The sequence below is a fragment of the Loktanella sp. DSM 29012 genome (genome assembly GCF_900110705.1).
In the GTDB taxonomy this organism is placed as follows: domain Bacteria; phylum Pseudomonadota; class Alphaproteobacteria; order Rhodobacterales; family Rhodobacteraceae; genus Loktanella; species Loktanella gaetbuli.
The window spans coordinates 55899-111190 of the sequence record NZ_FOEJ01000003.1 but is presented as its reverse complement, the minus strand read 5'-3'; the positions used below and the strand labels follow the sequence as shown (position 1 = coordinate 111190).

Here is a 55292-nt window from a genome sequence, read left to right as displayed (position 1 = left end):
GTCACTGACCGAACCCCCAACGCGCTGTTCATCGGCGATGTAGATGCAGACAGGTTCTTTGCGCTGCTGACCGAACGTTTGGCGCAGCTATGAGCACCGCCATCACCCTGGCCGGACCTGACATGGCAGACCGTGTCCTCGCGTTGATGGCCCGCTATCACGAAGAATCCGGCCTGCCATTCGACGATGCGCATCGCGCGATGGTCGCGGGTCCCCTGCTGGACGGTTCGCCGCTTGGCGCGATCTGGCTGATCGGCCCCGCGCGTGCGCCGTTGGGTTATGTTACCGTGACATTCGGTTGGTCTGTCCCGCATGGCGGTCTGGTCGGCTGGCTGGAAGAGGTGTTCATCCGTCCCTCGGTCCGGGGGCGCGGGATCGGGACAGAGGTGCTGCACGCGGTCACGGTGAACCTGCAACGGGCACAGTTGCAGGCGATGCATGTCATTCTGCCCAACGATGATGCAGGACTGGCCCGGTTCTGCACCCGCACGGGGTTTCGGCCCGTTCCCAGCCCCAGGATGATGACTGACCCGCTATGACAATTCCGTTCAACAATAGTTTCGCGGCCCTGCCGGGTACGTTCTACACGACGATCGCACCCACCCCGGTCGCGGCACCAGGCGCGATTGCCGTGAATGACGATCTGGCGGACGTTTTGGGGATCGACGGCGCATGGTTGCACACGCCGGACGCGACGGCTGTGTTCGCAGGCAATGTCCTGCCGGACGCGGCGTCCCCTCTGGCGCAGCTCTACGGTGGGCATCAGTTCGGCAACTGGTCCGGACAATTGGGCGATGGTCGCGCGATCCTGCTGGGTGAGGTGATCGGCACCGACGGCATCCGGCGCGATATCCAGCTCAAGGGGTCTGGCCCCACGCCCTATTCACGGGGCGGCGATGGCCGGTCGTGGCTGGGTCCGGTTCTGCGCGAATATCTGGTGTCAGAGGCCATGCACGCCATGGGCGTGCCGACCACCCGCGCGCTGGCGGCCGTCACGACCGGGGAACAGGTCTACCGTCAGACGATGCTGCCCGGTGCTGTCCTGACCCGCGTCGCAAGCAGCCATATCCGCGTCGGCACATTCCAGATCCACGCCGCACGGCAGGACACGGATGCGCTGCGCGTGCTGGCAGCCTATACGATCCAGCGCCACTATCCGGATGCGGATGGCCCGGCGGGCCTGCTGGACGCCGTGGTTGCAGCGCAGGCGGAACTGGTCGCCAAATGGATGGGACTGGGGTTCATCCACGGGGTGATGAACACGGATAATTGCAGCCTTGCGGGGGAAACCATCGACTATGGTCCTTGCGCGTTCATGGATGCCTATGATCCGCAAAAGGTGTTTTCCAGCATCGACCGGATGGGGCGCTATGCCTACGCCAATCAGCCTGGCATCGCGGTCTGGAACCTGGCGCAGCTGGCAACCGCGCTGATCCCGCTGATGCCGGATCAGGATGCGGCGGTCGCGGATTTCACCACGCGCATCAATCGGTTTTCGGACATCTATCAACAGGCCTGGGTGCAGGTATTCGGGGCCAAGTTGGGGTTGGATGACCCAAGCCCCGAGGATGCGGCACTGATCCAGGATCTGCTGACCCTCATGGCGCAATCGGATGCCGATTTCACTGCGACCTTTGCGCGGATGACGAACGGGGATGACCCGGATGACATGCCCGGCTGGCAGGATTGGACCACCCGCTGGACAGGCAGGCGCGCAACGGACCATCATGCGATCATGGCCAAGGCCAATCCGCTGGTCATTCCGCGCAATCACCGCGTCGAAGAGGTCATCACGGCCGCAACGGGCGGCGATTTCGCGCCGTTTCACCGCATGTTGCAGGTCGTCACCGCCCCCTATGCGACACTGGACGAGGCGCGCGCACCCTATGCGCTGCCGCCTGAACCGTCCGAGGAGGTCCGCGCCACGTTCTGCGGCACCTGACGGATTGAACTGGCATTCGGCGCCTTGCGCCATGCTATCCGCCTAGCCGCACGACCTTTGGGCCGCTGCCGGGGATACTGAATGGCCCCCTCACCCTGCGATGAAGGGGCCGTTGGTTTATTCGGTGACCGTGACGGTCGTCATCACGTCGGGATCAGACGTGACCGACCCGTTGGGGCCGTCACCGCGTTTGATCTGGTCGACGACATCCATGCCGGATGTGACCTCGCCCACGATGGTGTATTGACCATCCAGGAACGGACCCGGTTCGAACATGATGAAAAACTGGCTGTTGGCCGAGTTCGGGTTCTGGCTGCGCGCCATGCCGACAACGCCGCGTTCGAACGACAGGCTGTCGCTGAATTCGGCAGGAATGTCAGGCAGATCGGACCCGCCGGTGCCGGCACGCGACAGATCGGACCCGGTCACGCCGAATTGCACGTCGCCGGTCTGCGCCATGAATTCGTCGATCACGCGGTGAAACACCACGCCGTCATAGCCGCCAGCGGCCGCAATGGACGTGATCTGTGCGACATGCAGCGGGGCCACATCCTCGAACAGATTGATGCTGACGGTACCATTGGCCTGGCCCGCAATTTCGATGTCCAGACCGGTGGCCAGCGCGGGGCTGGCCATCAATGCAAGGGGAATGGCGAATTTAAGCATCGGCAGCCACCACGACCTTGATCATGCGGTCGGGGTTCGCGGGTGGCTCGCCCTTGGCGATGTTGTCGACATGCTTCATGCCCTCGATGACCTGACCGTAAACGGTGTATTGACCGTTCAGGAAATCGTTGTCTTTGAAGTTGATGAAGAACTGGCTGTTGGCCGAGTTCGGGTTAGCGGACCGTGCCGCACCCAGGCTGCCGCGCGCATGGGGAACCTTGGAAAATTCCGCAGGCAGATCGGGCAGATCGGACCCACCGGTGCCAGCGCGGCCGGGGGCATAGTTGTTTTCCATGTTGGCGTGCTGCACGTCGCCGGTCTGCGCCATGAAGCCGTCGATCACACGGTGGAATGCGACATTGTCATATTTGCCGGCGCGGGCCAGTTCCTTCATCCGCTCGACATGCTTGGGTGCCACGTCGGGCAACAGCTTGATGACGACATCGCCGTCTTTGAGTGTCATGATGATCGTGTTTTCGGGATCGTCGTAATCGGCCATGTGGGCGCACTCCTGTTGATTTCTGGCACTGACATATGGTGCAGCGGCGTGATTGCCAACCGGGCACCGTTGACGCTAGGCGGCGGTTGGCACAGGTATGACGAAACCAATGACAGGAGGCCACGATGGGCTGGAAAACACTCGACGATATGGATCTGGACGGCAAACGCGTGCTGGTGCGGGTGGATATCAATGTCCCCGTGTCCAATGGACAGGTCACGGATACCACGCGGATCGACCGGATTGTGCCGACGGTGCGCGACATCAGGGCCGCAGGCGGCACCCCCATCCTGCTGGCACATTTCGACAGGCCCAAGGGCAAGGTCGTGCCGGAAATGTCGCTGGGCCAGATCGTCCCGGCACTGGAAACAGCACTGGGGTGCAAGGTGACGTTCCTTGACGGCAATTATGGCGCGGGTGTCGCGGCGCTGGGTCAGGGCGACGTGGCGCTGCTGGAAAACCTGCGGTTCAACCCCGGCGAGGAATCCAATGACGACGGTTTCGCAACCCGTCTGGCCAGCCTGGGCGACGTCTATGTCAACGATGCGTTTTCCGCAGCCCACCGTGCCCATGCCAGCACCGAAGCGCTGGCCCGCAAATTGCCGGCCTGCGCGGGTCGCCTGATGGCCGAAGAACTGGGCGCGCTGGACCGTGCCCTGGGCCAGCCCGACCGCCCCGTGGTCGCCGTCGTCGGCGGTGCCAAGGTATCGACCAAACTGGACCTGCTGTCGAACCTCGTGGAAAAGGTCGACACGCTGATTATCGGCGGCGGCATGGCGAACACCTTTCTTGCGGCATCGGGAATCGACGTGGGCAAATCGCTGTGTGAACACGATCTGGCCGACACCGCCCGCGCCATCGCGCAAAAGGCCGCCGACAGGGGCTGTGAAATCCTGCTGCCCCGTGACGTCGTCGTGGCCCGTGAATTCAAGGCGGGTGCCGACAACGAAACCGTCAAGACCGAGGATTGCCCGGCAGATGCGATGATCCTGGACGCAGGCCCGGATTCGGTGGCCCATATCGAACAGGTGCTGGAACGGTCAAAAACGCTGGTCTGGAACGGCCCGCTGGGCGCGTTCGAAATTGCGCCCTTTGATGCGGCAACAAACGCCGCAGCGCAATCGGCGGCACGCCTGACCAAGGCAGGCACGTTGATTTCGGTGGCCGGTGGTGGCGACACCGTCGCGGCGCTGAACAAGGCAGGTGTGGCCGATGACTTTTCCTATGTTTCGACCGCGGGCGGCGCGTTTCTGGAATGGATGGAAGGCAAGACCCTGCCCGGTGTGGCCGCACTGAGCGACTGATAGCGTTAACTAAATTACGGTTTGCGCTATCAGAATTGTCTATCGTCGGGGTCTTGCCTAACCGTAAGGCAATGAATCACAGGAGGCCCCGACGATGAATCAGGACATGGCAAACCAGATGCGCACGGCAAAGGGATTCATTGCCGCGCTGGATCAAAGTGGCGGGTCGACCCCCAAGGCCTTGGCCGCCTACGGTCTGTCCGAAAAGGACTGGTCGAATGACGACGAGATGTTTGACCTGATCCACGCCATGCGGGCCCGCATCGTGGCAGCCCCGGATTTCAGCGGCAGCAAGGTGCTGGGTGCGATCCTGTTCGAGCAGACGATGGACCGCGCATTCGAAGGCAAACCCGCGCCCCGTCACCTGTGGGAAGACCAGCACGTCGTGCCATTTCTGAAAATCGACCACGGGCTGGAAGACACGGCAAACGGCGTCCAGCTGATGAAACCGATTGGCGGGCTGGATCACACGCTGCAACGCGCCTACATGCTCGGTGTGTTCGGGACCAAGGAACGGTCGGTCATCCATGCTGCAAATCCTGCGGGGATCGAGGCGATCGTCGCACAGCAATTCGACATTGGCCGGCAGGTCCTGTTGCACAAGATGATGCCGATCCTGGAACCTGAAATCACCATTTCGATCCCGGACAAGGCAGCGGCCGAAGCGTTGCTGCTGGATGCGATGCTGCGTCAGCTGGACATGCTGCCCGATGGCACCGAGGTCATGATCAAACTGACCTTGCCCGAAACACCCGGACAATACGATGCGCTGGTCAACCACCCCAAGGTGATGCGTGTCGTTGCCCTGTCCGGCGGCTATGACCTGAACGAGGCGACCGCCCGTCTGGCGCGCAATCCCGGGATCATCGCCAGTTTTTCGCGTGCACTGACCGAAGGATTGTCAGCCCGCCAAGAGGACACGGCATTCAACGCCGCCATCGGACGCAATATCGCGTCGATCTACGCAGCATCCGTCACGGGCTGAGTCCAACACGCCACGCAACAGGGTTTTTCCGCGCCGGGGATTCACATTCCCGGCTGCCGTGTTAATGTCATGCCAATCGCGGACAACAACGCGACCCAAGAGGCAAGCATGACACGACAAAAAAGACCCGCAATCGGGACCTTGATCTATTTTCTGGGCGCACTGGCGTTAGGGTTCTATTTCACCTTTGCCGCGATTCAGGGCGACTACGGCGTTCTCAAACGTAGTGGCATCGCCGCCGAGGGTCGCGCGCTGGAGGTCGAGTTGGAACAGCTGCGCGCCGAGGTCGCCCGCATGGAAAACCTGACCATGCGGCTGTCGGACAAATACCTCGACCTTGATCTGCTGGACGAACAGGCCCGCGACGTGCTGGGCCTGATCCGCACGGACGAGATGGTGATCCGCTGACCCGCAGCTTTTTGCGGCGATCGCGTTGCGTTACCCTGCGTCCCGTTCTATGTTCACAGAATAGTTTAACACTAAACAATTCTCTGGAACCACGAGGGGACCCGCGATGCCGCCAAAGAAAAAGGACGCCCAGCCGAATGTGTCGGCGGAAGAGCTGAAAGGCTACTACCGCGACATGCTGATGATCCGGCGTTTCGAGGAAAAGGCCGGACAATTGTACGGCATGGGCCTGATCGGTGGTTTCTGCCACCTCTACATCGGCCAGGAAGCTGTTGTTGTCGGCCTCGAGGCCGCCGCCAAGGAAGGTGACAAGCGCGTCACATCCTATCGCGACCACGGTCATATGCTGGCCTGCGGCATGGACCCCAAGGGCGTGATGGCCGAATTGACCGGCCGCGAAGGTGGCTATTCCAAGGGCAAGGGCGGGAGCATGCACATGTTCTCGAAGGAAAAGCATTTCTACGGCGGTCACGGGATCGTCGCGGCACAGGTGCCACTGGGTGCCGGTCTGGCCTTTGCCGACAAGTACAAGGGCAACGACAACGTCACATTCACCTATTTCGGCGATGGCGCTGCCAACCAGGGTCAGGTCTACGAGACCTACAACATGGCCGAACTGTGGGATCTGCCGGTGATTTTCGTGATCGAAAACAACCAATATGCGATGGGCACATCCACGCAACGGTCCACTAAATCCCCCAGCTACTGGGAACGCGGGGCCGCCTACGGCATTCCCGGCGAAGAGGTCGACGGCATGGACGTGCTGGCGGTCAAGGAGGCCGGCGAAAAGGCTGTGGCCCACTGCCGCGCCGGCAAGGGCCCCTATATCCTGGAAATCAAGACCTACCGCTACCGTGGGCATTCCATGTCCGATCCCGCAAAATACCGGACCCGCGAAGAGGTCCAGAAAATGCGGGACGAGCGCGATCCGATCGAACAGATCCGCGATCTGCTGCTGACCGGCAATCATGCGACCGAGGACGACCTCAAGGCGATTGACAAGGAAATCAAGGGCATCGTCAACGAATCCGCAGAATTCGCCAAGGAAAGCCCCGAACCCGCACTCGAAGAGCTGTGGACCGACATTTACGCAACCGAAGTTCCGCAGGAGGCTTGATCGATGGCAACCGAAATTCTGATGCCCGCCCTGAGCCCCACGATGGAAGAAGGCACGCTGGCCAAATGGCTGGTCAAGGAAGGTGACACCGTTTCGTCTGGTGACATCCTTGCCGAAATCGAAACCGACAAGGCCACGATGGAATTCGAGGCCGTCGAAGAAGGCACGATCGGCAAGATCGTCATCCCCGAAGGCACCGAAGGCGTAAAGGTCAATGACGTGATCGCCGTGCTGCTGGAAGACGGCGAAAGCATGGACGACGCAGAGATCGACGACAGCCAGTCGCAACAGCCCGTGGCAGCCGACAAGGAACAATCGTCCGAAACAGCCCCCGCCGCGGCCAAGACGCACCCCGCGCCAGCCCCGTCCGACCGGACCCCGGACTGGCCCGAGGGCACGGAGGTCAAGAAAACCACCGTCCGCGAAGCCTTGCGCGACGCCATGGCCGAGGAAATGCGCCGCGACGAAAGCGTCTTTCTGATGGGCGAAGAAGTCGCCGAATATCAGGGTGCCTACAAGATTTCCCAGGGTCTGTTGGACGAATTCGGCGCACGCCGCGTGATCGACACACCAATCACCGAACATGGTTTTGCCGGGATCGGCGTGGGTGCTGCCTTTGGCGGTCTGCGTCCCATCGTGGAATTCATGACATTCAACTTTGCCATGCAGGCGATGGACCAGATCATCAACTCTGCCGCAAAGACACTGTATATGTCCGGCGGCCAGATGGGTGCGCCCATGGTGTTCCGTGGTCCCAATGGTGCCGCTGCCCGCGTGGGCGCGCAGCACAGCCAGGACTACGCGGCATGGTTCATGCAGATTCCCGGCCTCAAGGTCGTGATGCCCTATTCTGCGGCAGACGCCAAAGGTCTGATGAAAACGGCCATTCGCGACCCCAATCCGGTCATCTTCCTGGAGAACGAAATCCTGTATGGTCGGTCCTTTGATGTGCCTGTGATGGATGATTTCACCATCCCCTTCGGCAAGGCCAAGATCGAACGCGACGGCGATGATGTGACCATCGTGTCCTTTGGTATCGGCATGACCTACGCGCTGGAAGCGGCTGACAAGCTGGCCGAAGAAGGCATCAAGGCCGAGGTCATCAACCTGCGCACCCTGCGCCCGATGGATACTGCCACGATCCTCGAATCCGTGCGCAAGACAAACCGCTGCGTCACCGTCGAGGAAGGCTGGCCGCAAGGCAGCGTCGGCGGCTACATCAGCGGTGTGATCATGCAAGAGGCGTTCGACTATCTGGATGCGCCCGTCATCACATGCACCGGCAAGGACGTGCCCATGCCCTATGCCGCCAACCTTGAAAAGCATGCCCTGATCACCACCGACGAGGTGGTCGAAGCCTGCAAACAAGTCACTTACAAATAAGGATTTTAGGACATGCCCATTGAAATCCTGATGCCCGCCCTGTCCCCCACGATGGAGGAAGGCACGCTGGCCAAATGGCTGGTCAAGGAAGGCGACACCGTGCAGTCCGGCGATCTGCTGGCCGAAATCGAAACCGACAAGGCCACGATGGAATTCGAAGCCGTGGACGAAGGTGTCATCGGCAAGATCACCGTGGCCGAAGGCACCGAAGGCGTAAAGGTCAACGACGTGATCGCGATCCTTCTGGCCGATGGCGAAACTGCCGACGACATCGGCGGCGCAGACGCCAAACCCGCACCTGCGTCATCAAACGCTGCCCCGGCAGAACCGTCCGAGGCGACTGAACCCGCCGCCGGTTACGGCCGGTCCGGATCGGCCGCGCAAGAGGACAAGCCCGCAGCCCCGGCAGCGGGTTCCAAGAACGGTGAGCGCATCTTTGCCTCCCCCCTCGCCCGCCGGATCGCCGCGGACAAGGGCCTCGACCTTGCCAACATCACCGGGTCCGGCCCGCGTGGCCGTATTGTCAAGGCTGACGTTGAAAACGTGACGGCCCAGCCTGCCACGGCAAAAGCCGAAGCAGCTGCACCTGCGGCCAAGGCGGACGCACCCAAAGGTGGTGCGATGGCAACTGGTCCATCAACGGATGTCATCCTCAAAACCTACGAGGGTCGCCCGTTTGAAGAGGTCAAACTCGACGGCATGCGCAAAACCGTCGCCGCCCGCCTGACCGAGGCCAAGCAGACCGTGCCGCATTTCTATCTGCGCCGGGATATCCAGCTGGATGCGCTGATGAAATTTCGCAGCCAGCTGAATGCCCAGCTCGAAGGGCGCGGCGTCAAGCTGTCGGTCAACGATTTCATCATCAAGGCCTGCGCGCTGGCCCTGCAACAGGTGCCAGAAGCAAACGCCGTCTGGGCCAACGACCGCACGCTGCGATTTGAAAAGTCCGACGTCGCCGTTGCCGTCGCCATCGAAGGCGGCCTGTTCACCCCGGTGCTGAAAGACGCCGAGATGAAATCGCTGTCGGCCCTGTCGTCAGAGATGAAGGACCTGGCATCCCGCGCCCGCGACCGCAAACTGGCACCGCACGAATATCAGGGCGGCAGCTTTGCGATTTCGAACCTGGGAATGTTCGGCATCGACAACTTTGACGCCATCATCAACCCGCCACATTCTGCGATCCTCGCGGTCGGCGCGGGCGTCAAGAAAGCCATTGTCGGCAAGGACGGTGAATTGTCCGTGGGTATGGTCATGTCCGTGACCTTGTCGGTCGATCACCGGGTCATCGACGGTGCGCTGGGGGCAAACCTGCTGGCAGCGATCAAGGACAACCTTGAAAATCCGATGACGATGTTGGCCTGAACCACCGCAACCAAAACACAAAACGCCGGGTCACTGACCCGGCGTTTTCATTTTGAAGTCAAATCATTCAGTCCATCGGACCCAGCATATGATCCATCAGGATCGACGGTTGTGAACACCCCGCCTCGCCCACGATCTTGGCGGGAACGCCTGCAACCGTTTTCATTGCAGGCACATCGTGCAGGACGACCGACCCTGCCGCCACACGGCTGCAATGGCCCACAGTGATATTGCCCAGAACCTTTGCACCTGCACCGATCAGGACGCCGCTTTCGATGGTCGGATGCCGCTTTTCCTCGTCCTTGCCGGTCCCGCCAAGGGTCACGGAATGCAGCATCGACACATTATCCCCGACGATCGCGGTTTCACCAACCACAACGGAATGCGCATGGTCGATCATCAGACCCTTGCCGATCTTGGCACCGGGGTGAATATCGACCCCGAACACCTCGGATGCACGCATCTGGATGAAATAGGCCAGATCAGCCTGTCCGTCGCGCCACAGGAAATGCGCCAGCCGGTGTGACTGAACCGCCTGAAATCCTTTGAAGAACATCAATGGTTGCATCATGCGGTGGCAGGCCGGATCGCGTTCGAACGTCGCGACCAGATCTGCACGCGCATCCAGCGCCAACCGTGGTGCGCGACCATAAATATCGTCTGCGATCTCGCGCACGTTTTGTGCCGACATCTCGTTGGATGCCAGTTTCAGCGCAAGCCGGTAGGCCAGCGCATCATTGAACGTCTCATGTTGCAACACCCCGGCATGGAACATCGCACCCATTGCGGGTGTCTTGCGCACCGCGCGCTCTGCATCACCCCTGATCTCATCCCAGACAGGGTCGATGCTATGCAGCTGTGATTGTGATATGGCCATGGCGGCACCCTCGCGTGATCTTTGGTCACCATATAGAGCGACGCTCCGAAAAGCAAAAGCCGCGCCTCTCGATCAGCACATCAACCACGATGCGCAGCGCTGCCAGATAAGTCTGTTCCACGACACGCCCGCGCACAGTGGCATATGGCGCAGTGGCCGCACTCAATGTGCCATCACCATAGACCGCGTGCCGCCGCCCAAGTCGCTTGCGATACCGGTCGGCCACATCGGCCCGTCCGACAATTTCGCGGGCCAGATCATATTGCTGCTGGACTGTAGCAGCACACAGACAACGCGCCACGGCATCAAGGTCCAGCAGACCGACAGGCCGCATCAGCCCCCCACGTTGATCGACACGAAGGGACCGGTGCCATAGCGTTCGGACAATTGCGCGACTGCGACAACAAAGGCTGCATTCCCGACCTCGGCCAGCCCGTCATCACGCGGATAGGTCCATGCCGATGCCGATACCGTGTCCTCGCGCAGGATCAGGTCACCCTGCCTGACCTGTACGACATAGCGTTCACGTTCCTCGCCCAGCGGCACATCACCGCGTCCCCAATGGTCGCCGTCAATCCGCGTCTGCCTGATCCATGCCACGTTCAACCCCGCTGGGACAAAATCCGCCTTTAGATGCACAACAGGGTATGGCCGATAGCCGTTGCCTTTGAACGCCTCGACAACATGCCGGTAGCTGCGGTCGGTATAAGGACGCTTGACCGGGCCGAACCGGAAATGCCGCCGCTGTCCCCGTGCGAAGGTCGGTATCGTCACCTGCTCTGGTCGGCCGTCCATCAGCACCACCTTGGACCCGGCAGGCCAGCTGTCACGGATCATCGCACTACTGCCGGCCTGTCCGCGCAACAGCTCTGTCAGGGCAAAGGTCCGGTCCCCGATCAGCTGCGCTTGCGCAAATTGTACGATTTCCCAATCATCGGCGCTGCCGTCACCGATCGCCAGCACATTGCGGCCGAACAGAACGTCCTCTGGATCAATTGCATAGAGCGCTCCGTGCACCAGCTTGACGGTCAAGGTCTGCCGGTCCCACAGTGCCGTGCGACCACGCGCGAGAGGGGATGTCAGCTCTCCGATGACGCTGCGCCTGCGGAAAACATCCTGCAGGACATAGCCATTGTCGGACGGGGCCGAATAAAGGGCTACCGCTGCCCCCCAGTTTTGCGAAGTCGTGGCGAAATGTGGCTCATGCGGCACCTCATCACCCCGGATCAACGGCAGGTCCAGGAACAACCCTACCACCTTGCCGGGTGCCTTGTAGCTGCGCAGGCGTGCGCCTTCCTCCGACCGGCGCTGCGGTTGGAACGCTTCGGGGTGCAACCGTGTTGCCTCGATCCGGCGAATCCCCATCTCCTCGATCCGGTCGATGCGATAGCGGCCGGCCAGCCCGGCGTCGTTCAATTCGATAACATCGCCCGCGCCCAGCGCCCCGCGTGATTGCGGAATCGAAAATGCCACCGTGTCGCGCCCGGTCCGCGCCTCGTTGATCCAGCGATGTGCGATCCGTGCTCCCTCGGTCCGGGTCAGAACCAGCGGAAATTCGGTCCGCGCCGTGGTTGTCGTCTGTTCCGACGCATGGACGGCCTGAGCGACACTGACGGCATAGTCAGCCTCGCTTTCGACATAGCCAACCTGTACGCGACCGGTGACCTCGGCCTCCGGGGCACGGATATGCAGGATATCGGCGCCGCGCTCGTCATCCAGCACCAGATCGTCCTGCGTGATGCGACCCACGGCAGCCCCGTTACGATTGCGGAACACCAGAACACCATCTCTTTCAGCCACCTCCACACCGTAGGCCAGAAGCAAGGGTTGCAGCGCTGCGCGGGCCGTGCCGACACGGTCGATCACATAGCCGCGCACCACCCCATACAGATGCGAGACATCGACACGGGTCAAACCGACCTCTGCACAGATCTCCGCAACGACACCGGCCAGCGTCCGCGCCGTGGCACGTCCGTTCAGCCAATGCCCACGGGCATAGTTGTCGCCGTCAGACCACAATGCGGCATTTGCAGGGAAATGCGGGAATGGGCGTGCGTCCCAGCACCAGACATGCGCCCTGTCCATATCCAGCATTCGCCCCCGGTAGGGGCCGGTTTCAGATAACGGGTTGTTCTGCGGCACGGCATAGTGCCCCCAGATCGCCCGCAAGTACTGCATCTGCATGAAATCATCCCGCGCCCCGCTGGAATAACGCGGCAAAAGTGATTCCGACGATTTGGGGTCCAGAAACTTGTTGGGTTGGTTCGTCCCCTTGTCGATGGCCGCACATCCGAATTCCGTGAACCAGATCGGCTTGCTGCCGGGAACCCATGGCGTCGGCACAGCAAACCGGACACCACCGATGCGATCATGATGCCGGTTCTGCCACCACCCCGAAAGATCCTTGTACCGCCAGACCCAGGGTTCACCATCGCCATCAGTGATCGGCACGCGCCTTTGGGCCGCGCGGGCCTCGGGCGTCGGGTAATACCAGTCAAAGCCTTCGCCGCCGGCGACATTTGCCCGCAGATAATCCAGATCATAGATGGACCCGGCGGACGCGTCGCTGTGATCCTCGCCGTCGCGCCAATCCGACAGCGGCATGTAATTGTCGATCCCAATGAAATCGATGTCGTCGCTGGCCCACAGCGGGTCGAGGTGAAAATACTTGTCCGCTGTGCCGGCCGGTTGATAGCCATGATACTCTGACCAGTCGGCAGCATAAGAGATCTTGCAGCCTGGTCCCAGGATCCCACGCACATCGGCGGCCAACTGCCTAAGTGCGGCCACCGCAGGGAAACTGTCACCCGCCCCGCGAATCTGGGTCAGCCCCCGCATTTCCGATCCGATGCAGAATGCCTTGACCCCACCCGCGATCCTGCACAGATGCGCGTAGTGCAGGATAAATCTGCGATACCCCCAGCCCGCGGGCCCAGTATAGCGCACAAACTCGCCGTCGCGGACAAAGTCATCCGCCTGCGCCAATCCCATGAAATCCGCGACTTCGCCGGCTGCGGCGGCACTGCGATCAGGGCTTTGCGCCTGCCCCGGTGCGCGGCTCAATGTGATCCGCCCCCGCCATGGCAACCGAGGTTGCCCCGTATCGCCGGTCCAGGGATTTGGCAGATCGTTCCCGGCCAATTGGGTCATCAGGATAAAGGGATAGAACATCGGCTCCATCCCGCGTGCTGACAGATCACGGATCGCCTGGATCACGGATGCATCCGAAGGTGTGCCACCATAGACAGGACGCCCGTCAATGCGCGGCACACGCTGCGCGAAATAGCGATTGGTATCGCAGACAATCCACGGGTCGTCGCCCTCGGACTGATATTGCTCGACCATCGGGCGGACATCGCAGTGACCACAGCGCAGATCGGTCCCGAACCAGGACACCACCAGACTGACGGACCGGCATTTTGGCAATTCCTCCTCCAACGCCAGTGCCGATGTGCTGAAATCAGTCCCGCCGCTGGGTGAATTGACGTTGATTGCACGGCTATCGCCGAAACCGGCACTCAACTCGACCTGTCGCGTGCCCAGCGCGTATTCGCCCGTGCCGGGGATCATCGCAACCGCACGCACCTGTTGGGACAGATCGGCCAGCGCCTCTGGTGTACCCGGCTCTGCCGGGCGCATCACCTCGAATGTGAATTGCGGCACGCGGTTGCCGAATTGGCCCAATGGCAGATCTTCAAAAACGACATAGGCAATCCCGCGATAGGCCGGCGTATTCGCGGCCCCCTCCACCACCGCGATCTTGGGATCGGGTTGCTGCGTCTTGCTGCCGCGATAGACCCGCATGTTCAGATCGACGGGTGACACCTCGACCCCGTCTGCCCAGACCCGCCCGACCCGTGCAATCTGACCTTCGCAAAGCGCCAGCGCCATGCTGACGGTATAGCTGTAGGTGGTCACCTCCGGGTCAGGAGTCCGCGGTGCACCCTTTCCGCCGCCCCCCGTGACGGTGGAATTTTCCTGAAATGCCGTGGCCCAGATCACATGGCCGGCGAGACGCATGCGCCCATGCAGCCGCGGAATGGCCGCGCCCTCGCTTGCGCCCATCAGGCGAAAACGATCGACCTGCCCCACCTCGACAGGCTCGCTCCCGGTCCCGAGGATGCGCTGATCAATCTGCCGCCCAATCGTCGCCCCGACGGCACGCCCGATGACCGCTGTCGACAGGCCCAGAACGGACCCGCCAAGCGAGCCGCCCGCGGCCATGCCTGCCGCCGATAGAGCAAGAGTAGCCATAGCCGTTTATCCTTTGTTGAATGCGAAACGCGCCGCAATCCGGCGCTGCCAGGGGGCAGACAACGGACTTTCAGTCACGGCGTGACCGCTGTAGGCGTGGATAAAGGTCGGACACTCACCAACCTGCGCGACGATGCCCAGGTGCTTTGCCATTGCGCCATCACGCATGCGGAACAACAGAACCTGACCTGCTGCAATCGACAGATGGTCCGCCGGGGTCAGATGCCTGGCAGCGGCTTGCAACAATTGCTCGACGCCCTGCGGTTCGGCCCAGTCTGACGAATAGCGCGGCACGATCTCCGGCTCTTTGCCATAGAGTGTCCGCCAGACCCCGCGCACCAATCCCAGGCAGTCGCACCCATAGCCCAGCGCCGATGCCTGATGCACATAGGGTGTACCGATCCAGCCTCGGGCGATCTCTACCGCACGGCTCATCGCACCAGGCTCCCGCCATCCGTGTCACCATCGGCGCGCGGCACGGCCATCAGCCAATCGTCACCCGGCATGTCCGGGAACCCCTGAAAGTTCACGAGGTTCGCAAACTTCTCCCGACAGGTCTCGGCACGCTTGTCGCATCCGGCGATCAGACGCACCCGATCACCGGCCACGACATCGGCGCGCAACGCGTCCCACAGTCGAATGTGTTGCCGGCTTCCTTCCGCACGATGGTCCTTGATGACTGCGGTCAGGCCGATCCCGGCACCGTCCAGCACCTGGATGAACCCATTGGTGAACCAATGATCGTCCACGCCGCTGGCCACCACTGTCAATGTCGCGCCATCGGTCACCGCGTCGATCCTGCGGTCCTTGTGCAACCTGTCATCGGCCAGATCGACACCGCAGGCCCCGTCACCCAGGACCGCGGCACAGCTGCGCAGAAAACTGCGTCCGATGGGCTGGTTCAGCCGCTCTGCCAGCCCGCGCAGTGCGACTTTGAATTGCCCGCCTTCGCGGGTGATTTCCCCGATCTCACCCCGGAACCGGATGGCGCGTTCCGTCACCTTGTCCCATCGTACCAGCCAGTGTGTAATCTCCGCACCGTCCAGGCGGCCCGCCACGATATCCGCATCCCGGATCATGTCCGATTGCAGCAACCCCACTGCCTCTGAATTGTCGACACTCAGGCCCGTGCTTGTCGCAAGGGTGCGCGCGCTCAACCCGCTATTGGCGTGAAACAGAATATCGTCGAAAGTCAGATCGCAATCGTGATCGGTAAATCCATAGGTGCGCCCGTCCTTGCGCGTGATCGACCAAGCTTGGCAAACATGGGCCGATCCGGTCGCCAGATGCGCAAACAGCTCGGACGCGCTCATAGCCGCACCTCGACCACGGGTACGCTGGGGGCCTGACCCGCCTGAAAATGGGATACTGCGGTTTCGATCCTGTCAGTGTCGAACCGCACCGCAACATCAAATTCGAAACCGGCACGTACCTCGGCGCCGAGATCAGGTGCATCGCGAAAGGTCAGGATACCGGTCGTGAGATCGACATCGAAATCGACACCTTCCTGCACTTCGTCCCCACCCACAGCGACCCGCACGGTTCCAGCAACAGGTTTCGCGATGGGCCGCAGATATGTTTGCTCACCAGAGGCATAGCCTTTGACCAGTTGGATCGCATAGGTCCGGTCGTCACCCATCGCGATCAACTGATCCAGCGGCGTGATGCGCTGTGACGGCAGACTGGACTTGAAATCGGCCCAGTCTTTCCAGCGAAACGCGTGCAGCTGACCTTCACGCGCCTCAAAGAATGCGATCAACTGTTCGATATCGTCCAGAGACCGCAACCCCATCCCCGCATCATATCGCCTGCGCGCATGTTTCCAGGGCGACGATCGCTCTTCGAAACCGTTGGCGAGTGTCACAATGTCGGTGCGCCGCTCCGGCCCACCCATCGCACCAAAACTCAGGTTGGCGGGAAAACGTATGTCGTGAAAGGCCATGCGCCTGTCTCCTCAACGGTTGCGGTTGCCAGCCCCCAGCATGCGGCTCATCTGTGCTGCGATCTGGCTTTGACTGCGCTGGAATCCCTGCACGTCAGGGGTCGTGATGTTCATGGTGACGCTGACATGGCCGCCACCGGATGCACGTACGCCCAGACTCCCGTCTGCGCCACGGGTCAGTGGCATGATGGCCTCTGGTCCGGCCTCACCCATCAGGCCCGTGCCACCGCGCATCGGAAACCGCGTCGCACCACTGACGACACCGCCCTTGGCAAAGGGCATCACGCGGCCCTGGCTGAATGCGCCACCCTGCGCGAATGGCATTAGACCGGACACCGCTGCATTGACCCCGTCCGACAGCAGCCCCCCGGCATGTTTCATCACGGGATTGATTGCGGCAGCATAGGACGTGTCGATCATGGACTGCGCGACACCCTTCAGTGCGTCCGACAGCTTGAGCCCGTCAAAGACAACGCCATCAAATGCACGCCGCAATCCCTGCGAGAAACCGGTCGTCAGATTTCCCAGATCACGCGTTGTTTCGCCCAGCGTCCCCTGCATGCCGCGCAACGTCTGGTAAAAGGTCCGTGCCATCGTGCTCGCATCTCCAAGGCTGCGTTCCAGCGCATCGACATCGGCCTCCAGCCCGTCGATCTGATTTAATTCAGTCATCCTCACCTTCACTTTCGGTCTCGTCAGGAAATGCCGCCAACAGCGCATCCAGGCCACTGCGTCCCATCGGCCGCTGTACGTCAGCCAGGCCCAGCATCAGCGACAGCTCTGCCGGGGTCAGTCGCCAGAATGCGTCGGGCGCCAATCCCAGCTGGCACATCCCCGCACGCATCAATGCCGCCCAATCCAATCGCGTCATGACGGCGGCGCAAAGGCGCGTGCCAGCAACTGGGCCGCGACAGTCGCGGCCCCCACAGGTCCGCCTGCAATATCAGCACTCAGCAGGTCATCAGCCTGTCCGCGCCAGCCACCTCCACGCAGCCCGGCCACGATCAAGGCCAGAACATCGCGCCCCCGATAGCGCCCGCTTTCGAACCGCTCGACGAGCGTGATCAAGGTGCCCTCGTCCAGCTCTGCCTCCAGCGCGGCCAGCGCACCCAGTGTCAGTTTCGCGCGATGTGGTATCCCGTCGATCGTCACCGCCACCTCACCGGCGTGGGGATTGATCATCATGCCGCGGCAAAGCTCAGCTGACCCGCACTCGACAGCGACATTTCATACGTCGCTTCGCCGTCAAAGGTGCCTGCATATTCGATGGAGCTGATCTGAAAAGGTCCTTCGACCACGCCGAAATCGGGAATGACAACCTGGAATGCAGGGGTTTCACCCGCGAAAAACACCTGGCGCATACGTTCGTCCGTGGCCGCATCGCGGAAAATGCCCGACCCGCTGATCGCGGCGGTCTTGACCCCTGCACCGGCCAGCAATTCGCGCCAACCCCCTTCGCTTTCCAAAGAGGTCACATCGACGGCCTCTGCGTTGAAACTGATGCGTGTCGCACGCAGGCCCGCGGCACTCTCGAACGTGCCGTCGCCGCTCATGTCCACCTTGACCAACAGGTCCTTACCACTTTGGGCTGCCATGTCGTTGCTCCTTGTTGTGAAATTTGCGTTGTCAGTCGTCTGACAGCCGCGCATGAAAAATCAGATCGATCCGCCTGCGGTCGGCTGTTCCGATCCGCGCGGCAGCGGCCTTGTGAAACCGCAGTCCCAGCACGCGCCCCCGGCTCAGGACCAGGTCATGACCTGTCACCGCGTCGCTCACAGCGGCGGCGGCTGCCTTTGCACGCGCAAAACCTGCCGCCTGCGTCAGCACGGACACGGTGAATTCATGGATCGCACCCGCCCCACCGGCATCAGAGGCATCACGCACCTTTTCAGCCCCCAGAACAACATAGAGATCCGGCAGCACACCTTCGGGCACATTGTCGTAGACATCTCCACCGACCAGCGCGGTTAGTTCAGGGTCCGCTGACAGGCGGTGATAGACGGCCTGTTGCAGCGCCAGCGACATTGCATAACTCATGCCGCGACCTCCTCTTGGGCGCGGCACGTCAGATAGCGCCCCGCGCCATCGCGTTCCGTCACCGCCAGAATGGCGAATATCCGTGCCCCCTCGCGAAACCGCTGCCCAGCCACGGGGCGTGCAGCGTCACCCACGGCAGCGGCGCGGACCGTGATGGTCAGGGGCACACGGCTCAGCCGCGCTTCACCCTGAAACCGTACACCGCCGGAACCCGCCTTGATGTCCGCCCACAATAGGCCCCGCGCGGCCCAGTCCGTCACCGTCCCGCCAGATCCGTCCGGCAGGGCGACAGGTGCTTCCAATGTCAGCGCACGGTTCAGAACAGGCGGCTTCATGTCCGCCCCCCCATGAAGAGCCGGACAGTGCGATAGCGTTCAATCAGCGCCGCAACACCCTGCGGCAAAGACGTGTCACGCGCATCGCCACCGATCCGGTATTCGTAGAAATGCGCTGCCAGCAGCATGACGGCCTGAGCCAGATCCGCGGGCAGGTCCGTCCATTCCGGCCCGAATCCCGCCATCAGAACAACTTCAATCCGGCCGCCGAGCGGCACCCGTGGCAAGGCCGCCCCGGTCGCATACAAGGTCGGACGCTGCAAATCACTCGCCAGCGCATATCGCGTGCGCGCCACCTCCTCGGGTGGAGTCGCAACCCCAGATCTGGTGACGCTGACGATTGCATTGACGGGTGCCAACGGCAGAGGCTGGCGCACTTGATCACGCCATTCATGCAACTCCCAACGGAATTCACGCTCGATCAATATCTTTCCGGTGCGCGCTTCAATGGCCGCAAGGGCCGCACGCAGATAGGTTTCCAGATCCGTGTCGTGGGCATCGTCATTCTCAAACCCCGACCCCAGCCGCAGATGCGCCTTGAGGGCCGCAATCGGCAGTGAGGCCGTGGGCACGCTGGTCAACTCGACTAACATCATGGATGGGTCTCCGGTCATCATCTGGCGCATCATGGATTTGGGTCGGGACGCGGCGCAGGCAGGATCTGAAACGCGCCCGAGGCCGGTGCGACGACGCAGGCCGTCGCACCGTCAGGATCAGCTGGTGGCGAACTTCAGCAGCTTGATCGCGGCAAAATCACTCACACCGCCCCCCACGCGCTTGGTGGCGTAGAACAGCACATGCGGTTTGGCCGAAAACGGGTCGCGCAGCACGCGCAGGTCGGGACGTTCCGCCACGGTATAGCCAGCGCCGAAATCGCCGAACGCGATTGGCGTCGCACCACTGCCGGCATCCGGCATGTCCTCAGCAATCAGGACAGGATAGCCCATCAGGCGGGCCGGCTCGCCGCTGGCCAAACCGTCGGACCACAGGAAACGCCCATCCGCGTCCTTCAGCTTGCGCACCATGCCCGCCGTGCGCGAATTCATCACGAACGCAGCGCCCGCACGGTATTCGGCACCCAAAGCATAGACCAGGTCGATGATCGCATCCGCATCGCCCAGCGAACCGTCAACGCCGGTCGGCACATACCCCAGGTTGCCCCACTGCCACAGCACGTTGTCGACCGACGGATAGGCCAGGATGCCACGCGGTTTATCGATCCCGTCACCGTTGACAAAGGCGGCCGCCTAGGACCGTGCGAACTTGTCCGCGATACGCTGCGCCAGCCAGCCCTCGATATCAAAGGCGCTGTCATCCAGCAGACGTTGCGATGCCTTGGGCAAGGCCGACAGCTCGTGCAACGGAATGGTGATGCGATCGATCTGCGGCGCGTCGGTCTCGGTTGTTGGGTCACTCTCGGTGGCCCAACCCGCCCCCATCTCGGTGTGATCGATCAACACATCAAACGAGGTGGCATCGACATTCACGATATTGGCGATCGCACGGATCGAGGCTGTCGCGCTCAGCGTGCTCCGGATCGTGTCGGCTGTCTGCGGGTCCACCAGATAGCCACCGTCGGCAGCAACGGCAGTGCTCATGCCCTTTCCTTCCAGTGTCAGACCGCGCAACCCGTCATCGTCCCCGGACCGCAGATACGCGGCAAAGGCCTTTTGATGCGGCGCGTCCTCTGCCGCAGCCATTGCCAGTGCCGGCCGCTGTGCCATCATTGATTTGCGATCAAGCTTGTTCATACGGTCTTCCTGTTTTTGCAAAGTGGCGTGAACGCCGGTTGAAAAGGTTTTGAATTCCGCCACGAAATCGCCAATCGCGATCCGCAGGTCCTCGGCCGGAGACAGATCTTTCCCGGTCCGAGGCAACACCTCGGTTTTGTCCATGTCTGGTCCTTTCTGGTCAGTGTCTGGGCCGGGATCAGTCCCGGCGCAGCGCCTCACGCGCGTCGACAAAGAGGGTCGTCAGCACGCGCAACGTTGTGTCGGCGGGATCGTCGGATTTTGCGCCAACGCGTGCGTCCTGCAGCATCGGAAAGGTCACAAGGGATACCTCCCACAACTCCAGCTCGGCCAGGTTCCGACCGCCGTCCGCCGTCTTGCTGGCCCTCACCGTGCGATAACCGATCGACAGCCCGTCAATGGCACCCGCATCAATCAACGCAGCAGCCTCGCGCCCGCGGGCCACGTCCCGCAGGATGCGTCCCTTGACGTGCAGCCCGTGCGCGTCCTCCCGGATCTCGTCCCAGACGCCAATCGGCTGCATCGGGTCGTGTTGCCACAGCATCTTGATCCGGTTCCCCGAGGCTGCGACCTTTTCCAAGGAGGCACGATAGGCACCACGCAAGACACGGTCGCCACCTTGGTCCGCTTGTTCGAACAAGGATGCATATCCCGAAATCTCGCAACCGTCCGCCACCTCCAGCCTGGCTTGCGGCGGGCAGAATTTGTGTTCCAGTGTCATTCGTTTCTCCCTTTCAGGGGGCTGTTTCAATGGACCGGCAGGAATTGCGCCACGTGCAGACCCAGCACGGCCATTGCACCACAGCACAGCGCCCAGATCTGCCATTCCAACCGGCGCAGCATCCGCTCGATTGCAGCCAGACGCTGGTTGATTTGCGCGTGCCAGACATCCGCCGCCTGCGGCAAAACGGGTTGAACGACGCGGTTCTTCAGCGTGACGACCTTGTCCGGCATCATTCGACATCCTGCGCGGGCAACCCCAAGAGACTGCGTTTTTCAGCGTTGGTCAGGAATGCGGCCTCCGTGACCCGCCGCCACTGGGCATCGCGTTCGGCGGCCAGTGCAGGCACCTGATCCAGATCGGGCCGCAAATCCAACCGTTCCGCCGTAAAATCCGACAGCCAGTCGGCAATGGCACTCGTCACCCGCATCGCCAATGGCAGAACCGTCAACCGATAAAAGGCACGATTGGCCTCTTGATAATTGGCATAGGTCGCATCGCCCGGAATGCCCAGCAGCATGGGTGGCACGCCAAACGCGACCGATATCTCGCGCGCGGCGGCCTCCTTGGTCTTTTGGAATTCCATGTCGGACGGGGAAAATCCCATCGGCTTCCAGTCCAGCCCGCCTTCCAGCAACATCGGCCTGCCCGCGTTGCGCGCGCCCTGATGCTGATGCTCCATCTCGTCGACCAACCGGTTGTACTGATCCGGGCTCAGCTGCGACTGGCCGTCTCCGCCCTTGTAGACGATGGCACCGGACGGACGCGCCGCGTTATCCAGCAGGGCCTTGGACCAGGCAGAGGCCGCGTTGTGGACATCAATGGCATTGGCGGCCGCCTGCATCGGACTGAAACCATAGTGGTCGTCCTGCGGGTGAAAACTCTTGATATGGCAGATCGCCGATCCTTCGGGCCCGACGGCAAACCTGTGCTTGTTGGCACCGACTGCATATTCATAGGCCTCGGCCCAGCCATTGCCCCCCGGCACCAGACGCATGCGATCCGACCGCAAGACATGCAGTTCGACCGGCAGCCCACCGTCTCCCACCGCCTCCAGATAGGCATCCCCCGTCAACAACAACTGACCATAGAGCGCCTCCAGCAACTCGGCCCGCCCCTGTGCTGCGTTGGGGCGATTGATCAGCGTCTGCACGGGATGGGTGTCGTAGCGTTGCAGGCGGTCCTGCGTGACCAGCGGCAGTGCGGCAGCGGCTTCTGCAATCAGTTTGACCGCGCGAAAACCGATCGGGTTCGACGCAAATCCCGCCCGGGTCAGCGATGCGTTGTCCCGTGCGCTCCAGGCAACACGACCCTGCGTCGCCCAGCTGGCGACCTTCCCCGTGGCCGAGGCCTTGACCTCGGTGGTCGCAGGCTTGGCCGCCTTGTTCCAGAATTCAAACATCTCGCACTCCTCGGGGGCCGACTGACTGTCCTTGCAAAACGTTCTGAACCCGAAACCTTGCCAAGTACCGATTGCATTGCGCGCTGTCTGCGCAACACCTCACAACCGACGCAGGCGCGGCGCCTGCCATGCCTTGGCCGGTGCGATCATCAGCTCGTGCATGGCCCACACCAGCGCATCGACGCGGTCCGGCGATCCCTGCCCCACGAAACCAGCCCGCGTCATAAGACACATCTGGTCTTCCAGTTCACCCAACCCGCGCGCATGCTTGATGCGCATCTGCTCATAGAGCGCGGCCACCGGTTCAGCCCTTGCGATCTTGCCCCGACGGGCATTCACACCGCGGTAGGAAATCAGCGGATCAATCTGGCGCACGATGGTTTCGACCATATCGCCCCCCTAATTGACCTCGGCCACCAGCCGGTCCGCGCCATGCCGACGGTAGGCCGCAACAGCAGCCTTGGCCCAATCCAGCGGTCGCGCTGCCTGGACACTGGCATCCTCCAGCACATAGCCGCGCCAGGCATGCGGTGGCCCCTTGCAGACGACACCAGCCACGATGATCCCGCAGGCATCAGACCCCTTGTGTCCAGTGACCGGTGGATCGACGGCAACGACAATGCGTTCCAGACTTTCAATGTCCTTGCGGATCAGCCCGTCCAGCTGCGCCGTTGTCCACAGCGCGCCCTCGGCATCATCCAGCAATATGCCGTCCAACTCCTGACGCCCTAGCCGTGTGCCGCCATAGCGTCGCCGGACCTCTGCCAGAAACGACGGCGCGAGGTTCGCCGCATTGTCAAACGTCGTCGCGTGGGTAACCACGGTACTGGACCGAGCCAGCATTTCTTTCAGCACCGGCGCATTTCGCGGCGTCGTCGTGACCACCGCCCGCGGGCAAGACCCAAGCCGCAGACCAAATTCCACCATGTCCCAGGTGGCACTGCCGTTTTTCCATTTGGCAACTTCATCGGCCCAGACGGCATCGAATTGCGGACCGCGCAGCGCTTCTGGGTCGAACGCCGAAAACACCTGCGCTTCGGCCCCGTTTGGCCAGCGCAACAGTTTGCGCCCCGCAATCCACTCTGGCCCCCGGTCATCAGGGGAACAAGCGACGATACCGCTATCCCCCATGACCATGACCTCGCGTGCCTGATCGTAGGTCTCACCGATGATCGCAATCCGCCGTGCACGGCCACGGATTAGCGGTCTGGGCCCCTCTGCCATCGCCCGGACCCACTCGGCACCCGCCCGTGTCTTGCCCGCCCCACGACCACCCAGCACAACCCATGCCCGCCAGTCACCATCGGGGGGAACCTGATGCGCCATCGCCCAGAAATCGAACAGATACGGCAGTCCGGCAACAGCGTTGTCACTCAGCTCCGTCAGAAACGCCTTCTGTTGCGAGGCTGGCCCTGATGCGATCAAGTGCGCACCCGATCTCAACTCGCAATGTGTCGTAGTCGAGGATCGTCGCATCGTCTTGGGCGTATTTCTCACGAAATGCCTCCTCTGCTTTCAGTAGGATCAGATGGGCCGCCGACAACTCGCCGATTTTACCAATCAACAGTTTCGGCGGGGCTCCGTCAGACGCACCAAGTGTTTTGATTTCTTTCAGGATCGCGGCGCGCAGCGTCGCATATAGCCCTGCAATTTCGTGCTGTCGGGACAGTGCCGCAGCACGCCCGTGCCCTTCCGGGTCGTCTTTAATAATCATCTTGTTCCGCCAATCAGGTCTGGCCAAGCCATTCCGACAATCGGCAGCATGACGGCGCAACCGGCACGTCAGAACAAAATCGGCCCGCCTCCAGCTAGAAGGCGAGCCATTAATTTTACAATAAATACAGTGCCCTGACAGCCCGCAGCCCCTAATGGCTGGTTAGGCGACCGTCCTTAACCGTCGTTGGCTGCACGCTCCGCCTCGATCGCACGCCAGGCTGCGACATTGCGATTGTGGTCATCAAGGTTGGTCGCGAATGCATGCCCACCCGTGCCATCGGCAACAAAGAACACGTAGTCCGTCGTATCGGGATCAAGTGCTGCCTCGATGCTCGCCCTCCCGGGGTTCGCAATGGGCGTGGGTGGCAAGGCCGGGATCGTGTAGGTATTCCACGGCGTCGGCGTATCCAATTCGCTGCGCCGCAATCCACGTTCAAGCACGCTGCGCCCTTCCGTGACACCATAGATGACGGCTGGGTCCGTTTGCAGCCGCATGCCGCGTTCCAGGCGATTGACGAAAACGCTTGCAACCTGACGACGCTCGTCAGCAACTGCAGTTTCCTTTTCGATCAACGACGCAAGGATCAGCGCCTCCTCCGGCGTTTCCAACGGCAGCCCATCGACACGCGCGGCCCAGGCTTCGGCCAGGATGTTCTCTTGGCGCTCGGTCATCCGGCCAATGATGCTGCCCCGCGTCATGCCTGCGGTAAATTCGTAGCTGTCGGGTGCCAGACTTCCTTCTGCCGGAATGTCGTCGAGGGGACCTTCCAGCACGTCAATCGCATTCAGCGCCTGCACCACCTGCCAGGCGGTCGTGCCTTCGGCCACGGCCAGTCTCAGGCGCGTGTCCGCGGCATCCAGCATCGCAGTGTATTCAGACGGCACTTCACCTTCGCCCGGCGTGAATGCGGCAACTTCCTCGTAGCGACCGGTGGCAGGGTCCAGTTCCCGGACCTGGACCTCGTTGACCCGAACACCTACACGATAGACGATCTCGGTCCCGCACGTGCTCGCCCCGCCGCGCGTCACCGTATCCACGATCTCGGCCATCGATGCGCCCTCGGCAATCAGGAAACTGCCCGCCTTCAGCTCGGATGCCTTTTCGGTGTAATCCGCGCCCATGCGGAAAATGGCGGCTGAACTCACCGCGCCTTGCGCCTCCAGGTCCTCGCTCACCCGCCGCATGTTCGACCCGCCCGGCACCTGCAGACAGATCCCCTGCGCCAATGGGCCGGGGTTGCTGTACTGCTGCGTGCCCCACGCCACGACACCTGCACTGACAAACAGCGCCACGACCATGAACGTCAGCGCGTTGGACGCGATGTGTCGCCACATTTATTCGACCTTCCCCAACACCAGACTTGCGTTGGTCCCGCCGAACCCGAATGAATTCGACAATGCAATGTCGATCTTGCAGGGGCGTTTTTCGTTCGCGCACAGATCAACCTGCGTCTCGGCGTCGACCTGATCCAGATTCAGCGTCGGCGGTGCCACCTGATCGCGGATCGCCAGGATCGAGAAAATCGCCTCGATCGCACCCGCGGCACCCAGCAGGTGACCGGTTGCGGATTTCGTCGACGACATCACCAGTTTGGCAGCGGCTTCTGGCCCCACCATACGTTCCACGGCACCCAGTTCGATGGTGTCGGCCATGGTCGAGGTGCCATGCGCGTTCACATAATTGATGTCCTGCGGCGTGATCCCGGCATTTCGGCAGGCCGCACGCATCGCACGCTCTGCACCTTCGTGATCGGGGGGTGGTGCAGTGATGTGATGCGCGTCGCCAGACAGACCGTAGCCCTTGACCTCGGCATATATCTTGGCACCGCGCGCCTTGGCGTGCTCGTATTCTTCCAGCACGACGATACCCGCACCCTCGCCCATGACAAATCCGTCACGGTCCTTGTCCCAGGGACGCGACGCCTTGGTGGGATCGTCTGCACGGTCCGTGGACAAGGCCTTGCAGGCATTGAAACCGGCGATACCGATCTTGCAGATTGCGGCCTCGGCCCCACCTGCGATCATCACATCCGCATCCCCATACTGGATCAGACGGCTTGCGTCGCCGATGGCATGCGCACCGGTCGAACAGGCGGTCACGACCGAATGGTTTGGTCCCTTGAACCCGTAACGAATGCTGACCTGCCCGGAAATCAGGTTGATTAAGGCACCCGGCACAAAGAACGGCGACACACGGCGCGGGCCTTTTTCTTCCATCATGATCGCAGTGTTCGCGATGGAATTCAGACCACCGATCCCCGACCCGATCAGAACGCCGGTGCGTTCCAGATCCTCTGTCTCGGTCGGTGCCCAGCCGGAATCTTCGATCGCCTGCTGTGCGGCCGCGATGCCGAACATGATGAATGTATCGACCTTGCGCTGCTCTTTCGGCTCCATGTAGGCGTCAGCATTGAACGTGCCATCGGTCCCATCACCGCGCGGCACCTCGCAGGCATAGGTGGTGGTCAGCCCCGTGGGATCAAACTGGGTGATTGGACCAGCACCGGACTGCCCGTCCAGAATGCGGCTCCAGCTGGCCTCGACCCCATCGGCCAGCGGCGTGACAAGTCCCAATCCCGTAACAACGACCCGGCGCATAATTCGTACCTTTCCGACAGAGAATTGCCGACCTGATACCGTAACATCGTCAGCAGGGGCAAGTGCCGCAGGGCAGCGATACCGCCACGCGCACAGGGCATTACTGCAATCTGAGCGATTCAGCCGATCAAACGCCCCACCGCAACAAAAAAGACCCCCGGCAGGACCGGGGGTCTTTTGTATCAGACGGTCCAAGAGGACCGGGACGCTGACTTACAGCGCGCCCTTGATGAATTTGACCGCATCGCCGAAGGTCTGGATGGTCTCGGCTGCATCGTCGGGGATTTCGATGCCGAATTCCTCTTCGAATGCCATCACCAGCTCGACGGTGTCGAGGCTGTCAGCGCCGAGGTCGTCGATGAACGACGCGCTTTCGACGACTTTGTCTTCTTCAACACCAAGATGCTCTACAACGATCTTGCGTACGCGGCCTTCGACGTCGCTCATGAAATATCCTCACGTTCTGTATGGGGCATGCCCCGGTTTTGAAACGGACCATGTGGCCCGTCTATTCGTTTCCGCCCGGCCTATAGCAGAGAAACGAGAGCACGCAAACGCTTTCGCACTCCGACCGGCCACGGCTCAGAGCATGGCCATTCCGCCATTCACATGCAAGGTCGCACCGGTGACATAGGCGGCCTCGGGGCTTGCCAGATACAGAACAGCGGCTGCAATCTCGTCAGCTTCGCCCATCCGACCTGCCGGAATCTGGCCCAGAATACCGCTGCGCTGTTCATCGTTCAGTGCGTCTGTCATCGGCGTGGCGATGAAACCGGGTGCCACACAGTTGACCGTGATTCCACGACTGGCGACCTCGTAGGCGATGGATTTGCTCATGCCGACCATGCCGGCCTTGCTGGCGGCGTAGTTTGCCTGACCGGGGTTGCCGGTCGCGCCCACGACGGAGGTGATGTTCACGATCCGACCCCAACGCGATTTCATCATGCCGCGAATGGCCCCTTTGCACAGGCGCATGCTGGACGTGAGGTTCACGTCCAGAACGCTGGCCCATTCGTCATCCGACATCCGCATAAAGATGTTGTCGCGCGTGATCCCGGCGTTGTTCACCAGAATGTCCAGCGACCCCATCGCCTCGATCGCCTGTTTCGGCAGTGCCGTAACAGCCTCTGCATCGCTCAGGTTGCATGGCAGAACGTGAACCCGTTCGCCCAGCTCAGCCGCAAGCGCTTCCAGCGGTTCGACCCGCGTACCGGACAGACCCACCGTGGCCCCCGCCCCATGCAGCGCGGTCGCAATGGCACCGCCGATCCCGCCAGAGGCACCCGTCACTAGCGCATTCTTACCTGTCAAATCGAACATGTCTTATCCCTTCATCGCGGCTGCAACCGCCTTTGCCTCTTCGGGCGTGCCGACATTCGCACACGCCGCGTCTTTTGCGATCCTGCGGATCATGCCGGACAATGCCTTGCCTGCACCGATCTCGGTAAAGGACGTGACGCCCTGATCGGCCATCCACGCAACCGAAGTTGACCACCGCACACGACCTGCAACCTGTGCAACAAGCAAGGCGCGGATCTCGTCGGGGTCCGTCACGGCGTTTGCGTTGACATTCGCCACCACCGGAACACGCGGGGCGCGGATTGTCACGTCAGACAGCGCGTCTTGCATCACCTGCGCTGCGGGTGCCATCAGAGCACAATGAAACGGTGCCGAAACCGGCAGCATCAGGGCACGCTTCGCACCTGCCTCTTTTGCCAGAACAGCCGCACGTTCCACTGCGGCCTTGGCCCCCGAAATGACGGTCTGGGACGGATCGTTTTCGTTTGCGACCTCACAGACGCCCGCGTCAGCGGCGGCGGCGACAACCTCCTCGACCTGCGCGATGCTCAGCCCCAGCACCGCAGCCATGGCACCCTCGCCGACGGGCACGGCGTTCTGCATCGCCTCGCCGCGGGTGCGTAGCAGCCGCGCGCAATCGGCAATGTCCAATGCGCCAGCCGCCGCCAGTGCCGAATATTCACCCAGCGAATGCCCCGCCACATAGGCCGCATCGGATATCGTGATCCCTTCGGCCTCCAGTGCCGCCATGGCCGCCAGCGACGTCGCCATCAGCGCGGGTTGGGCATTGCGGGTCAATTGCAGCGTGTCGGCGTCACCGTCCCAGATCAGCGCAGACAGCTTTTCGCCCAGGGCGTCGTCCACGGTGTCGAAAACGGCCTGTGCCGCCGGATAGGCCTCCGCCAGCGCCTTGCCCATCCCTATGGTCTGGGCCCCTTGGCCGGGAAAAACGAATGCGCGCATGAGGTCTCCTGTCATTTGTCAATTGACGGCTTGGATAGCCAAAGCCCCCAAGTCGCACAATGCCTCTGCGTCAATGCAAATTGTGACCTTGCTTTAGAACAATCTATATCTGCTGCAAATTGAAAGGATTTGCGCCCATGTCCGACACCCCGACAACCTTCGGCACGGTGACCAAGACGTTTCACTGGCTGACGGCCATACTCATCCTCGCCCTGCTGATCCTCGGGACGCTGGCCAATGACTGGGCTGCGGATACCGATTCCGCACTCGCGATCAAGACAACGCTCTTTTCGACCCACAAGACTTTGGGCGTGCTTTTGTTTTTCGTGGCCCTGCTGCGCATCGTCTGGGCAATCGGCCATCGCAAACCCGGCCCCCTGCACCCTGAACGCAAGACGGAAACGCTTTTGGCGGAAATTGTGCACTGGACGCTTTACGGCAGTCTTGTCCTCGTGCCGCTGACAGGCTGGATCGACCACGCCGCCTCGACCGGGTTCGCCCCGATCTGGTGGCCGTTCGGGCAGTCCCTGCCCTTCGTCCCCAAGGACCCCGAGGTCGCGCATCTGTTCGGCAGTGTGCACATCATCCTGACCAAAGTGCTGATGGGCGCGCTTGCCCTGCACGTCGCAGGCGCACTCAAGCATCATTTCATCGACAAGGACGCCACCCTGCGTCGTATGTGGTTCGGGAAATCGCAGATGCCGGATGTCGCCTATCACCGCACGCCGATCGCTGCTCCGGCGTTGGCCGCCGCTGCACTGGCAATCGGTGCAGGCGTCGGCGCTGGCATGGCCGCCGGCACAACCGCGGCACTGACAACCGAAGCACTGGCCGAGGTCGCTTCGGACTGGACCGTTCAGGACGGTGCGCTTGGCATCACCGTAGTGCAGATGGGTGACGAGGTTACAGGCAGCTTTGCCGACTGGACGGCAGCGATCACCTTCGACCCCGAAGCCACAGCGGATGCAGGCACGGTCGAGGTCACGGTCTCCATCGGGTCACTGACGCTTGGGTCGGTGACGGATCAGGCCATGGGGGCTGACTTTTTCAATCAGGCCAATTTCCCGACAGCCACCTTTGCAGCGCCCATCACGGTACAGGACGACGGCAGCTATGTCGCGGACGGAACACTCACGCTCAAGGGGGTCGAGGCACCGGTCACCCTGCCATTTTCGCTGACGCTTGACGGCGACACGGCCACGGCATCCGGGCAAACCACGTTGAATCGCCAGACATTCAACATCGGCGAAAGCATGGAAGGTGAATCCAATCTGGCCTTTGACGTGATCGTCACGATGGACCTCACCGCGACACGCAACAACTGACGAAAAACCCGCACCGCGCGATAAAAATAGGGCCCGCTGCAACATGCAGCGGGCCCTTTGCTTTGCATCGACCGCAAAAGAAAGGGGCTGCGCCGGAATGCCCGGCGCAGCCCCTATGTTGTCAATCAGAAGGTCGCTTATTCAGCTGCTTCAGCTTCGATCGAGATCATCACCTGCACTTCGTCGCTGACAAAGGGTGCGAATGCGCCGACTTCGAAATCGGACCGCAGCAGCGTTGTTGTCGCGTCAAAGCCCAGCCAGGGTTTTTCGGCCATCGGATGTTGACCGGCCTGGTTCAGGACCGTGTCCAGAACAACTTCCTTGGTGATGCCGTTCATGCTCAGATCACCGGTGATCAGTGCGGTGTTCTCACCGGTCACTTCGATCGCGGTCGAGGTAAAGGTGACCATGTCGTCTTCGGCTGCGCCAAAGAAATCATCGGACATGAAATGCTCGAAACGGGCTTCCCAGCCGGTCATCATGCTGCGCACCGGGAACGACACCGACACGCTGGATGCAGCAGGGTCTTCGGCGTCAAAGGAAATTTCGCCGTCAAAGCCCGAGAACAAGCCGTAGGTCGTCGAAAAGCCCAAGTGATCGTAATTGAACAGAACCTGGCTGTGGCTTGCATCCAGCGTGTAGGGCGCAGGTGCGGCCAGAACGGGCGTGGACAGCAGGGCGAGCGCGGTGGCGGTGCCGAAAATCGTTTTCATTGTGGTACTCCGTGTTGATGTGTCTGCACGGAAATAAATGTGATCTGGCCTGATGAATGCAATTTCACATTTTCGAACAGCCCATGTTCACGGGTTCCTTTGCACCACGCCCAGCACCATGTCGCGACGCAGCCGCACGGACAATGGTTCCAGATCCTCTGGCTTGCCGCTGGCGACCACGATGCGACCAGGCCCATTGCGGAACCGCACGTACAGCCGCGATGTCTGGTCGTTCACAGCTTCGACGTAGACGTTTGCGATACTGTCGAAACCATACCGCGCCTGGATTGTCAGCAATCCGGTGCGGTTCAGAACCACGCGCCGCAGTTCCGACCGATGCGTGTCGATCTCATAGCGCGAAGACAGCCCGCGCGTCGCGTACCACATCAACAGCAATGAAAAGGCAAAACACCCGAAAATCAGCGGCGATCGGAATACGATATCCGACACAGGTGACAGCAACAGTAACGTCATCCCCGATGCCGCACACAATGCCCCCGTCAACAAGACAAGAAACTGAACAAGCACCAATGCCAGACGCGGGCCACCCGCATGCGATATCGTGTAGCCCCAGAACGCCTCTTCCACGTCAAATCCGCTACTGCTCATGGCCATTAGCCCACCGGGCATCCATCCGCGGATACGCACCACATCCCTACGGTCGGTTGCAAGATCGCTCATCTGTACTCCTTGGGGTGGTTTCGGCTTTTCTTTTCGTCGTGCAACCGGACTTTGGCAAAACCGTGGCCATTGATAGTTGATTCATGGACTCTGCGCGACCCGGCCGCTGTGTGCACGCAGGCTTGCGCCCTGCCCGTCCCCGTGTATAAGCGCCGAACTTCCGCGCGACTTTTGACCTGCGCAGCCTCTCGTGACCGGGACGCGGAAGTGGAACCACCCGGTCTTTGAAGTGCGCCGAACATGTAAGGAATACCATGCCGCTGTATGAGCATGTGATGATTGCGCGTCAGGACTTGTCCAACACGCAAGCCGAAGCCCTGATCGAACACTTCGGGACAGTCCTGTCCGACAACGAAGGCAAGCTGGTCGACTCCGAATACTGGGGCGTCAAGACCATGGCCTACAAGATCAACAAGAACCGCAAGGGCCACTACGCCTATCTGCGCACCGACGCCCCCGCGGCTGCCGTGCAAGAGATGGAACGCCTGATGCGCCTGCACGAAGACGTCATGCGCGTTCTGACGATCAAGGTCGACGCACACGAGGACGGCCCGTCGGTCCAAATGCAGAAACGTGACGAACGCGACAGCCGTCGCGAGCGCCGCTAACTTCACAAAAGGATTGTAAGACATGGCTACCAAACCGTTTTTCCGTCGTCGCAAGTCCGATCCGTTTGAGGGCGAAAACGCTCCGGCGATCGACTACAAAGACACCCGCACCCTGCAGCGCTACATCTCCGAGCGCGGCAAGATCGTGCCTGCCCGCATCACCGCCGTCGGCGCCAAGAACCAGCGCAAGCTCGCCCAGGCGATCAAGCGTGCACGGTTCCTCGCCCTTCTGCCCTACGCAGTGAAGTAAGGACCCGCATCATGGACATCATTCTTCTCGAACGCGTCGCAAAGCTGGGCAACATGGGCGAAGTCGTCTCTGTCAAGGAAGGCTATGCGCGCAACTACCTGCTGCCGCAGAAAAAGGCGCTGCGCGTCAACGCTGCGAACCTCGCTCGCTTTGAGGCCGAAAAGGCCGCACTCGAGGCACGCAACGCTGAAACACGCGCTGCCGCACAGGCCGAGGCAGACAAGATCGACGGCAAGCAGTTCATCGTGATTCGGTCCGCGTCCGACGCGGGCTCTCTCTATGGCTCCGTCACACCCCGTGACGTGGCCGATGCCGCTGCCGCCGACGGTTACAAGGTCGACCGCAATCAGGTCGTGCTGCAAGGTCCGATCAAGGATCTGGGTCTGCACGATGTGACGCTGAACCTGCACCCCGAGGTCGAGGCAACGATCACCCTGAACGTCGCACGTTCCGCCGAAGAAGCAGAGCTTCAGGCCGCTGGCAAATCCATTCAGGAACTGGCCGCCGAAGAAGAAGCAGCAGCTGAATTCGAAATCCAGGAATTGTTCGACGATCTCGGCTCTGCCGCATCCGAAGACGATGGCGACGACGCGCCCCGCGCATCCGACAACGCCTGATACAGACAAACGGTCGCCTGCCCTTTTCGGGTTGGCGGCCATCGCTACAGTCAGGGCCGGATCAGCAATGATCCGGCCCTGATTGTTTTGCGGCCCTCATCGCAGCAATGTCAGAAATTCCATGCGTATCCTGCAACTGCGGTCGTCCTGAGTGCCGACCCAGACCTTGAGCGCGCCTGTGCCCGGATTGGACAGCATCATCGGCGGCATGAACCCGTTCAGTCCCGGTCCGCGATAATACCACGACCCATCGGCCGTATGGACCAGCATATCGCGCGCGCATCCGGTATCCGCGCTCATTTGCAATGCCAGTCCCATCATTCCGACCAAATTCAACTCGAACGTCGGCGCATCGGTGAAATGGGACTCACTGCCACGCGCGACGCTAGCCTGGGGGCATTCCCCCAACGGGCGCATTCCGCCCGCCGTCAAGCGTACGGACTTCCCACGGCGCAGGCTCACGCCGCTCTCGGTCAGCTGCGTGAATGACGCTATGTCCGGATTGGGGCACGCCTGCGCCGTCAGCGGTAAACCGCTGAACATCAGACCACTCAGGATCAACGCAAATTTCAATGTTTTCCGCACGGGGTAAACTCGTCCCAACTGGTAGCACGCAAGCGTGCTGCCTATACCAATAATGTGGGGCTTTCAGCCGTTCAGACAAGGCCACAACGAAAAATGGCGCCCCATGGGGCGCCATTTCGAAAAAAGTTGATCCTCTGGATCAGTCTTCGGATTCCATCGCCTCGACAGCTTTTTGCAGGTCGTCCTTGCTGACTTCCTTCTCGGTCACATCTGCTTTTTCAAGAATGTGATCGACGACCTTGTCCTCGAACAACGGCGCTTGCAGCTGCTGGCGGAACTGTGCGTTCTGCTGCACGAACTCAAAGAATTGACGCTCTTGTCCCGGGTACTGACGCGCCTGGTTCATGATGGCCTGCGTCATCTCCTGGTCCGTCACCTTGATCTCTGCCTTCTGGCCGATATCGGCCAGCAACAGACCCAGCTTTACCCGACGCTTGGCCAGGGTGATGTGCTCTTCGGTCGGATTGATCTCGGGGTGGTCGTGGCCTTGGACGTCGGGGTTTTCCTCATGCCACAGCTGGTGCGCGATCTGACCGGCTTCGGCATCGACCAGACTAGGGGGCAGTTCAAAATCGACTGCCGTGTCCAGCTCGTCCAGCAGCTTACGCTTGGCGACCGCGCGGGACGCGCCCTGATATTCAGCTTCCAGACGATCACGGATTTGACCCTTCAGGGCTTCCAGATCCTCGGCACCGAACTTCTTGGCCAGTTCGTCGTTCATTTCCGGCGTGACGGGCTCGCGGACCTCTTTGACGGTCACATCAAACACGGCTTCCTTGCCGGCCAGATGCTCTGCCTGATAGTCCTCGGGGAAATTAACCGTCACGGCCTTTTCCTCACCGGCCTTGGTCTTCAACAGTTGCTCCTCGAAACCGGGGATAAAGGAGTTGGACCCCAGCACCAGCGGGTAATCTTCGGCCGATCCGCCGTCGAATGCCTCACCGTCGATCTTGCCGACGAAATCGATCACGACCTGATAGCCATCCTTGGACAGACCGTTCTTTTTCTCGAACGTCTGGGCCTGCGGGCTCTCTGCTAGGTTGGTCAGCGCTTCTTCGACAGCAGAATCATCTGCCTTCACGACCATCTTTTCCAGCTTGATCGCAGAGAAATCGGTGTCCGGCACGTCGGGCAGCGCCTCGTAAGACACTTCGACAACGACGTCGTCGCCCTCTTTCCAGTCCGCATTGGACATCTTCATTTCGGGCTGAGCAGCCGGACGATCGCCGGTGCTGTCAAGGTGGTCGCGCAGGGCACCGTCGATGCTGTCCTGCATGGCTTCGCCCATCAGGCGCGGACCGAACTGCTTGCGCAACAGGGCCATCGGCACCTTACCCTTGCGAAAGCCCTTCATTTCCACGCCTGGGCGCGCTTCTTCCAGCTTCTCGACAACTTTTGCATCCAGCTCTGCCGCTGTGACAGTGATGGTATAGCCGCGCTTGAGGCCGTCGTTCAGGGTCTCGTTGACCTGCATGAAATGTCCTTCTTTCATTCGAATATGGTGCGGGTGAAGGGACTTGAACCCCCACGCCTTGCGGCGCCAGAACCTAAATCTGGTGCGTCTACCAATTCCGCCACACCCGCATTGTTACGGGGGCACGTTTCCGCGCCCCCGGTGTTTGGCGGCTGTCTAACAAAGGTCACAGGGGGATGCGAGAATAAAAAGCATCCCAGAAAAAGCATGACTGTGCCAGAATCTTGCCTTAGTTGTGGAAGAACTATTGAGGCAGACACAAGCTAGAGCGGGAAAAACGCCATGCAGACCAAGACGATCGAACGCAGCGTTGCTGCGCCCAAGAAGGCTAAACTCAACGCAGGCGTATGCGCCGGTACAACCATCATGACGATGGAAGGCGAAATGCCCGTCGAACACCTCGAAGCGGGCATGCGCATCATCACCCGCGACAGTGGCATGGCGATCCTGCGTAAAATCGACGTAGCAACCCAGAAAATCGCACCGATCCGTATCAAGGCCGGTTCGCTCGGGCACACACGCCCCGACCGCGACATCATGGTTACGCCCAACACGATCCTGCACATTCGCGATTGGCGTGCCGAAGCGTTGTTCGGAACCCAGACCGCCAATGTCGAGGCTGCCCGTCTGGTTGACGGCGAATACCTCGCCCTCCAGGCGGCACAGCAAATGACGACCTACACGCTCACCTTTGATCGCCAGCATATCCTTTATGCCGACGGCATCGAAATGGCATCTGCCGCCGTCTGACGGCGCGACGCGGCCAGTTGGCCGCATATGACTATAAAAACAGCACGCGCAGTGCTTTCGGGACGTGTCTATGCCGATCTTGCGATCGTCTTGGCCCGAAAGCATTGCGCGTTTTTGCGTTTTTTACCCAAAATTCCCCGGAAAACCGCCGGTCGCCCGGCGTTCGGATCTCGAACTTGGTCGCAATTCTCATTTCGCACTCTTTTTGATCAGATAGCCTAAATTTTGCACCGATGCGTATTTTTCAGTCTGATCCCGTGCCCTGCGATGCCGGGATGAATTGTAGGTCTGTCACGAAAATGTTCTCACCTCGGAAGTAAGCCATACGGGGGAGTCTGCGTGAAGAAAATCGAAGCCATCATCAAGCCGTTCAAGCTGGATGAAGTAAAAGAAGCGCTGCAAGAAGTCGGCATTCAGGGCTTGTCCGTGGTCGAAGTCAAAGGTTTCGGCCGTCAGAAAGGTCATACCGAATTGTACCGCGGCGCCGAATACGTCGTCGACTTCCTGCCCAAGGTAAAACTCGAGGTCGTCCTTGCCGACGATCAGGTCGATGCGGCAATCGCCGCGATCGTCGAGGCCGCCAAGACCGACAAGATCGGCGACGGAAAGATTTTCGTCAGCACGGTCGAACAAGCCATCCGCATCCGAACCGGCGAATCCGGCGACGACGCGCTGTAAAATACAAGACACGAACCGAAAGGACAGCTCATGAGCACCAAAGACTTTCTGAAAATGATGAAGGACGAGGAGGCCGACTACGTCGACATCCGCTTCACTGACCCCAAGGGCAAATTGCAACACGTCACGATCGTGTCTGATCTGGTTGACGAAGACTTCCTCGAAGAAGGCTTCATGTTCGATGGTTCATCCATCGCGGGCTGGAAATCGATCGATCAGTCCGACATGAAACTGATGCCCGACACGGCAACAGCCTATGTCGACCCCTTCTATGCTGAAAAAACCATCTGTCTGCATTGCTCCATCGTCGAGCCGGACACGATGGAACCCTATGACCGCGACCCGCGCGGCACCGCTCAAAAGGCAGAGGCCTACCTGAAGTCATCCGGCATCGGTGACACCTTCTATTGCGGCCCCGAGGCTGAATTCTTCGTCTTTGACGACGTGCGCTACTCGGTCTCGATGAACAAGGTGTCTTTCCAGGTCGACGCAATCGACGGCGCATGGAACACCGATACCGAATACGAGATGGGCAACACCGGCCACCGTCCCGGCATCAAGGGCGGCTACTTCCCGGTGAACCCGATCGATGACGCGCAGGACATGCGTGGCGAAATGCTGACCACGATGAAGCGCATGGGCATGAAGGTCGACAAGCACCATCACGAAGTGGCCAGCTGCCAGCACGAGCTGGGTCTGATCTTCGGCACACTGACACATCAGGCCGACGAACTGCAGAAATACAAGTACGTCATCCACAACGTGGCCCAGGCCTACGGCAAGTCGGCAACCTTCATGCCCAAACCGATCGCAGGCGACAACGGTACCGGCATGCACGTGAACATGTCGATCTGGAAAGACGGCAAGCCCCTGTTCGCCGGCGACAAATACGCCGATCTGAGCCAGGAAGCGCTGTATTTCATCGGCGGCATCCTCAAGCACGCCAAAGCGCTGAACGCGATCACGAACCCGTCCACGAACAGCTACAAGCGTCTGATCCCCGGCTTCGAGGCTCCGGTTCTGCGCGCGTATTCCGCCCGTAACCGTTCGGGTTGTGTACGTATCCCGTGGTCCGAATCGCCCAAAGCCAAGCGCGTCGAGGCACGTTTCCCCGATCCCGCCGCGAACCCCTACCTGTGCTTTGCGGCCCTGCTGATGGCCGGTCTTGACGGCATCAAGAACAAGATCGACCCCGGCCCCTCCTCGGACAAGGATCTCTACGACCTGCCGCCCGAAGAACTGGCCGCCATCCCGACGGTCTGCGGCTCGCTGCGCGAAGCCCTGGAATCGCTCGAGGCCGATCACGACTTCCTGCTGCAAGGCGACGTGTTCACCAAATCCCAGCTCGAAGGCTACATGGCCCTCAAGTGGGAAGAGGTCTACCAGGTCGAGCACACGCCGCACCCGGTCGAATACAAGCTGTACTACAGCTGCTAAATCACAAAAGGGCGCCCCACGGGGCGCCCTTTTCACATCAATAATCCATTTCCCAGATCATCCGGCCTAATCGAAACCTGATTTCAGATGGAACGGCTCTGAACGGGTGCCTCCCCCGCGCATCATCTTGCCCGAAATACTCCCGCCGGAGGCTCCCGCATGCACAACACGCGCGCCACTCGAACATCTGTGACTCTCAGTCCAGCTTGCGGAACCGGCTGGCCTGCGTCTGTGTCCAGAACACGTCGATGACATAGCCGTCTTCGCTCTGCCTTTCACCCGTCACCACGCCCTGATCGAACAACCACGCCCGCGCTTTGCCGGCCCCGAACCCCAGAACCAGTTGTTCTGCTGTTCGCGGGTCCTTGAGCAGCTCGCTGATCGCATCCAGCAAAGGGTCGAGCCCTTCGCCGGTGATCGCGGAAATGGCAAAGATGTCTTCTGTTCTTGCCGCCTGCGTGACGATTCCATCGTGATCATCGCTGGGCAGCCGGTCGATCTTGTTCCAGACCTCCAGCAACGGGGCGTCATCGGCCACCCCCAAGGACGTGAGGATCGCCATTACATCCTTGGACTGCTCTTCGGTCTGCGGATGGCTGATGTCACGCACATGCACGATCAGATCCGCATCCAGCACTTCTTCCAGTGTTGCACGGAATGCAGCCACCAACTCTGTGGGCAAGTCGGAAATGAAACCGACCGTATCCGACATGATGATCTTGTCGCCCTCGGGCAGCTCGATCTGGCGCATGGTGGGGTCCAGCGTCGCGAACAGCATGTCCTTGGCGAATACATCCGCACCTGTCAGCCGGTTGAACAGCGTCGATTTTCCCGCGTTGGTATAGCCGACCAGCGCCACGATCGGATACGGGACCTTGGCCCGTGCCGCGCGGTGCAGCGTCCGGGTCTTGACGACCTTTTCCAGCTGCCGCTTCAGCGCCTGCAACTGCATGTCGATGGCACGGCGGTCGGCCTCGATCTGGGTTTCACCGGGACCGCCGACGAAACCAAGCCCGCCGCGCTGCCGTTCCAGGTGGGTCCAGGCCCGCACCAGACGGGTGCGCTGATATGACAATGCCGCCATTTCGACCTGCAACACACCCTCCGCGGTACGCGCCCGATCCGAGAAGATTTCAAGAATCAAGCCTGTCCGGTCCAGCAGTTTGACGTCCCAGGCCTTTTCCAGGTTGCGCTGCTGCACCGGCGTGACGTGGCCGTCGATCAAGACAAGCTCGACCTCTTCGGCTTTCATCCGGTCTTTCAACTCGGCGATCTTGCCCTTGCCGAACAGAGTCCCCGGCAGCAATTTCGGCAAACGCACCACTTCTGCGCCGACGACCTGCAAGTCAGGCAGGGCGGCAGCCAACGACACGGCCTCTTCCAGCGCGGGGTCAGCCGCGCGGCGGGTACGGTCGGTTTTCAGATCCGGGTGCAGAACGTAGGCCCGTGTGATGGGCCGGTCATGTTCAAGCAATTATTCTTCGCCCTCGTACAGGCTAATGGGTTGGGCTGGCATGATCGTCGAGATCGCCGATTTATATACCAGCTGGCTCTGGCCGTCGCGACGCAGCAGGACGCAGAAACTGTCGAACCACGTGATGACGCCCTGAAGCTTGACGCCGTTCACCAAAAAGATCGTCACAGGAACCTTGACCTTGCGCACGTGGTTCAGGAAGGCATCCTGCAGATTGGCCTTGTCAGACGCCATATCGGGTCTCCAATTATTCTTGCGGGCCGCGGACCGGCCGGAAACATCAGTTAGAAAGTATGGACACAGTCTTTCGGATGATCCAGCCCTAAAATCAACCCGCTAACGCCGCCAGATCTCAGGATTGAACAGCGCGATCAGGGCAAGTGTCTCCAGCCGCCCCAACACCATGGCCGCCCCAAGCACAGCCTTGGCCGCGTCCGGCAGACCCGCATAACTGATCGGGGACTCCGCCCCCACCACGGCCAGCGGCCCGGTGGTCGACAACGCCGCCACCGTCAAAACCATGGTCGTCTCGAACTGCACCCCTGTCAGGGCCAGAAGCAACATCACCGCCGCGATCGACAGGGCGAACAACATAAAGAATACCCATGAAATATAGGCCCCCTGACGTCGGATCGTGCGGGCCTCGCGTCCGCCGCCACCAACAGATGACGGATGCAGCAGACGTTCGACCTCGCGTTCGGAATGACGGAACAACGCATAGACGCGCAGCAGTTTCACGCCGCCCGCCGTGGTCGCAGCACCACCACCGATCAGGGCTATCCCCACCAGAAACAGGCCGGGGGTTTCCAGACCGGACCACTCGGCTGCGCCGTCCCAAAACCGTGATTCGAACCCTGTGGTCGTCAGGAATGATGTGACGGTAAAAATACTGCCCCAGAGTGACGAAAACAGCGCGGGCAGCGTCGAAGTCGTCCCCTCCTCTATGCTGCCCAGCCAATGACGCAGGAAAAGCATCGCCGTGACGCCCGAGACCAGAATCAGTGCCATACGCACCTCAGGGTCACGGGCCAGCCGCGCATCACTGTCCCCGAACATGCCCCGCGAAAACGTCAGGCGCGAAATGGCAAAGGCAAAGAAACAGAAAATCAGCAGTTCGCCCCAGAACCCCGACACGGCGTAATAGACCCCACCAATAGGCGAAATCCCGGATGTCGAAAGCACCGACATCGCATGGCACAGCGCGATATAGGGCACTTCACCAAGCAGCACCAAACCGATCCACAATACAAAGGTCAGCCCGACATAGATAGGGGCGAGCGTGGCCGTATGCCGGGCCAACCGGTCCTGTAGCCGCGCGACCTCGCCGATCTGACTATAGCGGCCCGACGTAAACTGCGCCGATCCGCCAGCGGTCCGCACCTCGAACCCGCCCAGATTCATGGGTGCGAAAATGGCGACAGCCACGATCCATGTCAGCATTCCGCCCAGCCAGCCGACGGTCGCGCGCCACAGATGCAACGATGGCGGCAAACGTCCCGCGTTCTCGTACAGCGTCGCACCCGTCGTCGTGAACGATGACACCATCTCGAACCAGGCGTCGCTGAACCGGATGTTTTCACCCGCCTCGTAGAACGGGACGGCAAACATGATCGGCAACAACCCAAAGGCAAGCACCAGCGTCATCAACTGGCTGAGGGCGGCATTGCGCGGCACCCGCCCGGATGTCGCAAGCCCCGCCAGCAACGTCAGCGTCAACCCCAGCAGCGCAGCATAAAAAAACGTCTGCATCACGCGGGTCGCACCCAATGCCGTGGCATGGATTGCCGGCACCAGCATGGCAGCCGACCCGATCCCCATCAGCAGCACAAAAAATGGCAGGGACCGCATAATTGCCATCAGAAAAAGTCGATCGACACCTGCAACAGGCGCTCGACCTCTGGCACGTCATTCGCCATTGCAAAGATCGCAACCAGATCACCGTCATCGATCCGTGTATCGGCGACCGGTTTGATCATCTTGCCATTCTTGGAAATACCGCTGACCACGGCACCCTCTGGGAACTGGATGTCGCGGATTTTTTGACCTGCCATGGGCGATGTGGACAACACCTGCGCTTCGATCAATTCGGCCTCGGCATCGCCGATCGAATAGACCCCCCGCACCCGTCCGTGGCGCACGTGTCGCAGGATCGACGAAACGGTTGTCGACCGCGGGTTGATCCAGGCATCCACGTCCAATGGCCCCATTAGGGGCACCAGCGTCGGATCGTTGACCAGACAAATCGACATCTTGCAGCCCATCTCCTTGGACCGGACCGATGCTAGCAGGTTAACCTTGTCATCGTCTGTCACGGCCAGAACCGCATCCGCTGTCGCGATACCCGCCTCGTCCAGCAATGCGGCATCCAGACCGTCGCCATGCAGCACGATGGTGCGATCCAGCGCATCCGCTGCGGCCTCTGCCGCCTCGCGCGTCCGTTCGATCATGCGCACCCGCAGGCGTTCGGTCTTGGCCTCCAGCGCGCGTGCGACGGCCAGACCGACATTGCCACCACCGATGATGACGATGCGTTGCTGTCGGGTCTGATGTTTGCCGAAAATCTCCAGCGTCCGGTTCACGTCATCCGTATGCGTAAAGATATAAGCGTCATCGCCGGCAAAGAGCTGATCCTTGGCCGAGGGCACGAACATCACGCCATCGCGCCGTACACCCACCACAATGGCCCGCAATGTCGAAAACAGATCCGTCAATTGGCGCAGCGGCGTATTTACCACCGGGCAATCGGCCTCGATCGAAATGCCCATCAGGGTGCCCTGATCATTCAGGAATTGTTCTGTGTCGAATGACGCAGGCGAGGCCAGCCGTTGCAGTGCCGCCGCTGCCACTTCTTTCTCAGGGCTGATGACCACGTCGATCGGCAAATGATCGCGCCGGTACAGGTCGGAATAGATCGCATCCAGATAGCTTTGCGACCGCAGACGCGCGATCTTGCGGCGGATCGAGAACACGGAATGCGCCACCTGACAGGTGACCATGTTCACCTCATCGGAATGGGTTGCGGCGATGATCATGTCAGCGTCACGCGCCCCTGCCCGTTCCAGGATGTCGGGATAGCTGGCAAAGCCGCTGATGCCCTGCACATCCAGGCTGTCTGTCGCGCGACGCACCAGTTCGGGATTGTTGTCCACAACCGTCACGTCGTTCTGTTCGCCCGCCAGATGCCGGGCGATTTGCCAGCCGACCTGACCAGCCCCGCAGATGATGACCTTCATCGATGTTCTCCTGCCGACCTACGCTCCAGTGACATGGCCGGTGCCGCGCGTCAATTCACGCGCCTTCTTCGACGTAGGCCACGCGTGCGCCCGCCTTATTAGCCGTCGCGACACCCAGCGACTTGAGCTTGCGATGCAATGCGCTGCGTTCCATCCCGACAAAGCTGGCGGTGCGGCTGATATTGCCACCGAAACGGTTGATCTGGGTCAGCAGATACTCGCGTTCGAACAGCTCGCGCGCCTCGCGCAGTGGCAATGTCGCAAGCCCGCCCGACAGCACGATCCGTCCCTCGGTTGCGGGCGCTTCATCAGAGTTGGGCAACTCCTTGGCCGCGATGGGATGGTTGCCCTCGCCCAGTATCAGCACGCGTTCCACGACGTTTTTCAACTGACGGACGTTGCCCGGCCACAGCATCGTCTGCAACAGCGCGCGCGCATCCTCGGCCAGCTCGCGCAGCGGCAGACCCTGCGCCTTGTTCAGTTGTGCAATGAAATATTCGGCCAGCGTGGGGATGTCCTCGCGGCGTTCTTCCAGGCTGGGCACATCAATCGGCACCACGTTCAGGCGGTGAAACAATTCCTGACGGAACAGTCCCTGTTCGATCAGCTTCGGCAAATCGCGGTTCGTGGACGAGATGAAACGCAGATCAACCTGCACTTTTTCGGTCCCCCCGACACGCTGGAATGATTGATCCACCAGAACCCGCAGCATCTTGGCCTGTGTGCCCATCGGCATCTCGGCCACTTCATCCAGATAGATGATCCCGCCGTTGGCCTGTTCCAGCAGACCCTTTTCAACGCCCTTGCCGGCACTTTCACGGCCAAACAAGGCCTCTTCCATGTGGTCGGGTTCGACACTGGCGGAATTGATCGTGACAAATGGTGCGCCCGCCCGGTTGGAATTGGCATGGATATAGCGCGCGGCGATTTCCTTGCCTGCACCGGCAGGGCCGGTCAGCATCACACGTCCGTTGGATTTGGTCACCTTGTCCAGCTGCGCCTTCATGGCGCGGAACGCCGCACTGTCACCCAGCATGTCGGCCGGAACGCTCTCACCGCGTTTGAGTTCGACATTCTCGCGCCGCAGACGGCTGGTTTCCATCGCGCGCCGGATCACGACCATCAGCTGATCGATGTTGAACGGTTTTTCGATGAAATCGTAAGCCCCCTGCTTGATGGCCGCGACCGCAATCTCGATGTTGCCATGCCCGGAAATGATGACGATCGGCACTTCTGGATAGTCACGTTTGACGGTTTTCAGAATATCGATCCCGTCCATGTTGGAATCCTTGAGCCAGATATCCAAAATCATCAGCGCCGGCGTTTCCTTGGCGATCTCGGCCATGCATTGATCGGAATTTGCAGCCAACCGCGTGGTGAAACCCTCATCCTCGAGGATATCGCCGATCAGTTCCCGGATGTCGCGCTCGTCGTCGGTGATCAGAATGTCGCCCATAGTCAAAACCTCATGCTGGAATTTTGTTGGCCGCAACCCCGACAGGGGCCAACGGCAGTTCAATCACGGCACAGGCCCCCGCGTGGGTGTCCGTGCCGAAAGGTTCGGCATCCACAAGTTGCAGCGTGCCGCCGTGTTCTTCGATGATCTTGCGCACGATGGGCAGGCCGAGGCCCGTCCCGTTGTCGCGCGTCGTCACATAGGGTTCGAACAGCCGGGCGCGGTCCTGCGGCAGACCGATCCCGTTGTCGGAAATCGTGATCCGCACACCGTGATCCCCCACCACCATCGCAACCCGGATAAGAGGGTTGGCAACCGGCCCACCCTGCTGTTCCGCGCGGGATTCGATCGCCTCGCCTGCGTTCTTGATCAGATTGGTCAGGGCCTGCCCGATCATCGTCTGGTCGATATCTGTCAGAACCGGCTGCGCTGGCGTATCGGCAGTGATCCTGACATCCGGCTGACCTGCTTCTTGCAGCGTTACCACATCGCGCAACAGTGCCGACAAGTCCGAAACGGCCAGCTCGGGTTCCGGCATCCGCGCGAATTTCGAAAATTCATCGACGATGCGACGCAGATCATTGGTCTGCCTCACGATCACATCAGTCATCTGGTTCAGTTTGTCGGTGTCTGTGACCTCTGCCCCGAACTTGCGTTTGATGCGCTCGGCCGACAGCTGGATCGGCGTCAGCGGGTTCTTGATCTCGTGGGCGATGCGGCGGGCGACATCACCCCAGGCGGCCATGCGCTGTGCGCTGACCAGGTCGGTCACATCGTCGAATGCGACCACATAGCCGTCCAGTGTCCCGTCATTACCTGCACGCGGTGCCATACGGACCAGCAGGCTTTCCTGTTTGCCACTGCGTACGAGGTTGACCTGTTCCTGCACGAATGGCCGGCCATCGGCGCGCAGCTTTTCGAACAATGTCCCGAATTCGGGCACAGCCACCGACAGCGCGGTCGTGGTCTGGCCACGCCCGACGTTCAACAACCGCACCGCAGAGGGGTTCACGAAACTGATCCGACCATCAGCGTCCAGCCCAACCACGCCGGATGTGACCGATGACAGCACGGAATCGAACAGGCGGTTGCTGCCAACCAGATCGTCGCGCTGCGTTTTCAGCTGACTGGTCATCTGGTTGAAGTAATGCCCCAACTGGCTGATTTCGTCGTCGCCTTCGTCCTCGATCACGCGGACGTCCAGATCACCGGCACCAACCCGCTGCGAAGCCGTCACGAGCCGCCCGACCGGTCGCGACAGCCTTTCTGCAAACCACAGTCCCAGCCAGGTCGCGGCGAGGATCAGGATCACCGCAAATCCCAGATACAATCCACCGAACTGGAACAACAACGCGCCCCGGTCGCGTTCCAGCTGTTCGTACAACGCGACCGTCGCCTCGGTCTCGTCCAGCAGGGCCAGGATTTCCCCATCGACCGGGCGGGTCACCAGCAGGAAACGATCCGGAAAGGTGTCGACCACCAAAAGTGCGCGAAATTCATTGTTTGCCGCATCTTCGATCACGACGGCACCGCTGTTGCGGGCCCTGTCGAAATCGGCGGGATCGGGCCGTTCGTAGTTGAAATCATACGACCCGCCGCCACGCGTCATGATATCCCCGGCCCCGTTGAGGAAAAAAACCTCGGACAATCCCCGGTCGATCTGCGGCTGCACGACCGCAATGGCCTGCCGCACGTCACCGTCGTTCATAAAGAAATTGGCCTGCCGCTCGGTATTGAGGTATGCCGCAAGCGCGTTTCCGTCGCGCAGCACCTCTGATCGTTCTTCCTCTTCGTAGGCCTGCGCAGTCGACAGCGATGTGCCCAGAACGTTCTGCACCCGCTCCGAAAACCATCCCTCGAACCCCAGATTGATGGACAGCACCGCAAAGACAGCGACCAACACCGTCGGGATCAATGCGAGGGCCACGAAAACGCCCGTCAGACGCAAGTGCAGACGCGATCCTGCCGACTGGTTGCGGCGCGCCACGATCAGATAGAACACCCGGCTCAGCACGAGCCCTGCGACGATGATGATGTAGACAAGGTCGGCCAGCAGCACCAGACGCAGGATCGGCGACGCAGACCCGGCATCCAACGGACTGCGCAGGATCAGAAACGTCACGACAGCCAGCACCGGGCCCAGAACAACCAACCCGAGGGTCGTGAAATTCTGGACGGCGCGCCGCCGTCGCCAGCGCTTGATACGCTGGTAATTCAAGCTCAACCGGGACCGCTGCACGCGAATTGCCCTGTCCATTGCGACGGGAGTGACCCCGCCAATACCGCCGTTTTATGTGGTCCTTGCCGTCGGATGTTCCGCCGGGGCCACGCTTATGTTGCGGTTTTACATCAATTTGCGGCGGCGTGTCACCTGAATATCGAGGTCCGTGATCTTCTTTCTGAGTGTATTGCGGTTGATGCCCAGCAAATCAGCACATTTCGCCTGATTTCCAGCGGTCGCGTCGAGTGCGATTTCGATCAACGGGGCCTCGACCTCGCGCAGAATGCGGTTGTACAGACCCGGCGGTGGCAGCATGCCACCGTGCAGGTCGAAATAGCGTTTCAGGTGGCGGGCCACAGCACTCGACAATTTGTCCGTATCGCCACCGCGCAGCGGCTCCATTGCGGGCTGGTTGCCCAGAACCGCCTCGACTTCGGTCTTGCTGATTTCCTCGCCGGCCGCCGTAAACACCAGACGCCGCACCGTATTTTCCAGTTGGCGCACGTTGCCGGGCCAACTGTAGGTGCGCACCAGTGCCGTGGCCGCATCAGAAATGCGCCGCAACGGCCCGCCATCACGTTCTGCCTTTGCCAGAAAATGCTCTGCCAGCAACGGGATGTCGTCGACCCGTTCCCGCAATGACGGCACGGCAATCGTCACCCCGGACAGGCGGTAGAACAGATCGTCGCGGAACGCGCCTGCCTCGATCTTGCTGCCCAGATCGGTCTGCGATGTCGCCATGATCCGCGGTGCGCTGTCGCCCAATTGATCCAGCATCCGCACGATCCGTCCCTGGGCTTGCGCATCCATATCTCCGATTTCATCGAACAGGATGGATCCGCCCCGCGCACGCGACAGCACCGATTGCGGCCCGTCCGCTCCGTCCAGATCGGCCCCGCCGACCGTAATGAACGGCAGCGACCTGCGATCCGAAAAGTCATGGATCGCGCGTGCGATCAGCGATTTTCCCGTGCCACTTTCGCCCGTGATCAGGACCGGCATGGATGTATTCATGACCCGCGCGACCAGTTTGTACAACGCCTGCATCGCGGGTGTCCGACCCACCAGCGGCAAATCCGAATGTTCACCCGCCGTTTCGCGGCGAACCGGGTGCGACGTGCGTTTGACCTCCAGCGCGCGGGCTGCGCGTTTCATCAGGTCGGGCAGATCGAACGGTTTCGGCAGATAGTCGTAGGCGTCAGCCTCTGCTGCCTGGATTGCAGTCATGATGGTGTTCTGTGCCGAAATCACGATGACTGGCAGACCGGGACGCAATTCCGCGATCTTGGGCAATTGATCCAGCCCGTTCCCGTCGGGCATGACCACGTCCGAAATCACCAGATCGCCCTTGCCCTCTTCGACCCAGCGCATCAGCGTCACCAGCGACGATGTCGCGTGCACCTTGCAGCCCGCGCGGGTCAACGCTTGGGTCAGGACCGTGCGGATCGTGCGGTCATCATCCGCAACCAGAATCGTGCCATCCATCAATCGTCTCCGTCGTCTGTGTCTGCGCGCGGCAGGGAAATCCGAAATACCGTTCGGCCCGGGGCGCTATCGACTGTAATCCAGCCACCGCCGTCCTGTATGAGTTTGCTGACCAGTGCGAGCCCCAGACCGGTGCCGTTTTCACGTCCGGAAACAAAGGGTTCGAACACGTTGCTGGCGATATCAGGCGGCAGTCCCGGCCCGTCGTCAATCACCTCGATCTGCAAGGGCAGCCGCGCGTGCGACCCATCGGCCTGCAACACCCGCAGGCTTGCATCGTAGAATGTCCGCAGCGTGATCTTGCCGCCCGGACCACCCGCCTCTGCGGCGTTCTTGATCAGGTTCTGGAAAATCTGCTGCAACTGATCCGCATCCGCCAGCGCGCGGGGCAAGGACGGGTCATAATCCGTCACGAACATCATATGCGCGCCAAAACCGACCGAGGCGGACTGACGCGCCCGATCCAGCGTATCGTGGATGTTGATGGACTTGCGGCTAGGCTGGCGCAGGTTACCGAACTGTTCGACCTGCTCCAGCAGTTTCACAATGCGGCGCGATTCCGCGACGATCAGGTCCGTCAACTCCTGGTCCTCTGGCGACAGGCCCATCGACAGCAATTGTGCGGCACCCGTGATCCCCGCCAGCGGGTTCTTGATTTCATGCGCCAGCATTTCGGCCATGCCGATGGCCGATCGCGCTGCCTTGCCGGTCACCGTGTTCTGCACGAGGCGCGACACGATCTGCTGTGGGCTGATGATCATGATCATCACGCCGTCACGGTTTTGCAGCGGCGAGAATTGCAGATTGCAATGCTGCGGCGCGCTCATGCCTGAGCCGACGAAAACATCATTGATGAACAAGGATGTCTGCTGTTCCCGCGCCCGTTCAAACGGACCATCCAGGGGTGAATCGATCAGGACCTTTTCCCAGACGACCTGATTTTTCAGCGCCTTTTCCGACAGGTTCAGAAAACTTTCTGCCGCAGGATTGGATTCCAGAATGCGGTCATTGGCATCCAGCAACAGCGCAGGCGTCGGCAGCGACACCCACAGGGCGATATCCTCGATCATGCGGCCACCGGTGCGGTCTGGGACATCGCATCCGGGATCAGCGACAAAACGCTCTGCGGCGATGCCGCAGTCAGCACAGCGTGCCGCAATCCCGGCAAGGTGCCCGCTGTATCCATGTACCAACCAAGATGTTTGCGCGCGACACGCAGGCCCAAGCTCATGCCATAAAACCTTAGCATCGCCTCGTAATGATTTGATACCATTTCAGTAAATTCATTTTCACCAGGCGCCTTTGGCACCAATGCACCGGACATGCGCGCAGCAATCTGAGCCAGCACCCAGGGCCGGCCCTGCGCCCCGCGTCCGATCATCACACCGTCCGCGCCAGACTGGTCCAGTGCCTGCACAGCCGTGGCATGATCCACGATGTCGCCATTTGCGATCACCGGGATATCAACGGCCTCGCGCACCGCACGGATCGCAGCCCAATCGGCATGCCCCTTGTAGAACTGGCAGCGGGTCCGACCGTGGATCGTGACAAGCTGAATGCCTGCATTCTGCGCACGCAGCGCCACGTCAGCGGCGTTCAGACTGTCGTCATCCCAGCCCAGCCGCGTCTTGAGCGTCACAGGCACATCCACCGCCGCGACCACCGCCTCGATCAGGCGCAAGGCGTGATCGGGTTCACGCAACAGGGCCGACCCCGACATACCGCCCACGACCTTTTTCGCAGGACACCCCATGTTGATATCAATCAGCGCCGCCCCGTTTGCGGCAACCATGCGCGCAGCCTCGGCCATCCAATACGGATCGCGCCCCGCCAGCTGCACGGCCGTCGCCCGCTGGTCAAATCCCAGTTCAGCACGATCGCGGACGCTTGCCTTGGCCTGCACCATCTCTTGTGATGCGACCATTTCCGACACGACCCAGGATGCGCCGAACCCCGCCACAACCTGACGAAACGGCAAATCCGTGATCCCGGCCAGCGGCGCAAGAGCCACCGCCGGGCAGTCGGTCAAGGGTAGGTTTGCCGCAGCATTCATCGTTTGCCTAAAGCCTGTGCGTTACATCCGAACATGTGTCTATCTACGCGGCGCAGGCCCGGACGCCAAGGCCAGTGCACTATGTACACGCATACCGCCCATATTTTAGGCACACCTGCCAGCACTTGCGTGGACCCTGTCCGTTCAATAGTCACTTTGTAGACGCGCAAAGTGAGTATGACCGCCGATGCCAGAAACCGCCGCCATCATCGTCGCAGCCGGACGTGGACTTCGTGCTGGCGGCGGCGTGCCGAAACAATGGCGTGATCTGGCGGGGGTACCCGTGTTGGAACGGACCATCAACGCCTTTGCCGCACACCCGATGATCGACGAGGTCGTCGTCGTCCTGCACCCCGACGACATCAACCGTTGCGCGACACTGGGCGTGGTCTGCGCAACCGGCGGCGCCACGCGCCAGGCCTCTGTCCTGGCTGGGCTTCTTGCCACGCAGGCCGACCGCGTGCTGATCCACGATGCCGCACGTCCCTTGGTGCGGGCCTCGCTGATCAACCGGGTCTGCATGGCGCTGGACAGCCATGTCGGGGCCGCCCCCGCGATAGCCGTCACCGACGCGCTTTGGCGTGGCGACGCAATGGTGACAGGATTGCAGGACCGCACGGGTCTGTATCGTGCACAGACGCCGCAGGGGTTTGACCGGGCGGCAATTCTCGCCGCACATCGGGCGGCCCTCTCTGATGCCGCCGATGATGTGGCTGTGGCACTTGCCGCCGGGCTGGACGTCGCCATCGTCGCGGGCGATGAAGACAATATCAAGATAACGCATGCGGACGACTTTGCCCGCGCCGCACAACTGATGGAGAGGCGCATGGATGTCAGACTGGGCAACGGGTATGACGTGCACCGGTTCGGACCGGGTGACCACGTCATGCTGTGCGGTGTGAAACTGCCCTTTGACCGCGGGTTGCAGGGGCATTCCGATGCCGACGTGGGCATGCACGCGGTCACGGATGCGATCTATGGCGCATTGGGACAAGGCGACATCGGCGTGCATTTCCCCCCGACCGATCCACAATGGAAAGGGGCCGAAAGCCACATTTTCCTGCGGCACGCGGCACAGATGGCCCGCGACATGGGATTTGCCATTTCAAACGTCGACTGTACGCTGGTGTGCGAATACCCCAAGGTCGGGCCACATCAGGCCGCAATGCGCGCCGCCATGGCCGAGATATTGGGCATCGCCCCCGACCGGGTCAGCGTCAAGGCGACGACGTCGGAACGATTGGGTTTTACCGGGCGGGGCGAAGGTATCGCAGCCCTTGCCACTGCCGCACTGGTGTCCGCATGACCCGCCTGATCGCTACATTTTTCTACGTGGGTTATCTGCGTCCCGCCCCCGGCACCTGGGGATCGCTGGCAGCACTGCCCACGGGCCTCGCCTTGATGATCCTCGGTGGCCCCTGGTTACTGGTTGCGGGCACCGCTGCAATCTTTGGCGCGGGATGGTGGGCAACCGGCCGGATAATCGCAGGTCAGGCGAACCATGACCCGTCCGAGATCGTCGCGGACGAGGTCGCGGGCCAATGGATCGCGCTCTGGCCTCTGGCCTTTGGTGCCGCCAACGCAGGCGCGGCCTATACCGCGCTCTGGCCCGGCTGGTTGGCGGCTTTCCTGCTGTTTCGCCTCTTCGACATCACAAAATGGGGCCCTGTCGGTTGGGCCGACAGACGCGGTGACGCGCTGGGGGTGATGCTGGATGATGTGATTGCCGGCCTGTTCGCAGCCCTGGGCGTCGTCATTCTTGCAGGGCTGTTCCACGCCGTGCTGATGTCATGAACAACGCAGCACACCTTATTGACCTTGCAAGGGAACGGGGCATCATGATCGCCCTGGCCGAGAGCTGCACCGGCGGATTGATATCTGCCGCCTTGACCGCAGTGCCCGGCAGCTCTGCCGTCTTTGACCGTGGCTTTGTCACCTATACCAATGCCGCCAAACAGGCGATGCTGGACGTCCGTTCCGAGACGCTGGATGCGCATGGTGCGGTTTCGGAACAGGTCGCCCGCGAAATGGCCAGCGGCGCACTGGCGCGGTCACAGGCCGCAATCGCGCTGTCGGTCACCGGGATTGCAGGCCCCGGCGGATCTGACCACAAGCCCGAGGGACGCGTGTGTTTCGGCGTCGCCACACAGGCAGGCACGTTCAGCGAAACACGCGAATTCGGGGCCATCGGGCGCGATGCGGTCCGCGCGGCCACCGTCACACACGGGTTGAGCCTGCTGTCAGAGACAATGATTCACTTTCCGCCACAATCTTAGGCGAACTGCCGAAAAAGCGCGCCAAATAAGCGCAGTTCGATAAACGCCCATTTGTTTTGCGGCCCTCGTAGCAGTTGCCACTTTCTTTACCGACACGAATCCGGCCTCTGGGCCGAAATTTTCGTGAGGAGAAATCAGATGAACGGAGCGGATACCGCTTGGATCATGGTGGCAACGGCGCTTGTGCTGTTCATGACACTACCCGGACTGGCCTTGTTTTACGGGGGCCTCGTGCGGGCCCGCAACGTGCTCAGCGTTTTTATGCATTGCTACGCAATTGCCTGTTTGATGAGCATTCTGTGGTTTGCCTTTGGCTATTCCATCGCGTTCGGGGGCGGCGGGACCGGCTTTTGGGGTGGTCTGGACAAGCTGTTCCTGGCGGGCATCGACGCGGACAGTCTGGCGGGCAACCTGCCTGAAATCCTGTTCTTTGCGTTTCAGATGACCTTTGCGATCATCACCCCTGCCCTGATCGTCGGTGCCTATGTCGAACGGATCGGGTTTGGATTCGTGCTGCTGTTTTCCGGTCTGTGGATGCTGCTGTGCTATGCGCCTGTCGTGCATTGGGTCTGGGGCGGCGGGATGCTGGCCGACGGCGGAATCTTTGGCGACACCGGGGTGCGCGATTTTGCGGGCGGCATCGTCGTCCATGAAACCGCAGGTCTGGCAGCGCTTATCCTCGCTGTGATGCTGGGCGCGCGCAAGGATCGCAGTAAGCCGCCGCACAATCCCGGTCTGGTGATGATCGGTGCGGCGATGCTGTGGGTCGGCTGGTTCGGATTCAACGGTGGCAGCCAGTTGGCCGCTGACGGTGGTGCGGCCATGGCGATCACCGTCACGCATCTGTCTGCCGCTGCCGCATCGCTGACCTGGGCCCTGTGGGAACGAATCAAATTCGGTCGTGCCTCGCTGGTGGGCCTTGTAACCGGCACCATCGCCGGTCTGGCCAGCATCACACCCGCGTCAGGGTTTGTCGGCCCGGTCGAGGCGCTGATCATCGGAGCGATCGCGGGCGTCCTGTGCCAAGAGGCCGTGGCCCTGATCCGCACCAAACTGTCGATTGACGACACATTGGACGTTTTCGCCGTCCACGGCGTCGGTGGCATCTTTGGCACCATCATGATCGCGGTCTTTGGTGCAGGTACTTGGGCGGCACAGCTGGGATCACTGGCCATCGTCGGTGTCTGGACTACCGTCGTGACCGTGGCGCTGATCTACATCTGCCGCGCCGTGACACAGTTCCGCGTGTCCGAGGAAACCGAAATCACCGGACTGGACCTGACCACCCACGGTGAACGCGCCTACGATCTGAACACCTGATCACCTGAACGCAAAACGGGGGCCGCAGGGCCCCCGTTTCACATCCGAAATCGCGTCATGCGGTGCCGTACAGCGCCGCCGCGCGCCGTTCGAACGCCTTGACGATGGTCTGCATCGCCTGATTGAAAAACATACCCGCCGCCCCCTGAAGCAGGCGATTCTTGAATTCGAAATCGACGTGGAAATGCACCTTGCAGCCCTCTGGTGCATCCGAAAATTCCCAACGCGAATTCAGATGCTTGAACGGGCCGTCAATATATTGCGTGTCGATCGCCTTTTGCGCGGGCCACAGTGTGACGCGGCTACCAAAGGTTTCGCGGAACACTTTGAAACTGACCACCAGATCCGCCAGAATCTCGACCCGGTCATCGAACGTGGTGCGATCGCGCAGACGCGCCGCTGCCGTCCAGGGCAGGAATTTTGGGTAGCTTTCGACATCGGCGACAAGATCGAACATCTGCTGCGGTGTATAGGGCAGAACCCGTGTCTCGTCGTGAACTGGCATTGGTGACTTTCGGTTGTGTGACTATGCCACTGAATGTCGTATGTAGGCCCCTGAAATCAACCCCGGTGCGACAGGTGACCCCATGAGCCAACCCTATGTCATTGACCAGATGATCAGCGCAAAAGCGATTGCCGCGCGAATCGAGGCGCTGGCCGATGAAATCCAGACCACGTTCGCAGGCACGGACAAATTGCTGGTCGTGGGCCTGCTGCGTGGATCATTCGTATTTATCGCCGATCTGGTGCGTGAACTGGATCTGCCGGTCGAGGTCGATTTCATCGAGGCCAGCAGCTATGGCGACGGCATGGAAAGCAGCCGCGAGGTGCGAATCCTCAAGGATCTACGTGGCACCGTCGAAGGTCGCGATGTGCTGATCGTCGAGGATATCGTCGACACGGGCCACACCCTCGCCCGGGTGACGGATTTCGTCATGGCACGGAATCCGGCCCGTCTGAAAACGATTGCATTGCTGGACAAACCCGCCCGCCGCGAGGTCGATTTCAAGGCCGACATGATCGGGTTTGAAATCCCGGACGCCTTTGTCGTGGGCTACGGCATCGACTACGCGCAGCGTAATCGCAACCTGCCCT

General features: G+C 61.0%; 59 protein-coding genes, 1 tRNA gene and 2 pseudogenes (2 of these 62 cut by a window edge). 21 read left to right on the top strand and 41 right to left on the bottom strand.

The window, feature by feature from the left end:
• The 3 genes in view from BMX27_RS07860 to BMX27_RS07850 are tightly spaced (at most 29 nt apart) and all read left to right on the top strand, a layout consistent with a single transcriptional unit that may run on beyond the window.
• Positions 1–93, top strand: the final stretch of a protein-coding gene (locus BMX27_RS07860; RefSeq protein WP_090159321.1) for a nucleoside hydrolase. Its footprint begins 843 nt before the window's first position; only the last 93 of its 936 coding nucleotides appear in the window; the start codon falls outside the window, past its left edge; it ends in the stop codon at positions 91–93.
• A gap of 29 nt (positions 94–122) precedes the next feature.
• Positions 123–539, top strand: a complete 417-nt coding sequence (locus tag BMX27_RS07855) for a GNAT family N-acetyltransferase (protein WP_177172681.1) — start codon at positions 123–125, stop codon at positions 537–539.
• Positions 536–1942: a protein adenylyltransferase SelO gene (locus tag BMX27_RS07850; RefSeq protein ID WP_090159319.1), complete on the top strand. Its 1407-nt coding sequence runs from the start codon at positions 536–538 to the stop codon at positions 1940–1942. Before BMX27_RS07855 ends, BMX27_RS07850 begins: the two co-directional genes overlap by 4 nt.
• A gap of 117 nt (positions 1943–2059) precedes the next feature.
• On the opposite strand, the gene BMX27_RS07845 is transcribed toward BMX27_RS07850, so the two are convergent.
• Together BMX27_RS07845 and BMX27_RS07840 are read right to left on the bottom strand one after the other, a co-directional pair.
• Entirely contained in the window at positions 2060–2608 is a 549-nt protein-coding gene (locus tag BMX27_RS07845; RefSeq protein ID WP_090159318.1) for a peptidylprolyl isomerase, read from the bottom strand.
• Positions 2601–3107, bottom strand: a complete 507-nt coding sequence (locus BMX27_RS07840; RefSeq protein WP_090159317.1) for a peptidylprolyl isomerase — start codon at positions 3105–3107, stop codon at positions 2601–2603. The genes BMX27_RS07845 and BMX27_RS07840 overlap by 8 nt, the downstream gene beginning before the upstream one ends.
• A 125-nt stretch (positions 3108–3232) precedes the next feature.
• Between BMX27_RS07840 and pgk the strand changes: the two genes are divergently transcribed.
• The 6 genes from pgk to BMX27_RS07810 all read left to right on the top strand — a co-directional run bounded on the left by pgk (position 3233) and on the right by BMX27_RS07810 (position 9666).
• The gene (gene pgk, locus BMX27_RS07835; protein ID WP_090159316.1) at positions 3233–4411 is read left to right on the top strand and encodes a phosphoglycerate kinase; all 1179 of its coding nucleotides are present in this window, start codon (positions 3233–3235) and stop codon (positions 4409–4411) included.
• Positions 4412–4505: 94 nt separating this feature from the next.
• Positions 4506–5396 (top strand): fructose bisphosphate aldolase, encoded by an 891-nt coding sequence (locus tag BMX27_RS07830; RefSeq protein ID WP_090159315.1) that lies wholly within the window; start codon positions 4506–4508, stop codon positions 5394–5396.
• A gap of 108 nt (positions 5397–5504) precedes the next feature.
• Positions 5505–5804, top strand: coding sequence for an FtsB family cell division protein (locus BMX27_RS07825; protein ID WP_090159630.1), 300 nt, complete (start codon positions 5505–5507; stop codon positions 5802–5804).
• A gap of 106 nt (positions 5805–5910) precedes the next feature.
• Positions 5911–6921 (top strand): pyruvate dehydrogenase (acetyl-transferring) E1 component subunit alpha, encoded by a 1011-nt coding sequence (gene pdhA, locus BMX27_RS07820; RefSeq protein WP_090159314.1) that lies wholly within the window; start codon positions 5911–5913, stop codon positions 6919–6921.
• A 3-nt stretch (positions 6922–6924) separates the two neighbouring features.
• Positions 6925–8304, top strand: coding sequence for a pyruvate dehydrogenase complex E1 component subunit beta (locus BMX27_RS07815; RefSeq protein ID WP_090159313.1), 1380 nt, complete (start codon positions 6925–6927; stop codon positions 8302–8304).
• Positions 8305–8316: 12 nt separating this feature from the next.
• Entirely contained in the window at positions 8317–9666 is a 1350-nt protein-coding gene (locus BMX27_RS07810) for a pyruvate dehydrogenase complex dihydrolipoamide acetyltransferase (RefSeq protein ID WP_090159312.1), read from the top strand.
• A 67-nt stretch (positions 9667–9733) separates the two neighbouring features.
• Here BMX27_RS07810 and cysE read toward each other — a convergent pair whose 3' ends face one another.
• The 24 genes and pseudogenes from cysE to fabD form a co-directional block, all read right to left on the bottom strand.
• Positions 9734–10543: a serine O-acetyltransferase gene (cysE, locus tag BMX27_RS07805; protein ID WP_090159311.1), complete on the bottom strand. Its 810-nt coding sequence runs from the start codon at positions 10541–10543 to the stop codon at positions 9734–9736.
• A 25-nt stretch (positions 10544–10568) separates the two neighbouring features.
• Positions 10569–10877 (bottom strand): DUF7742 family protein, encoded by a 309-nt coding sequence (locus tag BMX27_RS07800; RefSeq protein WP_090159310.1) that lies wholly within the window; start codon positions 10875–10877, stop codon positions 10569–10571.
• Positions 10877–14797 carry a baseplate multidomain protein megatron gene (locus BMX27_RS07795; protein ID WP_090159309.1) on the bottom strand — a complete coding sequence of 1307 codons (3921 nt, stop codon included), beginning with the start codon at positions 14795–14797 and terminating at the stop codon, positions 10877–10879. The genes BMX27_RS07800 and BMX27_RS07795 overlap by 1 nt, the downstream gene beginning before the upstream one ends.
• Positions 14798–14803: 6 nt before the next feature.
• Positions 14804–15232, bottom strand: coding sequence for an NlpC/P60 family protein (locus BMX27_RS07790; RefSeq protein WP_090159308.1), 429 nt, complete (start codon positions 15230–15232; stop codon positions 14804–14806).
• A complete protein-coding gene (locus BMX27_RS07785) occupies positions 15229–16110 on the bottom strand; it encodes a DUF2163 domain-containing protein (RefSeq protein WP_090159307.1) in 882 nt (293 codons plus the stop codon). The genes BMX27_RS07790 and BMX27_RS07785 overlap by 4 nt, the downstream gene beginning before the upstream one ends.
• A complete protein-coding gene (locus BMX27_RS07780; protein ID WP_090159306.1) occupies positions 16107–16739 on the bottom strand; it encodes a DUF2460 domain-containing protein in 633 nt (210 codons plus the stop codon). The genes BMX27_RS07785 and BMX27_RS07780 overlap by 4 nt, the downstream gene beginning before the upstream one ends.
• 12 nt (positions 16740–16751) lie before the next feature.
• Positions 16752–17411 carry a phage tail tape measure protein gene (locus BMX27_RS07775; protein ID WP_090159305.1) on the bottom strand — a complete coding sequence of 220 codons (660 nt, stop codon included), beginning with the start codon at positions 17409–17411 and terminating at the stop codon, positions 16752–16754.
• A complete protein-coding gene (locus tag BMX27_RS07770; RefSeq protein WP_090159304.1) occupies positions 17404–17610 on the bottom strand; it encodes a rcc01693 family protein in 207 nt (68 codons plus the stop codon). The genes BMX27_RS07775 and BMX27_RS07770 overlap by 8 nt, the downstream gene beginning before the upstream one ends.
• Positions 17607–17921, bottom strand: a complete 315-nt coding sequence (locus BMX27_RS07765; protein ID WP_090159629.1) for a gene transfer agent family protein — start codon at positions 17919–17921, stop codon at positions 17607–17609. The genes BMX27_RS07770 and BMX27_RS07765 overlap by 4 nt, the downstream gene beginning before the upstream one ends.
• Positions 17921–18334, bottom strand: a complete 414-nt coding sequence (locus BMX27_RS07760) for a phage major tail protein, TP901-1 family (RefSeq protein ID WP_056031646.1) — start codon at positions 18332–18334, stop codon at positions 17921–17923. Before BMX27_RS07760 ends, BMX27_RS07765 begins: the two co-directional genes overlap by 1 nt.
• Before the next feature lie 31 nt (positions 18335–18365).
• Complete coding sequence (locus tag BMX27_RS07755; protein ID WP_090159303.1) at positions 18366–18776, bottom strand: DUF3168 domain-containing protein; 411 nt, start codon at positions 18774–18776, stop codon at positions 18366–18368.
• On the bottom strand, positions 18773–19111 hold the full coding sequence (locus BMX27_RS07750; RefSeq protein WP_090159302.1) for a head-tail adaptor protein: 339 nt from the start codon (positions 19109–19111) through the stop codon (positions 18773–18775). Before BMX27_RS07750 ends, BMX27_RS07755 begins: the two co-directional genes overlap by 4 nt.
• A complete protein-coding gene (locus BMX27_RS07745; protein ID WP_090159628.1) occupies positions 19108–19707 on the bottom strand; it encodes a head-tail connector protein in 600 nt (199 codons plus the stop codon). The genes BMX27_RS07750 and BMX27_RS07745 overlap by 4 nt, the downstream gene beginning before the upstream one ends.
• A gap of 117 nt (positions 19708–19824) precedes the next feature.
• Positions 19825–21006 (bottom strand): annotated as a pseudogene (locus BMX27_RS07740) (phage major capsid protein).
• A 34-nt stretch (positions 21007–21040) separates the two neighbouring features.
• Positions 21041–21583, bottom strand: coding sequence for an HK97 family phage prohead protease (locus BMX27_RS07735; RefSeq protein ID WP_090159301.1), 543 nt, complete (start codon positions 21581–21583; stop codon positions 21041–21043).
• A 26-nt stretch (positions 21584–21609) separates the two neighbouring features.
• The gene (locus BMX27_RS07730; RefSeq protein ID WP_090159300.1) at positions 21610–21819 is read right to left on the bottom strand and encodes a hypothetical protein; all 210 of its coding nucleotides are present in this window, start codon (positions 21817–21819) and stop codon (positions 21610–21612) included.
• The gene (locus BMX27_RS07725) at positions 21816–22985 is read right to left on the bottom strand and encodes a phage portal protein (protein ID WP_090159299.1); all 1170 of its coding nucleotides are present in this window, start codon (positions 22983–22985) and stop codon (positions 21816–21818) included. The genes BMX27_RS07730 and BMX27_RS07725 overlap by 4 nt, the downstream gene beginning before the upstream one ends.
• A 99-nt stretch (positions 22986–23084) precedes the next feature.
• Positions 23085–24461, bottom strand: a pseudogene (locus tag BMX27_RS07720) (DNA-packaging protein).
• Positions 24355–24699 carry a hypothetical protein gene (locus BMX27_RS16730; protein ID WP_143056800.1) on the bottom strand — a complete coding sequence of 115 codons (345 nt, stop codon included), beginning with the start codon at positions 24697–24699 and terminating at the stop codon, positions 24355–24357. Before BMX27_RS16730 ends, BMX27_RS07720 begins: the two are co-directional and overlap by 107 nt.
• A gap of 176 nt (positions 24700–24875) precedes the next feature.
• Positions 24876–26036: an endolytic transglycosylase MltG gene (gene mltG / locus BMX27_RS07715; RefSeq protein WP_090159298.1), complete on the bottom strand. Its 1161-nt coding sequence runs from the start codon at positions 26034–26036 to the stop codon at positions 24876–24878.
• Positions 26037–27299 carry a beta-ketoacyl-ACP synthase II gene (gene fabF / locus BMX27_RS07710; RefSeq protein WP_090159297.1) on the bottom strand — a complete coding sequence of 421 codons (1263 nt, stop codon included), beginning with the start codon at positions 27297–27299 and terminating at the stop codon, positions 26037–26039.
• 213 nt (positions 27300–27512) lie between these two features.
• The gene (locus BMX27_RS07705; RefSeq protein ID WP_056031618.1) at positions 27513–27746 is read right to left on the bottom strand and encodes an acyl carrier protein; all 234 of its coding nucleotides are present in this window, start codon (positions 27744–27746) and stop codon (positions 27513–27515) included.
• Between the two features lie 135 nt (positions 27747–27881).
• On the bottom strand, positions 27882–28619 hold the full coding sequence (gene fabG / locus BMX27_RS07700) for a 3-oxoacyl-[acyl-carrier-protein] reductase (RefSeq protein WP_056031614.1): 738 nt from the start codon (positions 28617–28619) through the stop codon (positions 27882–27884).
• Positions 28620–28622: 3 nt separating this feature from the next.
• Positions 28623–29561, bottom strand: a complete 939-nt coding sequence (fabD, locus tag BMX27_RS07695; protein ID WP_090159296.1) for an ACP S-malonyltransferase — start codon at positions 29559–29561, stop codon at positions 28623–28625.
• 137 nt (positions 29562–29698) lie between these two features.
• On the opposite strand from fabD, the gene BMX27_RS07690 reads away from it, so the two are divergent.
• The gene (locus BMX27_RS07690; RefSeq protein ID WP_090159295.1) at positions 29699–30886 is read left to right on the top strand and encodes a cytochrome b/b6 domain-containing protein; all 1188 of its coding nucleotides are present in this window, start codon (positions 29699–29701) and stop codon (positions 30884–30886) included.
• A gap of 137 nt (positions 30887–31023) precedes the next feature.
• Here the strand turns inward: BMX27_RS07690 and BMX27_RS07685 are convergent, their stop codons facing one another.
• Positions 31024–31599 carry a YceI family protein gene (locus tag BMX27_RS07685; RefSeq protein WP_090159294.1) on the bottom strand — a complete coding sequence of 192 codons (576 nt, stop codon included), beginning with the start codon at positions 31597–31599 and terminating at the stop codon, positions 31024–31026.
• A gap of 87 nt (positions 31600–31686) precedes the next feature.
• Positions 31687–32280: a hypothetical protein gene (locus BMX27_RS07680; RefSeq protein WP_090159293.1), complete on the bottom strand. Its 594-nt coding sequence runs from the start codon at positions 32278–32280 to the stop codon at positions 31687–31689.
• 254 nt (positions 32281–32534) lie between these two features.
• On the opposite strand from BMX27_RS07680, the gene rpsF reads away from it, so the two are divergent.
• The 3 genes from rpsF to rplI are packed head-to-tail and all read left to right on the top strand — an operon-like array spanning position 32535 to position 33755.
• Positions 32535–32888 carry a 30S ribosomal protein S6 gene (gene rpsF, locus BMX27_RS07675; protein ID WP_056031601.1) on the top strand — a complete coding sequence of 118 codons (354 nt, stop codon included), beginning with the start codon at positions 32535–32537 and terminating at the stop codon, positions 32886–32888.
• Between the two features lie 22 nt (positions 32889–32910).
• Positions 32911–33138, top strand: a complete 228-nt coding sequence (gene rpsR, locus BMX27_RS07670; protein WP_056031599.1) for a 30S ribosomal protein S18 — start codon at positions 32911–32913, stop codon at positions 33136–33138.
• Positions 33139–33149: 11 nt separating this feature from the next.
• On the top strand, positions 33150–33755 hold the full coding sequence (gene rplI / locus BMX27_RS07665) for a 50S ribosomal protein L9 (protein WP_090159292.1): 606 nt from the start codon (positions 33150–33152) through the stop codon (positions 33753–33755).
• Positions 33756–33851: 96 nt separating this feature from the next.
• On the opposite strand, the gene BMX27_RS16725 is transcribed toward rplI, so the two are convergent.
• From BMX27_RS16725 to BMX27_RS07650, 3 genes are all read right to left on the bottom strand, one after another.
• Positions 33852–34055, bottom strand: a complete 204-nt coding sequence (locus tag BMX27_RS16725) for a hypothetical protein (RefSeq protein WP_143056799.1) — start codon at positions 34053–34055, stop codon at positions 33852–33854.
• 424 nt (positions 34056–34479) lie between these two features.
• Positions 34480–35814 (bottom strand): trigger factor, encoded by a 1335-nt coding sequence (tig, locus tag BMX27_RS07655; protein ID WP_090159290.1) that lies wholly within the window; start codon positions 35812–35814, stop codon positions 34480–34482.
• A 25-nt stretch (positions 35815–35839) separates the two neighbouring features.
• A tRNA-Leu gene (locus tag BMX27_RS07650) sits at positions 35840–35924 on the bottom strand.
• A gap of 172 nt (positions 35925–36096) precedes the next feature.
• Between BMX27_RS07650 and BMX27_RS07645 the strand changes: the two genes are divergently transcribed.
• The 3 genes from BMX27_RS07645 to glnA all read left to right on the top strand — a co-directional run bounded on the left by BMX27_RS07645 (position 36097) and on the right by glnA (position 38679).
• The gene (locus tag BMX27_RS07645; RefSeq protein WP_090159289.1) at positions 36097–36564 is read left to right on the top strand and encodes a Hint domain-containing protein; all 468 of its coding nucleotides are present in this window, start codon (positions 36097–36099) and stop codon (positions 36562–36564) included.
• A gap of 339 nt (positions 36565–36903) precedes the next feature.
• Entirely contained in the window at positions 36904–37242 is a 339-nt protein-coding gene (locus BMX27_RS07640; RefSeq protein WP_056031582.1) for a P-II family nitrogen regulator, read from the top strand.
• A gap of 30 nt (positions 37243–37272) precedes the next feature.
• Complete coding sequence (gene glnA, locus BMX27_RS07635; RefSeq protein WP_090159288.1) at positions 37273–38679, top strand: type I glutamate--ammonia ligase; 1407 nt, start codon at positions 37273–37275, stop codon at positions 38677–38679.
• 196 nt (positions 38680–38875) lie between these two features.
• On the opposite strand, the gene hflX is transcribed toward glnA, so the two are convergent.
• The 9 genes from hflX to dusB form a co-directional block, all read right to left on the bottom strand.
• Positions 38876–40153 carry a GTPase HflX gene (hflX, locus tag BMX27_RS07630; RefSeq protein ID WP_090159287.1) on the bottom strand — a complete coding sequence of 426 codons (1278 nt, stop codon included), beginning with the start codon at positions 40151–40153 and terminating at the stop codon, positions 38876–38878.
• On the bottom strand, positions 40154–40387 hold the full coding sequence (gene hfq, locus BMX27_RS07625) for an RNA chaperone Hfq (protein WP_056031573.1): 234 nt from the start codon (positions 40385–40387) through the stop codon (positions 40154–40156).
• 102 nt (positions 40388–40489) lie between these two features.
• Positions 40490–42010: a TrkH family potassium uptake protein gene (locus BMX27_RS07620; RefSeq protein ID WP_090159286.1), complete on the bottom strand. Its 1521-nt coding sequence runs from the start codon at positions 42008–42010 to the stop codon at positions 40490–40492.
• Positions 42010–43386: a Trk system potassium transporter TrkA gene (gene trkA / locus BMX27_RS07615; RefSeq protein WP_056031567.1), complete on the bottom strand. Its 1377-nt coding sequence runs from the start codon at positions 43384–43386 to the stop codon at positions 42010–42012. Before trkA ends, BMX27_RS07620 begins: the two co-directional genes overlap by 1 nt.
• Positions 43387–43441: 55 nt before the next feature.
• Complete coding sequence (locus BMX27_RS07610; protein ID WP_090159285.1) at positions 43442–44842, bottom strand: nitrogen assimilation response regulator NtrX; 1401 nt, start codon at positions 44840–44842, stop codon at positions 43442–43444.
• A gap of 10 nt (positions 44843–44852) precedes the next feature.
• Entirely contained in the window at positions 44853–47099 is a 2247-nt protein-coding gene (locus BMX27_RS07605; RefSeq protein WP_090159284.1) for a sensor histidine kinase NtrY-like, read from the bottom strand.
• An 87-nt stretch (positions 47100–47186) separates the two neighbouring features.
• The gene (locus BMX27_RS07600) at positions 47187–48548 is read right to left on the bottom strand and encodes a response regulator (RefSeq protein WP_090159283.1); all 1362 of its coding nucleotides are present in this window, start codon (positions 48546–48548) and stop codon (positions 47187–47189) included.
• Positions 48548–49618, bottom strand: coding sequence for a two-component system sensor histidine kinase NtrB (locus tag BMX27_RS07595; RefSeq protein ID WP_056031552.1), 1071 nt, complete (start codon positions 49616–49618; stop codon positions 48548–48550). The genes BMX27_RS07600 and BMX27_RS07595 overlap by 1 nt, the downstream gene beginning before the upstream one ends.
• Positions 49615–50601, bottom strand: a complete 987-nt coding sequence (gene dusB / locus BMX27_RS07590) for a tRNA dihydrouridine synthase DusB (RefSeq protein WP_090159282.1) — start codon at positions 50599–50601, stop codon at positions 49615–49617. Before dusB ends, BMX27_RS07595 begins: the two co-directional genes overlap by 4 nt.
• 187 nt (positions 50602–50788) lie before the next feature.
• On the opposite strand from dusB, the gene BMX27_RS07585 reads away from it, so the two are divergent.
• The 4 genes from BMX27_RS07585 (at position 50789) to BMX27_RS07570 (ending at position 54197) form a co-directional block, all read left to right on the top strand.
• Positions 50789–51907 carry a bifunctional 2-C-methyl-D-erythritol 4-phosphate cytidylyltransferase/2-C-methyl-D-erythritol 2,4-cyclodiphosphate synthase gene (locus tag BMX27_RS07585; protein ID WP_090159281.1) on the top strand — a complete coding sequence of 373 codons (1119 nt, stop codon included), beginning with the start codon at positions 50789–50791 and terminating at the stop codon, positions 51905–51907.
• Complete coding sequence (locus BMX27_RS07580; RefSeq protein ID WP_090159280.1) at positions 51904–52395, top strand: phosphatidylglycerophosphatase A family protein; 492 nt, start codon at positions 51904–51906, stop codon at positions 52393–52395. The genes BMX27_RS07585 and BMX27_RS07580 overlap by 4 nt, the downstream gene beginning before the upstream one ends.
• Positions 52392–52877 (top strand): CinA family protein, encoded by a 486-nt coding sequence (locus tag BMX27_RS07575; RefSeq protein ID WP_090159279.1) that lies wholly within the window; start codon positions 52392–52394, stop codon positions 52875–52877. The genes BMX27_RS07580 and BMX27_RS07575 overlap by 4 nt, the downstream gene beginning before the upstream one ends.
• A 138-nt stretch (positions 52878–53015) precedes the next feature.
• Positions 53016–54197, top strand: a complete 1182-nt coding sequence (locus tag BMX27_RS07570; RefSeq protein WP_090159278.1) for an ammonium transporter — start codon at positions 53016–53018, stop codon at positions 54195–54197.
• Between the two features lie 55 nt (positions 54198–54252).
• On the opposite strand, the gene BMX27_RS07565 is transcribed toward BMX27_RS07570, so the two are convergent.
• A complete protein-coding gene (locus BMX27_RS07565; protein WP_056031531.1) occupies positions 54253–54702 on the bottom strand; it encodes a type II toxin-antitoxin system RatA family toxin in 450 nt (149 codons plus the stop codon).
• A gap of 82 nt (positions 54703–54784) precedes the next feature.
• Here BMX27_RS07565 and hpt point away from each other — a divergent pair, with 82 nt between their 5' ends.
• Positions 54785–55292, top strand: the 5' portion of a protein-coding gene (gene hpt, locus BMX27_RS07560) for a hypoxanthine phosphoribosyltransferase (protein ID WP_056031527.1). It continues 29 nt past the right edge of the window; the window shows 508 of its 537 coding nt (coding positions 1–508); the start codon lies at positions 54785–54787; its stop codon lies beyond the right edge, outside the window.

What these genes read in the sequence shown, in the direction of transcription:
- BMX27_RS16725 (WP_143056799.1), bottom strand. Translation starts at nt 34,055, where the DNA reads ATGAGCGCGGATACCGGATGCGCGCGCGATATGCTGGTCCATACGGCC.
- BMX27_RS07775 (WP_090159305.1), bottom strand. Translation starts at nt 17,411, where the DNA reads ATGACTGAATTAAATCAGATCGACGGGCTGGAGGCCGATGTCGATGCG.
- BMX27_RS07790 (WP_090159308.1), bottom strand. Translation starts at nt 15,232, where the DNA reads ATGAGCCGTGCGGTAGAGATCGCCCGAGGCTGGATCGGTACACCCTAT.
- fabD (WP_090159296.1), bottom strand. Translation starts at nt 29,561, where the DNA reads ATGCGCGCATTCGTTTTTCCCGGCCAAGGGGCCCAGACCATAGGGATG.
- BMX27_RS07795 (WP_090159309.1), bottom strand. Translation starts at nt 14,797, where the DNA reads ATGGCTACTCTTGCTCTATCGGCGGCAGGCATGGCCGCGGGCGGCTCG.
- BMX27_RS07575 (WP_090159279.1), top strand. Translation starts at nt 52,392, where the DNA reads ATGAACAACGCAGCACACCTTATTGACCTTGCAAGGGAACGGGGCATC.
- BMX27_RS07745 (WP_090159628.1), bottom strand. Translation starts at nt 19,707, where the DNA reads ATGATGTTAGTCGAGTTGACCAGCGTGCCCACGGCCTCACTGCCGATT.
- rpsF (WP_056031601.1), top strand. Translation starts at nt 32,535, where the DNA reads ATGCCGCTGTATGAGCATGTGATGATTGCGCGTCAGGACTTGTCCAAC.
- glnA (WP_090159288.1), top strand. Translation starts at nt 37,273, where the DNA reads ATGAGCACCAAAGACTTTCTGAAAATGATGAAGGACGAGGAGGCCGAC.
- BMX27_RS16730 (WP_143056800.1), bottom strand. Translation starts at nt 24,699, where the DNA reads ATGATTATTAAAGACGACCCGGAAGGGCACGGGCGTGCTGCGGCACTG.
- cysE (WP_090159311.1), bottom strand. Translation starts at nt 10,543, where the DNA reads ATGGCCATATCACAATCACAGCTGCATAGCATCGACCCTGTCTGGGAT.
- BMX27_RS07580 (WP_090159280.1), top strand. Translation starts at nt 51,904, where the DNA reads ATGACCCGCCTGATCGCTACATTTTTCTACGTGGGTTATCTGCGTCCC.
- BMX27_RS07730 (WP_090159300.1), bottom strand. Translation starts at nt 21,819, where the DNA reads ATGATGCCGGACAAGGTCGTCACGCTGAAGAACCGCGTCGTTCAACCC.
- hfq (WP_056031573.1), bottom strand. Translation starts at nt 40,387, where the DNA reads ATGGCGTCTGACAAGGCCAATCTGCAGGATGCCTTCCTGAACCACGTG.
- BMX27_RS07765 (WP_090159629.1), bottom strand. Translation starts at nt 17,921, where the DNA reads ATGATCAATCCCCACGCCGGTGAGGTGGCGGTGACGATCGACGGGATA.
- BMX27_RS07600 (WP_090159283.1), bottom strand. Translation starts at nt 48,548, where the DNA reads ATGGATGGCACGATTCTGGTTGCGGATGATGACCGCACGATCCGCACG.
- BMX27_RS07780 (WP_090159306.1), bottom strand. Translation starts at nt 16,739, where the DNA reads ATGGCCTTTCACGACATACGTTTTCCCGCCAACCTGAGTTTTGGTGCG.
- BMX27_RS07725 (WP_090159299.1), bottom strand. Translation starts at nt 22,985, where the DNA reads ATGTTTGAATTCTGGAACAAGGCGGCCAAGCCTGCGACCACCGAGGTC.
- BMX27_RS07830 (WP_090159315.1), top strand. Translation starts at nt 4,506, where the DNA reads ATGAATCAGGACATGGCAAACCAGATGCGCACGGCAAAGGGATTCATT.
- BMX27_RS07750 (WP_090159302.1), bottom strand. Translation starts at nt 19,111, where the DNA reads ATGAAGCCGCCTGTTCTGAACCGTGCGCTGACATTGGAAGCACCTGTC.
- mltG (WP_090159298.1), bottom strand. Translation starts at nt 26,036, where the DNA reads ATGTGGCGACACATCGCGTCCAACGCGCTGACGTTCATGGTCGTGGCG.
- BMX27_RS07810 (WP_090159312.1), top strand. Translation starts at nt 8,317, where the DNA reads ATGCCCATTGAAATCCTGATGCCCGCCCTGTCCCCCACGATGGAGGAA.
- BMX27_RS07585 (WP_090159281.1), top strand. Translation starts at nt 50,789, where the DNA reads ATGCCAGAAACCGCCGCCATCATCGTCGCAGCCGGACGTGGACTTCGT.
- BMX27_RS07645 (WP_090159289.1), top strand. Translation starts at nt 36,097, where the DNA reads ATGCAGACCAAGACGATCGAACGCAGCGTTGCTGCGCCCAAGAAGGCT.
- BMX27_RS07680 (WP_090159293.1), bottom strand. Translation starts at nt 32,280, where the DNA reads ATGAGCGATCTTGCAACCGACCGTAGGGATGTGGTGCGTATCCGCGGA.
- BMX27_RS07850 (WP_090159319.1), top strand. Translation starts at nt 536, where the DNA reads ATGACAATTCCGTTCAACAATAGTTTCGCGGCCCTGCCGGGTACGTTC.
- tig (WP_090159290.1), bottom strand. Translation starts at nt 35,814, where the DNA reads ATGCAGGTCAACGAGACCCTGAACGACGGCCTCAAGCGCGGCTATACC.
- BMX27_RS07595 (WP_056031552.1), bottom strand. Translation starts at nt 49,618, where the DNA reads ATGATCGAGGATATCGCCCTGTGGGTGTCGCTGCCGACGCCTGCGCTG.
- BMX27_RS07735 (WP_090159301.1), bottom strand. Translation starts at nt 21,583, where the DNA reads ATGACACTGGAACACAAATTCTGCCCGCCGCAAGCCAGGCTGGAGGTG.
- trkA (WP_056031567.1), bottom strand. Translation starts at nt 43,386, where the DNA reads ATGAAGGTCATCATCTGCGGGGCTGGTCAGGTCGGCTGGCAAATCGCC.
- rplI (WP_090159292.1), top strand. Translation starts at nt 33,150, where the DNA reads ATGGACATCATTCTTCTCGAACGCGTCGCAAAGCTGGGCAACATGGGC.
- BMX27_RS07770 (WP_090159304.1), bottom strand. Translation starts at nt 17,610, where the DNA reads ATGACGCGATTGGATTGGGCGGCATTGATGCGTGCGGGGATGTGCCAG.
- BMX27_RS07605 (WP_090159284.1), bottom strand. Translation starts at nt 47,099, where the DNA reads ATGGACAGGGCAATTCGCGTGCAGCGGTCCCGGTTGAGCTTGAATTAC.
- BMX27_RS07855 (WP_177172681.1), top strand. Translation starts at nt 123, where the DNA reads ATGGCAGACCGTGTCCTCGCGTTGATGGCCCGCTATCACGAAGAATCC.
- BMX27_RS07845 (WP_090159318.1), bottom strand. Translation starts at nt 2,608, where the DNA reads ATGCTTAAATTCGCCATTCCCCTTGCATTGATGGCCAGCCCCGCGCTG.
- BMX27_RS07815 (WP_090159313.1), top strand. Translation starts at nt 6,925, where the DNA reads ATGGCAACCGAAATTCTGATGCCCGCCCTGAGCCCCACGATGGAAGAA.
- pdhA (WP_090159314.1), top strand. Translation starts at nt 5,911, where the DNA reads ATGCCGCCAAAGAAAAAGGACGCCCAGCCGAATGTGTCGGCGGAAGAG.
- BMX27_RS07620 (WP_090159286.1), bottom strand. Translation starts at nt 42,010, where the DNA reads ATGGCAATTATGCGGTCCCTGCCATTTTTTGTGCTGCTGATGGGGATC.
- BMX27_RS07685 (WP_090159294.1), bottom strand. Translation starts at nt 31,599, where the DNA reads ATGAAAACGATTTTCGGCACCGCCACCGCGCTCGCCCTGCTGTCCACG.
- dusB (WP_090159282.1), bottom strand. Translation starts at nt 50,601, where the DNA reads ATGAATGCTGCGGCAAACCTACCCTTGACCGACTGCCCGGCGGTGGCT.
- BMX27_RS07570 (WP_090159278.1), top strand. Translation starts at nt 53,016, where the DNA reads ATGAACGGAGCGGATACCGCTTGGATCATGGTGGCAACGGCGCTTGTG.
- BMX27_RS07690 (WP_090159295.1), top strand. Translation starts at nt 29,699, where the DNA reads ATGTCCGACACCCCGACAACCTTCGGCACGGTGACCAAGACGTTTCAC.
- BMX27_RS07705 (WP_056031618.1), bottom strand. Translation starts at nt 27,746, where the DNA reads ATGAGCGACGTCGAAGGCCGCGTACGCAAGATCGTTGTAGAGCATCTT.
- BMX27_RS07785 (WP_090159307.1), bottom strand. Translation starts at nt 16,110, where the DNA reads ATGAGCGCGTCCGAGCTGTTTGCGCATCTGGCGACCGGATCGGCCCAT.
- BMX27_RS07755 (WP_090159303.1), bottom strand. Translation starts at nt 18,776, where the DNA reads ATGAGTTATGCAATGTCGCTGGCGCTGCAACAGGCCGTCTATCACCGC.
- BMX27_RS07565 (WP_056031531.1), bottom strand. Translation starts at nt 54,702, where the DNA reads ATGCCAGTTCACGACGAGACACGGGTTCTGCCCTATACACCGCAGCAG.
- BMX27_RS07760 (WP_056031646.1), bottom strand. Translation starts at nt 18,334, where the DNA reads ATGGCAGCCCAAAGTGGTAAGGACCTGTTGGTCAAGGTGGACATGAGC.
- fabF (WP_090159297.1), bottom strand. Translation starts at nt 27,299, where the DNA reads ATGCGCCGGGTCGTTGTTACGGGATTGGGACTTGTCACGCCGCTGGCC.
- BMX27_RS07840 (WP_090159317.1), bottom strand. Translation starts at nt 3,107, where the DNA reads ATGGCCGATTACGACGATCCCGAAAACACGATCATCATGACACTCAAA.
- BMX27_RS07800 (WP_090159310.1), bottom strand. Translation starts at nt 10,877, where the DNA reads ATGCGGCCTGTCGGTCTGCTGGACCTTGATGCCGTGGCGCGTTGTCTG.
- BMX27_RS07610 (WP_090159285.1), bottom strand. Translation starts at nt 44,842, where the DNA reads ATGGGCGACATTCTGATCACCGACGACGAGCGCGACATCCGGGAACTG.
- rpsR (WP_056031599.1), top strand. Translation starts at nt 32,911, where the DNA reads ATGGCTACCAAACCGTTTTTCCGTCGTCGCAAGTCCGATCCGTTTGAG.
- pgk (WP_090159316.1), top strand. Translation starts at nt 3,233, where the DNA reads ATGGGCTGGAAAACACTCGACGATATGGATCTGGACGGCAAACGCGTG.
- BMX27_RS07825 (WP_090159630.1), top strand. Translation starts at nt 5,505, where the DNA reads ATGACACGACAAAAAAGACCCGCAATCGGGACCTTGATCTATTTTCTG.
- fabG (WP_056031614.1), bottom strand. Translation starts at nt 28,619, where the DNA reads ATGTTCGATTTGACAGGTAAGAATGCGCTAGTGACGGGTGCCTCTGGC.